At 67.5% G+C, this 57671-nt stretch carries 38 protein-coding genes, 1 pseudogene and 1 riboswitch (2 of these 40 only partly in view); of the genes and pseudogenes, 6 read left to right on the top strand and 33 right to left on the bottom strand.

Annotated features, from left to right (window positions below; translation table 11 throughout):
- A protein-coding gene (locus AC6JAM_RS01855) for a bifunctional o-acetylhomoserine/o-acetylserine sulfhydrylase (RefSeq protein ID WP_497933876.1) crosses the window boundary here: on the bottom strand, positions 1-459 show its 5' portion. Its footprint begins 864 nt before the window's first position; only the first 459 of its 1323 coding nucleotides appear in the window; its start codon is at positions 457-459; the stop codon falls past the left edge of the window.
- Between the two features lie 43 nt (positions 460-502).
- Positions 503-617, bottom strand: a riboswitch (SAM riboswitch).
- Positions 618-836: 219 nt separating this feature from the next.
- On the opposite strand from AC6JAM_RS01855, the gene AC6JAM_RS01860 reads away from it, so the two are divergent.
- Positions 837-1475 (top strand): VOC family protein, encoded by a 639-nt coding sequence (locus tag AC6JAM_RS01860; protein WP_026266126.1) that lies wholly within the window; start codon positions 837-839, stop codon positions 1473-1475.
- 189 nt (positions 1476-1664) lie between these two features.
- Positions 1665-3317 (top strand): HNH endonuclease signature motif containing protein, encoded by a 1653-nt coding sequence (locus AC6JAM_RS01865; RefSeq protein WP_497933878.1) that lies wholly within the window; start codon positions 1665-1667, stop codon positions 3315-3317.
- A 45-nt stretch (positions 3318-3362) separates the two neighbouring features.
- On the opposite strand, the gene AC6JAM_RS01870 is transcribed toward AC6JAM_RS01865, so the two are convergent.
- From AC6JAM_RS01870 to tdh, 6 genes are all read right to left on the bottom strand, one after another.
- A complete protein-coding gene (locus AC6JAM_RS01870) occupies positions 3363-4142 on the bottom strand; it encodes a CPBP family intramembrane glutamic endopeptidase (RefSeq protein WP_018771902.1) in 780 nt (259 codons plus the stop codon).
- A 111-nt stretch (positions 4143-4253) separates the two neighbouring features.
- Positions 4254-5042, bottom strand: coding sequence for a DeoR/GlpR family DNA-binding transcription regulator (locus AC6JAM_RS01875; RefSeq protein ID WP_018771901.1), 789 nt, complete (start codon positions 5040-5042; stop codon positions 4254-4256).
- A 100-nt stretch (positions 5043-5142) separates the two neighbouring features.
- Complete coding sequence (gene hutI, locus AC6JAM_RS01880) at positions 5143-6354, bottom strand: imidazolonepropionase (RefSeq protein ID WP_497933879.1); 1212 nt, start codon at positions 6352-6354, stop codon at positions 5143-5145.
- Between the two features lie 11 nt (positions 6355-6365).
- On the bottom strand, positions 6366-7481 hold the full coding sequence (locus tag AC6JAM_RS01885; RefSeq protein ID WP_478222098.1) for an NAD(P)/FAD-dependent oxidoreductase: 1116 nt from the start codon (positions 7479-7481) through the stop codon (positions 6366-6368).
- A gap of 40 nt (positions 7482-7521) precedes the next feature.
- Entirely contained in the window at positions 7522-8718 is a 1197-nt protein-coding gene (locus AC6JAM_RS01890) for a glycine C-acetyltransferase (protein WP_134164498.1), read from the bottom strand.
- A gap of 8 nt (positions 8719-8726) precedes the next feature.
- Positions 8727-9773: an L-threonine 3-dehydrogenase gene (gene tdh / locus AC6JAM_RS01895; RefSeq protein ID WP_134164499.1), complete on the bottom strand. Its 1047-nt coding sequence runs from the start codon at positions 9771-9773 to the stop codon at positions 8727-8729.
- 130 nt (positions 9774-9903) lie between these two features.
- On the opposite strand from tdh, the gene AC6JAM_RS01900 reads away from it, so the two are divergent.
- On the top strand, positions 9904-10815 hold the full coding sequence (locus AC6JAM_RS01900) for a LysR family transcriptional regulator (RefSeq protein WP_497933880.1): 912 nt from the start codon (positions 9904-9906) through the stop codon (positions 10813-10815).
- Between the two features lie 48 nt (positions 10816-10863).
- On the opposite strand, the gene AC6JAM_RS01905 is transcribed toward AC6JAM_RS01900, so the two are convergent.
- The 5 genes from AC6JAM_RS01905 to AC6JAM_RS01925 form a co-directional block, all read right to left on the bottom strand.
- Entirely contained in the window at positions 10864-11490 is a 627-nt protein-coding gene (locus tag AC6JAM_RS01905; protein WP_497933881.1) for a DUF5666 domain-containing protein, read from the bottom strand.
- Between the two features lie 190 nt (positions 11491-11680).
- Complete coding sequence (gene gatB, locus AC6JAM_RS01910) at positions 11681-13189, bottom strand: Asp-tRNA(Asn)/Glu-tRNA(Gln) amidotransferase subunit GatB (RefSeq protein ID WP_018771894.1); 1509 nt, start codon at positions 13187-13189, stop codon at positions 11681-11683.
- Complete coding sequence (gatA, locus tag AC6JAM_RS01915; RefSeq protein ID WP_495635515.1) at positions 13189-14763, bottom strand: Asp-tRNA(Asn)/Glu-tRNA(Gln) amidotransferase subunit GatA; 1575 nt, start codon at positions 14761-14763, stop codon at positions 13189-13191. Before gatA ends, gatB begins: the two co-directional genes overlap by 1 nt.
- A gap of 2 nt (positions 14764-14765) precedes the next feature.
- On the bottom strand, positions 14766-15062 hold the full coding sequence (gene gatC, locus AC6JAM_RS01920) for an Asp-tRNA(Asn)/Glu-tRNA(Gln) amidotransferase subunit GatC (protein ID WP_497933883.1): 297 nt from the start codon (positions 15060-15062) through the stop codon (positions 14766-14768).
- A 146-nt stretch (positions 15063-15208) separates the two neighbouring features.
- Complete coding sequence (locus AC6JAM_RS01925) at positions 15209-16705, bottom strand: CitMHS family transporter (protein WP_497933884.1); 1497 nt, start codon at positions 16703-16705, stop codon at positions 15209-15211.
- Between the two features lie 236 nt (positions 16706-16941).
- Here AC6JAM_RS01925 and AC6JAM_RS01930 point away from each other — a divergent pair, with 236 nt between their 5' ends.
- Together AC6JAM_RS01930 and AC6JAM_RS01935 are read left to right on the top strand one after the other, a co-directional pair.
- Positions 16942-18747, top strand: a complete 1806-nt coding sequence (locus tag AC6JAM_RS01930) for a sensor histidine kinase (protein WP_497933886.1) — start codon at positions 16942-16944, stop codon at positions 18745-18747.
- Positions 18740-19402, top strand: coding sequence for a response regulator (locus AC6JAM_RS01935; RefSeq protein ID WP_018771890.1), 663 nt, complete (start codon positions 18740-18742; stop codon positions 19400-19402). Before AC6JAM_RS01930 ends, AC6JAM_RS01935 begins: the two co-directional genes overlap by 8 nt.
- Before the next feature lie 13 nt (positions 19403-19415).
- Here the strand turns inward: AC6JAM_RS01935 and AC6JAM_RS01940 are convergent, their stop codons facing one another.
- The 21 genes and pseudogenes from AC6JAM_RS01940 to AC6JAM_RS02040 all read right to left on the bottom strand — a co-directional run bounded on the left by AC6JAM_RS01940 (position 19416) and on the right by AC6JAM_RS02040 (position 57268).
- Positions 19416-19796 carry a RidA family protein gene (locus tag AC6JAM_RS01940; RefSeq protein WP_018771889.1) on the bottom strand — a complete coding sequence of 127 codons (381 nt, stop codon included), beginning with the start codon at positions 19794-19796 and terminating at the stop codon, positions 19416-19418.
- Between the two features lie 46 nt (positions 19797-19842).
- The gene (locus AC6JAM_RS01945) at positions 19843-20346 is read right to left on the bottom strand and encodes a GNAT family N-acetyltransferase (protein WP_018771888.1); all 504 of its coding nucleotides are present in this window, start codon (positions 20344-20346) and stop codon (positions 19843-19845) included.
- 168 nt (positions 20347-20514) lie between these two features.
- Positions 20515-21324, bottom strand: coding sequence for an inositol monophosphatase family protein (locus AC6JAM_RS01950; RefSeq protein ID WP_018771887.1), 810 nt, complete (start codon positions 21322-21324; stop codon positions 20515-20517).
- Positions 21321-23639: an NAD-dependent DNA ligase LigA gene (gene ligA / locus AC6JAM_RS01955; protein ID WP_497933888.1), complete on the bottom strand. Its 2319-nt coding sequence runs from the start codon at positions 23637-23639 to the stop codon at positions 21321-21323. The genes AC6JAM_RS01950 and ligA overlap by 4 nt, the downstream gene beginning before the upstream one ends.
- A gap of 56 nt (positions 23640-23695) precedes the next feature.
- Complete coding sequence (locus AC6JAM_RS01960; protein ID WP_497933889.1) at positions 23696-24319, bottom strand: hypothetical protein; 624 nt, start codon at positions 24317-24319, stop codon at positions 23696-23698.
- 123 nt (positions 24320-24442) lie between these two features.
- On the bottom strand, positions 24443-28888 hold the full coding sequence (locus AC6JAM_RS01965) for a type VII secretion EssC family protein (protein WP_497933890.1): 4446 nt from the start codon (positions 28886-28888) through the stop codon (positions 24443-24445).
- On the bottom strand, positions 28885-29589 hold the full coding sequence (locus tag AC6JAM_RS01970; protein ID WP_497933891.1) for a hypothetical protein: 705 nt from the start codon (positions 29587-29589) through the stop codon (positions 28885-28887). Before AC6JAM_RS01970 ends, AC6JAM_RS01965 begins: the two co-directional genes overlap by 4 nt.
- A gap of 78 nt (positions 29590-29667) precedes the next feature.
- Positions 29668-31449 carry a serine/threonine-protein kinase gene (locus AC6JAM_RS01975; RefSeq protein WP_018771883.1) on the bottom strand — a complete coding sequence of 594 codons (1782 nt, stop codon included), beginning with the start codon at positions 31447-31449 and terminating at the stop codon, positions 29668-29670.
- Positions 31446-33434, bottom strand: a complete 1989-nt coding sequence (locus tag AC6JAM_RS01980) for an FHA domain-containing protein (RefSeq protein WP_497933892.1) — start codon at positions 33432-33434, stop codon at positions 31446-31448. The genes AC6JAM_RS01975 and AC6JAM_RS01980 overlap by 4 nt, the downstream gene beginning before the upstream one ends.
- Positions 33421-34353 carry a PP2C family protein-serine/threonine phosphatase gene (locus tag AC6JAM_RS01985; RefSeq protein WP_056390964.1) on the bottom strand — a complete coding sequence of 311 codons (933 nt, stop codon included), beginning with the start codon at positions 34351-34353 and terminating at the stop codon, positions 33421-33423. Before AC6JAM_RS01985 ends, AC6JAM_RS01980 begins: the two co-directional genes overlap by 14 nt.
- Entirely contained in the window at positions 34350-35627 is a 1278-nt protein-coding gene (locus tag AC6JAM_RS01990) for an RDD family protein (protein WP_497935874.1), read from the bottom strand. Before AC6JAM_RS01990 ends, AC6JAM_RS01985 begins: the two co-directional genes overlap by 4 nt.
- A 261-nt stretch (positions 35628-35888) precedes the next feature.
- Positions 35889-35969, bottom strand: a pseudogene (locus AC6JAM_RS01995) (zinc-ribbon domain-containing protein); the annotation flags it as partial.
- A complete protein-coding gene (locus AC6JAM_RS02000; RefSeq protein WP_497933893.1) occupies positions 35966-38569 on the bottom strand; it encodes a transglutaminase-like domain-containing protein in 2604 nt (867 codons plus the stop codon). The pseudogene AC6JAM_RS01995 and the gene AC6JAM_RS02000, both read right to left, overlap by 4 nt.
- Positions 38566-39909 carry a DUF58 domain-containing protein gene (locus AC6JAM_RS02005; protein WP_018771878.1) on the bottom strand — a complete coding sequence of 448 codons (1344 nt, stop codon included), beginning with the start codon at positions 39907-39909 and terminating at the stop codon, positions 38566-38568. Before AC6JAM_RS02005 ends, AC6JAM_RS02000 begins: the two co-directional genes overlap by 4 nt.
- A 73-nt stretch (positions 39910-39982) precedes the next feature.
- On the bottom strand, positions 39983-40954 hold the full coding sequence (locus AC6JAM_RS02010) for an AAA family ATPase (protein ID WP_018771877.1): 972 nt from the start codon (positions 40952-40954) through the stop codon (positions 39983-39985).
- Between the two features lie 52 nt (positions 40955-41006).
- Entirely contained in the window at positions 41007-47117 is a 6111-nt protein-coding gene (locus AC6JAM_RS02015) for an Ig-like domain-containing protein (protein ID WP_497933894.1), read from the bottom strand.
- Between the two features lie 147 nt (positions 47118-47264).
- A complete protein-coding gene (locus AC6JAM_RS02020) occupies positions 47265-53438 on the bottom strand; it encodes an Ig-like domain-containing protein (protein WP_497933895.1) in 6174 nt (2057 codons plus the stop codon).
- Between the two features lie 134 nt (positions 53439-53572).
- On the bottom strand, positions 53573-54808 hold the full coding sequence (locus tag AC6JAM_RS02025; RefSeq protein ID WP_497933896.1) for an adenylate/guanylate cyclase domain-containing protein: 1236 nt from the start codon (positions 54806-54808) through the stop codon (positions 53573-53575).
- Positions 54798-55394: a PH domain-containing protein gene (locus tag AC6JAM_RS02030; RefSeq protein WP_497933898.1), complete on the bottom strand. Its 597-nt coding sequence runs from the start codon at positions 55392-55394 to the stop codon at positions 54798-54800. Before AC6JAM_RS02030 ends, AC6JAM_RS02025 begins: the two co-directional genes overlap by 11 nt.
- Positions 55387-56295, bottom strand: a complete 909-nt coding sequence (locus AC6JAM_RS02035; protein WP_134164515.1) for a biotin--[acetyl-CoA-carboxylase] ligase — start codon at positions 56293-56295, stop codon at positions 55387-55389. The genes AC6JAM_RS02030 and AC6JAM_RS02035 overlap by 8 nt, the downstream gene beginning before the upstream one ends.
- A gap of 85 nt (positions 56296-56380) precedes the next feature.
- Positions 56381-57268, bottom strand: a complete 888-nt coding sequence (locus AC6JAM_RS02040; protein WP_497933899.1) for an SDR family oxidoreductase — start codon at positions 57266-57268, stop codon at positions 56381-56383.
- A gap of 216 nt (positions 57269-57484) precedes the next feature.
- On the opposite strand from AC6JAM_RS02040, the gene AC6JAM_RS02045 reads away from it, so the two are divergent.
- On the top strand, positions 57485-57671 hold the beginning of the coding sequence (locus AC6JAM_RS02045) for an acyl-CoA carboxylase subunit beta (RefSeq protein ID WP_018770091.1). It continues 1397 nt past the right edge of the window; the window shows 187 of its 1584 coding nt (coding positions 1-187); it begins with the start codon at positions 57485-57487; the stop codon falls past the right edge of the window.

The raw sequence follows: 57671 nt of genomic DNA on the forward strand, positions 1-57671 counted from the left end.
GAAAAAGAGCTTGGTGTTCGGCTGGACGGCGTCGCGCCACTGGTCCAGGTTGTCGGGATCCTGGACGAAGGTGACCGAGATGCCGAACTTCTTCAGGGTGTGGGCGAACAGGTTGTACGTTCCGCCATAAAGGCTGGGGCTCGCCACAATATGGTCCCCCGCCTCCGCAATGTTCAGCACCGCGAACGTCTCGGCGGCCTGGCCCGAGCTCAGCAGCAAAGCGGCCAGGCCTCCCTCAAGGCTGGCGATCCGCTGTTCGACGGCATCCTGGGTGGGGTTGCCAATCCGGGTGTAGATGGGCGCAAGTTCGGCGAGGGCAAAGCGGTTGGCTGCGCTTTCGGCGCTGGGGAACACGAAGGACGTGGTCTGGTAAATGGGGAGCGCGCGGGCTCCGGTGGCACTGTCGGGCTCCTGGCCTGCATGGATCTGGCGGGTTTCGAAAGACCATCCGTTGGACATCTCAGTCTCCTATGACATGGGCCCGGAATGCGTGGGGCAGTACGGGCCGCGCTTGCTTCCGGCTCTTGCCGGACAGCCAGGTCCTCACCCGGGGCACCCCACCGCGGGTGGAGGGTTGCCGGCCAGCGAGCCGGGGCTTGGCGCTGGCGCTCATGACCTGCGCCCAGTCTAGGAACGGGGTAGTCGCCGTGGACAGCATTGTGACGAACAAGGTCGCCCTGCATGGCTTTCGAGCCGCCACAGGTGGGCCGCCCCGCACCCGGCCGGGGACGCCGCCGTCGTCCTTCTTGCCCATGTTCCCGGCCCTTTTCCCGGCCGCCTTTCCAGTAAGGGTACCCTTAGCTGAGAGCCGGATCACAAAGTGCCAAGATGTTGCCATGCGCATGGATCACGTCTCTTACGCCTGTGAACAAGATGGCCTCGCGGCCACTACCGAACGTATTTCATCTGCCCTCGGCGTTGAGGCAGTGAAGGGCGGGGTGCACCCCCGGTTCGGAACCCGGAATATGATCATCCCGCTCGCCGGGCACAAGTACCTGGAAGTCGTAGAGGTCCTGGACCACCCGGCTTCGGACAAGGCACCGTTCGGACAGGCAGTGCGTGCCCGTTCCGCGGCCGGTGGTGGCTGGATGGGCTGGTGCGTCGAAGTGGACGACCTCGCCCCGTTCGAGGCACGCCTTGGCCGCGCCGCGGTGAACGGCAACCGCAAGTTCCCGGACGGCCGGGAGCTGGTCTGGAAACAGATTGGCATCCTTGGCCTTATCGCCGATCCCCAGGTGCCGTACATGCTCAAGTGGGAAGGCGACCCGGCACTGCACCCGTCCAACGCCTACCCCAGCAATCTTAAGATGAGCTGCCTGACCATCGCCGGCTCCGCGTCCCGCGTGACCGAGTGGCTGGGTGAACCGGTGGAGAAGCCGCTTGAGGACGTTGCGGTGGAGTGGGTCGCCCCGCACGGAACTCCGGGCATCCTGTCGGTCACGTTTGAAACCGCCAACGGAGCCGTCACCATCTGACGCTCCACCCCAGCCTCCCGGAATGTCCGGGAGGGGGTTCGCCGGGCCAGTACCCGGATCAGCTTCGGCCGCCATCAGGTGGTGACAACGGCGTCACTACCCGATGGCGGCCGAATTCATTTAAGTGGCTGCTTCCTACATCGCTGCGATCCAGGTCTGAATGTCGGTGCCTCGCTGGATGATGTGGGTATGGGAATCGGCACGGATGTTGGGGTGGTTTTGGAGGGTGTTTCTGTCTCTGTTGCTGCCCTCGATGCGCTGGACCGTGAGGATCATATCCTTGCCGCCGGGACCGGTGTTGGTGCTGACGTCGATGTGCTGCAGCGGCGGTACGAGCTCCGGCTGGAACGGCTGGAGGCAGTCTCCCGGGTCGAGGCTCAGCTCGCTGCGGTCAAAGCTCGTGATGCCGTGGAGTGCGTCGGTTTCCAGCAGGCACTGCTTGCCCCTGACGCCCCGGTGGATGAGCGCATGTTTTCGGAGATGTCAACGGTGGAGGAGATCGCCGGTGTCCTGAGCATCAGTTCCGCGGCCGCAGGCGGGTTGGTGGAACAATCCCGCCGGGTGTGTTCCCTGCCGCCGCTCCTGGGCGCCCTGTCAGCCGGTGACCTGTCGTGGCAGCATGCCAGGATTGTCGCCGACGAAACCGAGGGGCTCACCCCTGACGGGGCTGCTGCCTTGGTGGCGCACTTCTTCGACCCCGACGCCCCCAACCCCGCCCGCGGCGCCGCGCCCGGTGAACTTGTCCCTGCCCGGTTCCGCGCCAAGGTCCGCGCCTGGCGGGAACGCCACCACCCCGAAACCCTCGAAAAACGCCACGCCAAAGGCGTCGCGGACCGGCGGATGGAATACACCCCGGACCGCGACGGCATGGCCTGGCGCTCGCTCTACCTCCCCGGCGACACCGCCTGCGCCATCTGGAACCGCACCACCGCCACCGCCCGCGGCCTGCAGGGCCCTGACGAGCCCCGCTCCCTCACCCAACTCCGCCCCGACATCGCAGCATCACTCCTCCTCGGCGCCGGAACCACCACGGCCACGGCCGAGGCTGCTCCGGGTGGGGCTGCACGGGCTACAGGTGATACGGCGGCCGCAGGCAGCGTTTCCGGCACAGGGAGCACTGGTGATGTTGGCAAGGTCCCCACCCCGCGGGCCGATGTCCTGGTCACCGTCCCGGTCTTCGCCCTGCTCGGCCTCACCGATGAGCCGGCCGTGCTGGACGGCCTGGGCCCGATCCCGGCGTCGATGGCGCGGAGGCTTGTCGCGGACGGGGCGGAGTCGTTCTACCGCGTCCTGGTCGACCCCCGCGACGGGGCACCCCTGGAGATCGGACGCACCCGCTACCGGCTCCCCGAAACCATCAAACAATGGATCCGCATGCGGGACGGAAAATGCACCTTCCCCGGCTGCAGCAACCACACCCCCGACAACCACACCGACCACCTCACCGCCTGGGAACACGGCGGCAGAACAGCCGTCCGGAACCTGGCGCAGCTTTGCCCCAAACATCACCGTTTGAAGCACGCCCGCGCCTGGATCCCCGACCCCGCCACCAACAACGGACCACCCGGCTGGACCTCACCCACCGGCCGCCACTACAACCCCGAACAACAAGACCCCCAACCAACCCACTGGCCGCCAGGAATAGTGCCGCTTGCCGCCGTTCCAGCCTGGCCGGAACCGGAAATGGAGGAACCGGAAGTGGAGGAACCCGACGGCGACAACCTGCTGGACCCGGAGGACCTTTTCGCTGCTGATGCCCTCTGGGACGACTTCTACGCGAAACCCTTCGTGTTGCCACCAGACCCACAAGCAGACTGGCCGTTGCTGCTGACGCTGATGTGACAGCAACAAGCATGGCTGGAGTCGCCCAGGCTGGTGTCCAGGGTCCTACCCCAACCCCACGGCTTTGCCGAACAGGCTGAAGCCAACGAAGGCCACGATATCCAGCAGGGCGTGGGCGATGACCAGTGGCATGACCCGGCGGGTCCGGGTGTACAGCCAGGCAAAGACCACGCCCATCACGGCGTTGCCAATGAAGGGACCAAAGCCTTGGTAAAGGTGGTAGCTGCCGCGCAGCACGGAGCTCGCCGCAATGGCCAGCGGCATGCTCCAGCCGAACTTGCCAAAGCGGTCCAGGAGGTAGCCCACCACAATGACTTCCTCAAGCACGGCGTGCCGCATGGCGGACAGGATGAGCACAGGCACGGTCCACCAATAGGCATCCAGGGCGCTGGGGATGATGGCGGTGGTAATTCCGAGCGCCCGGCCAGCCGCATAGAGACCCAGCGAGGGTATGCCGATCAGTCCAGCCAGTCCGAGGCCCTGGAGCAGATCCCTGCCGGGCCGGGCAAAATTGAACCCCAGTTTCTGAAAGGCAGAGCGGGAGTTGCCCGCCTCGCCCGGCACTGCCTGGCGCTGGTCCGTCAGGAAGTAGAAGACCAGCAGCACGGGCACCAGCGCAAAGATGATGTCCAGCAGCTGATATGTGAGGTCGAAGTATTCGCGGGTGCTCTGGGAGCGGTTCAGGGTGGACGTGCCCTCGGCAAGCGGGGCACGTGTCATCTTGTCCAGCAGCTGCACCACGGAGTAGACAGCCGACTGGCCCAGGGACAGGCCCAGGACGATCCATACTTCGAGCCGAAGGCGACGGCGGGAGGGAACCAGCATGTCCCCATCTTGCCTTCAGTTTCTGGATCCGGCCTGATGGAGCGGCTGGTGTCCGCAGTCGTTAGCGGGCAGCGGTGCGCCGCCGGAGGAGCCCGGTGCCGGCAGTTCGGGTCAGGCGGGCGCGACAATCACTTCCGTGCCGTTGGCTTCAAAGGCAGCCTTGTCGCGGGGCGAGATGCCGGCATCGGTGATCAGCCGGGTGAAGTTGTAGCCGTCCATGGTGGCGAAGGCCCGCACGCCCACTTTGGAGGAATCGGCCAGGACGTAGGACACCCTGGCCCTGCTGGCCAGCAGCGCATTGACGGAGGCCTCCCCCTCCCCCGTGTTGGTGGGCCCGACTTCGGGATCGATGCCGTTGACGCCGATGAAGGCGATGTCCAGCACCACCTTCTGCATGATGATGTCCGTATAGGGTCCCACCAGTTCATAGGACCGCGGGTTGAGGATTCCACCGGTCACCATCACCTTGATGTTGGGCCGTACGGCCAACTGGCCCGCGATGTTGATGGCATTGGTAACCACGGTGAGGGTGGGCTGGTTGGAGGGGGCGTTCAGGTCTTCCCGGGTGGCCAGGATCTGGGCGAGCGCTGTGCTGGTGGTCCCTCCGCACAGGCCGATCACAGCGCCGGGCCGGATCAGCGCCGAGGCGCACTGCGCGATTTGTTCCTTGGCTTCGGCGTGGTCGTCGCGGTTGTAGCGGCCGGGGAGGTCGTAGGCCAGGGCACCGGTGGTGGCGCCGCCGCGGGTACGCGTCAGCAGCCGGCGTTTGGCGAGGCTGTCCAGGTCACGCCGAGCGGTGGCCGGGGATACGTTGAGGGTGCTGACAATCTCGTCGACCTCCACCTGGCCGGTTCTGGCCAGCAGGTCAAGAATCGCGGTCAGCCGGTCAGTGCGCGTCATGCAAGCGGGGCCTTTCCGTACATCAGCCACCACGATCGATGACGTTTCCTGATTATAACTCAAGGAAAACAGTCAGGAACAATCAAGAAACGGTATGGACCTACCGCTCCCTGGCTCCGGCCCGCCACACAGCGTACGTCAATGGCATGCCGGGACGGTAAGCGAGATGCGTTGCGGACGGGGCGTTGAGCAGGTGCAGGTCGGCGCGGTGCCCGACGGCGATGGACCCCACGGCGCGTTCACCGTCCGCATCGCGCCCGCTTTCCTTATGCAACGCCAGTGCGCCGCCATAGGTGGCCGCGCGGACGGCCTCATGCACGCTCAGGTGCATCTGGAGGACGGCGGTGGTGACGCAGAATGCCATGGAACTTGTATACGACGTTCCGGGATTGCAGTTGGAAGCGAGCGCCACCTGCACACCGGCGTCGAGAAGCGTGCGGGCCGGGGCCAGCGGCTGGCGGGTTGAGAGGTCGCAGGCCGGGAGGCAGGTGGCCACAGTGCCCCGCTCGCCTGAGCCGGTGGCGGGGTCCCACCCGGACCAGGAAGCCGCAAGGGACTTCACGTCCTGCCCGGCCAGGTAGTTGACGTGGTCCACGCTGGCGGCAGCCATCTCCACGGCAAGCTGCACGCCGGGGCCCTCACCCAGCTGGTTGCCGTGCACGCGCAGGCCCAGTCCGGCGTCGCGGCAGGCCGTCAGCACGCGGCGGGACTGTTCGGCTGTAAACGCGCCCTCCTCGCAGAAAACGTCGGCCCACTGGACGTAGGGGCGGACGGCATCAAGCATCGGTCCGCAGACCAGGTCTGTGTACTCCTCCGGGTCCTGTCCGGCAGGAACCAGGTGGGCGCCCAGGTAGGTCACCTGGTCCGCCACGCCGGCGGCGATACGCGCGCTGCGGGCCTCGTTCCCGATATCCAGGCCGTAGCCGGTCTTCGTTTCCAAGTAAGTGGTTCCCTGCGAGACTGCCTCGGCAACCCGGCCCATGGCCAGGCGGGTGAGGTCAAAGTCCGACGTGGCACGCGTGGCGTTCATGGTGACGGCGATGCCTCCGGCAGCGTACGCCTCCCCCGCCATCCGTGCTTCGAATTCCGCGGTACGGTCCCCGGCGAACAGCAGGTGGCTGTGGGAGTCCACCCATCCGGGGAGCATGGCGCGGCCGCCGGCGTCGATGGCTTCGTCCGCCGCCGGGGCCTCGGCCGCGGCGCCGATCCACGAGATCCGTTCGCCCTCGACCACTACCGCCGCGTCCTTCAGGACCCGGTGTTCAAGGTCCTGGGTCATCAGCTCGGCAATATTGGTGATCAGGGTGCTCATTGAACCATTCTTCAGCGTCGGATGGACCAGCGGCTGGCAGCAAGGGCCCGCGCTGTCCGGGATTCCGGACCGTCGGCGGCGGCACCTCCGGACGCTCCCTGGCCGGCGAGGATCTGGTCAGCCGCCAGCTCAGCCATCGCAGCGGATGTCTGGAAGCCGTAGCCGCCCTGCCCCACGAGCCAGTAGAAGCCGGGGGCTTCGGCATCGAAGCCCGCCACCGGAACCCCGTCGGCGGCCTCAGTGCGCAGGCCGGTCCAGGCGCGGCGGATTCCCGTGATTCCCAGGCTGGTGATGGAGTTCAGCTTTTCCACCAGGCGCTCCACGTCGCCTGGCCGGGGCCGCGCGTCCTCGGGGCCACTGGGCACGGTTTCGGACGGCGAAACCAGGACGTCGTCACCGTCAGGGCGGAAGTAGAAGGTATTGTCCGCTGCCGCCACCATCGGGGTGGCGGCAGGCAGGGGGCGTTCGACGGCGGCAATCGCCGCAGTGCGCCGGTACGGCTGCAGCCCCAGCTTCTCGACGCCGCTGATCACTGCGAGCTCATCAGCCCATGCCCCGGCTGCATTGACCAGGACGCCGGCTTCAAAGCCCTCGGCCCCGGCACCTACCTGCCATCCGGAACCCAGCCGTTGCGCCGAATGCACCCGTGCGCCGGTGATGATATCGGCTCCGGCCTCGAGTGCCTGCTTGCGGTGCGTGTCCAGGAGCAGGGGCGCGTTGCAGCCAAACGAGCCAGTATCCAGTCCGGCGGCGGCGAAGGTTCCCGGGAGCAGGGCCGGGCACAGCTCAAGCGCGCGGTCAACGGCGATGGGCTGCATGTGCCCGCTGGATTCCGCGGCAACATCGGCCTCGGAGCCGATCAGCATGAAGCTGCGCGGCGTCAGGACCGGTTCCGGCAGTTCCGCGTCCCGCGCCGCGATCAGTTCCAGGGTCCGGAGCGTGAGTTCCTGCACCACGGGAGGGCCGTAGCTCGGGATCAGCTGCCGGGCGGAGCGGGAGGACGTGTGGTACGCCAGCTCCTGCTCCGCCTCCACCAGTGCCACGCTGCAGCGGCCGGCCAGCGCGGAGGCCAGGGACAGGCCGGCAATGCCGCCGCCCACGATCAGGACATCGTAATGTGCTGCCATCCGTCCATCCTTGCAGAGTTCGTGGCCGGTGGAACTTTCGTCAGGCTGCTGCCTCGGCACGGCTGGCGACGAAGGCACGAACGCACGCTTCGACGTCGTCCGCTGAATGGGCGGCGGACAGCTGCACCCGGATCCTCGCGGCACCGCGCGGAACCACGGGGAAGCTGAAGGCAGTGACGAAGACGCCGTGCTGCAGCATCCGGTCGGCAACCTTGGCGGCCATCACGGCATCGCCGAACATCACCGGCACGATGGCGTGTTCGCCGGGCAGCAGGTCGAAGCCCTCCCCGGTCATGCGGCGGCGGAACAGTTCGGCGTTTTCGAAGAGACGGCGGCGCAGGTCGGCCGAGTTTTCCACCAGGTCCAGAGCCTTGAGGGTGGCGGCCACAATGGCGGGAGCCACCGAGTTGGAGAACAGGTAGGGGCGCGCCTTCTGCCGCAGCATGGCAATGATCTCCCTGCGGCCGGACACGTAGCCGCCTGACGCCCCGCCCAGGGCCTTGCCGAAGGTGCCGGTGTAGATGTCCACGCGGGAGGACACGCCGGCGTGTTCGGGGGTGCCCGCGCCGGTGGCGCCCATGAAGCCCACGGCGTGGGAGTCGTCCACCATCACCAGGGCGCCGTACTTTTCGGCGAGGTCGCAGATGGCCTCCAGCGGAGCCAGGTAGCCGTCCATTGAAAACACGCCGTCGGTGACGATGATCTTCCGGCGGGCGTCCTGCGCCTCCTGCAGGCGGGCCTCGAGCTCGGCCATGTCCTGGTTGGCGTAGCGGTAGCGGCGCGCCTTGCACAGCCGGATGCCGTCGATGATGGAAGCGTGGTTGAGGGCGTCCGAAATGACCGCATCCTCGGACCCGAAGAGGGATTCGAAGACGCCGCCATTGGCGTCAAAGCAGCTTGAGAACAGGATGGTGTCCTCGGTACCCAGGAAAGCGGAAACCCTGGCCTCAAGTTTGAGGTGCAGGTCCTGGGTTCCGCAGATGAAACGGACACTGGCCATGCCGAAGCCGCGCTCATCCATGGCGGCCTTGGCGGCATTGATGATGTCCGGGTGGTCGGCCAGGCCCAGGTAGTTGTTGGCGCAGAAGTTCAGCACGTCGGCACCCGGCGCGCCGATCTGTCCGGCGGTGATGTGGCTGGACTGCGGCGAGCTGATGCTGCGTTCGGTCTTGTAGAGCCCGGCGGTGCGGATTTCCTCCAGCTCGTCGCGAAGCTGGTCCTTGATGGAGGTGTACATGGGTTTCCTTACAGTCGGGTCCAGTCGAGGACTACTTTGCCGCCCACGCCGCTGCGGGCAATGTCGAAGCCCTTCTCCCAGTCCGTGGCGGGAAGCGTGTCCGTGACCACGGCGGAGATGCCCGCATGGAGCACGGGGTTGGATGAGAGCATGGCGCTCATGGCGTACCAGGTTTCGTACATTTCCCGGCCATAGATGCCCTTCAGGGTCAGCATGTGGGTGACCACTTTGCCCCAGTCGATGATGATTTCCTGGCTGGGCAGCCCCAGCATGGCGATCCGGCCGCCGTGGTTCATGTTGTCGATCATCTCAGGCAGGGCGGAGGGGTGGCCGGACATTTCCATTCCGACGTCGAAGCCTTCGCGCATGCCGAGCTCGCGCTGGGCGTCGCGGACCCGCGTGGTGGAGACGTCGATGGCGAGGTCGGCCCCGAGCTGCCGGGCCAGGTCCAGCCGGGGCCGGGAGACGTCGGTGATGGCGATCTTGCGGGCTCCGGCGTGGCGGGCGACGGCGACTGCCATCAGGCCAATGGGGCCGGCCCCGGTGATGAGGACGTCCTCCCCCACCAGCGGGAAGCTCAGTGCGGTGTGCACGGCGTTGCCGAAGGGGTCGAAGATGGCGCCAAGTTCGGGCGTGACGGAGGGGTCGTGGTGGACCCACGCGTTGGTCTCGGGGATCACCACGTACTCGGCGAAAGCCCCGTCGCGCTGGACCCCCACGCTGACCGTGTGGATGCACATCTGGCGGCGTCCTGCGCGGCAGTTCCGGCAAATGCCGCACACCACGTGGCCTTCCCCGGAGACCCTGTCGCCAACCTTGACTTCGCGGACGTCTTCGCCCACCTCCACCACTTCGCCGTAGAACTCGTGGCCGGCGATGAGGGGCGCTTCGATGATCCCCTGGGCCCAGGAGTCCCAGGACTGGATGTGCAGGTCCGTGCCGCAGATCCCGGTGGTCATAACCCGGATCTTCACGTCCGCCGGACCGGCCTCCGGCTCGGGCCTGTCGACGAGTTCGAATCCGGCCTGCGGGCCGGGCTTGTACAGGGCCTTCATTGGCGTCCTTACTTCTTGGCATTCAGATCTGGAGGTCTTGTCCTCCTCATTGAAGCCTCGGCAAAGCGTTAGCACAACAGGAATTTTCTCAATCAACGATTTAGGAATTGCTAATGATTAGACTGGCGGGGTGGAGATACATCAGCTGGAGATCCTGCGTGAACTGGGCGCGTTGGGGAGCGTGAAGGCCGTAGCAGACACCCTCATGGTGACCCCGTCTGCGGTCTCGCAGCAACTGGCCCACCTGCAGCGCACAGTCGAGGTGCCGCTGACACGCAAGGAGGGCCGGAACCTGGTGCTCACGGAAGCCGGCCAAGTGCTCGCCGACGCAGGCGCCGCCGTCGTCAGCGCCATGGCCGACGCCCGCGGAGCCCTGGGCACCTACCACCACTCGCCGGCTGGCCGGGTGACGCTCAGCGGCTTCCACAGTGCCGGGCAGGCGCTGTTCGCGCAGCTGGCACGGATGCTGGACCGGCCGGAACACCCCCGGATCGAACTGTCCGATGAGGATGTTGCCCAGCAGGACTTCCCTGCCCTCACCGCCCGGTACGACCTGGTCCTGGCGCACCGCATGGACCACAGTCCCCGCTGGCCCGCGGAACGCGTGGCCGTGATCCCGCTGGCGCACGAGCCCCTGGACGTGGCCCTGCCCGCCGGCCACCCGTTGGCCCAAAAAAGTACGGTCACGGCGGACGACGTCGGCGCCGAGGCCTGGGTGACCAGCCACCCCGGCTACTCCCCCGCCGATGTCCTGTCTGCCGTCGCTGCCGTGTCCAGCCGGGAGCCAAACATCGTCCACCGCATCAACGACTACTTCACGGTGGCGGCGCTCGTGGCCGCGGGCGGCGTGGTGGGGCTGCTGCCCAGGTACACGGCAGGGCCGGTCCTGAATCCGGGCATTGTGCTGCGGCCCCTGGAAGGCATCAGCACGCGCCGCAGGATAGACCTGCTGGCCAGGCCGGAAAACCTGAAACGGCGGGCGGTGGTGATGGTCTGCGAGGCGCTGGAGGACATCATGGCCGGGCTGGTGCGGCAGGGCTGACCTGGGCTCAACCCGCGCTGGAGGGGCAGCTCAAGGGGCAACCGGACGCTATGCCCCTTCGTCGTCCTGGTGGTTCCCCTTGCCCATCTTGTGTCCAAGGCCGTGGCCGCGTCCCAATCCAAGGCCAGGCCCGTCACCGGCACCCTTCACGATCCGTTTGGCTGCTGCCTTGTCCCCGTCCTTGGTGCCGGAGATGCGTACTGTGTCCCCGGCGGCGATGTCTGCGGTGGTTCCGTCCGTCGGCTTAAGCTGCTTGCCGTCGTCGCCTGTTGGAAACATGGTGATCCTGGTATCGGCGTTGACGGCGTAGGTCTGGGAGTAGCCGTCCTCGCTTTTGACGGTGATGGCCGAATCGCTGACCGATTCCACCGTCCCACGCTGTTCCAGGACGGTCTGGAACGTGCCGTCGGCGTTCTTGACCACGCCCTCGCCGTGGAGTGCCTGCGGACGCTGGGCCTTCTTGTCCTGCTTGTCCTGCTGGTCCTTCTTGTCCTGCTGGCCGGGTGCAGTGTCTTTGCCGGGCGCAGTGTCTTTGCCTGGTGCCGTTTGCGAGGGCGACGGCGTCGGCGTGCCCGTGGCGGACCACGCCAGGGCCGTCCCTGTACCCGTCAACGCCAGTGCCACTGCCCCGGCAAGCAATGCCTTGCGCGCCCTCATCGGTTCCCTTGCCACCATGGTTGTTCCTCCCGCACGCCGCCGGGGCACCAGCGCCCCGTGGGCTCAAGTGTAAGTCCGCCGCGGACGCGCAGCCACGGGTACTTTCAGCCGGCGGCACCTGAGTACTTAAAGCCCAACTGGGTCGCAGTTAATGTCGTTATCAGCGCTCAAAACGACATCTGCTGCGACCCAGTTGGGTATGGGAGTGCTAGACGGTGACGCCCAGCTTCTCCAGGATCAGTTCCCGGACGCGGGCGGCGTCAGCCTGCCCGCGGGTGGCCTTCATGACCCCGCCCACGATGGCGCCGATGGCCTGGACCTTACCGCCGCGGATCTTGTCCGCGACGTCGGGCTGGGCAGCGAGTGCGGCATCGATGGCTTCCAGGAGGGGGCCGTCGTCGGAAACCACGGCGAGTCCGCGCTTCTCGACGATCTCTTCGGGGGTGCCTTCGCCGGCGAGCACGCCGTCCAGCACTTCCGTTGCCATCTTGTTGTTGATCTTGCCGGCCTCCACCATGCGGTTGAGCTCCACGATGGTGGCAGGCTGGACGCCCAGCTGGCCGGGGTCGACGTCGGCGGCCTTGGCGCGGCCCACGATCTCGCCCATCCACCACTTGCGGGCCACGGACGCGGACGCGCCGGCCGCGATGGTTTCCTCAATCTCGTCCAGGACGCCGGCGTTCACCACGTCGCGGAATTCCAGGTCAGAATAGCCCCAGTCGGCCTTAAGCCGCTTGCGGCGCTCGGCCGGCGGTTCTGGCAGCGTGGCGCGCAGTTCCTCCACCCATTCACGGGACGCCACCACGGGGACCAGGTCCGGTTCCGGGAAGTAGCGGTAGTCGTCCGCGTCCGATTTGGGCCGGCCCGACGTGGTGGTGCGGGTGTCCTCGTGCCAGTGCCGGGTCTCCTGGACCACGGGATTGCCGGAGTCCAGGACGGCGGCGTGGCGCTGGATCTCGTAGCGGACGGCGTGCTCGACGGCGCGCAGCGAGTTCACGTTCTTGGTTTCGGACCGGATACCGAACCGTTCCCGGCCGTGCGGGCGGAGCGAGACGTTGGCGTCGCACCGCACGTTGCCGCGTTCCATGCGGGCATCGGAGACGCCAAGGTTCTTGACGATCTCGCGGATGGCGGCCACGTAGGCCTTGGCCAGTTCCGGGGCGCGGGAGCCGGCGCCCTCGATGGGCTTGGTGACGATTTCCACCAGCGGGACGCCGGCACGGTTGTAGTCCACCAGCGAAAAGTCGGCGCCGTGGATGCGGCCGGTGGCACCGCCCATATGGGTCAGCTTTCCGGCGTCCTCCTCCATGTGAGCGCGCTCGATCTCCACGCGGAACACGGTGCCGTCCTCCAGTTCCACGTCCAGGTAGCCGTCGTACGCGATGGGCTCGTCGTACTGGGAGGTCTGGAAGTTCTTGGGGGTGTCCGGGTAGAAGTAGTTCTTCCGGGCAAAGCGGCAGGATTCGGCGATCTTGCAGTTCAGCGCCAGGCCGATCTTGATGGAGGACTCCACCGCCGTCTTGTTGACCACGGGCAGCACGCCGGGCATGCCCAGGTCCACCTCGTTGACGTTGGTGTTGGGCTCGTCGCCGAAAACGTTGGGTGCGGAGGAGAACATCTTGGTCTTGGTGTTGAGCTCCACGTGGACCTCAAAGCCCAGGACGGGGTCGTACTTCTCCATGGCCTCTTCGAAGCTCAGGATTGCCTCGGTGTTCATTATTTTGCCTCCTGGGCTTCGAGGGTACCGGCTGCGGCAAGGTCGGGAGCCTGGGCCAGCAGCGGGCCGCCCCACTTGGCTTCGAGCAGCGATTCCAGGACCGCGCCAACCCGGTAAAGGCGGGCGTCCTCGCGGGCCGGGGCCAGCAGCTGGATGCCGACGGGAAGTCCGTCCTCGTCGGCCAGGCCGCCGGGCAGTGACAGGCCGGGAACACCTGCCAGGTTGGCGGGGATGGTGGCGACGTCGTTCAGGTACATGGCCAGCGGATCGTCCAGCTTTTCCCCGAGCGGGAAGGCCGTGGTGGGGGCGGTGGGTGAAATCAGGACGTCGGCCTGTTCAAAGGCGGCGTCAAAGTCCCGCTGCACCAGGGTGCGGACCTTCTGGGCCGAGCCGTAGTAGGCGTCGTAGTAGCCGGCGGACAGGGCGTAGGTGCCCAGGATGATGCGGCGCTTGACCTCGTCGCCGAACCCGGCGGCGCGGGTGGCACCCATGACGCGTTCAATGGTCATGGGCCCGTCCTCGGGGAGGACGCGCAGGCCGTACCGGACGCCGTCGAACTTGGCCAGGTTGGAAGAGGCCTCGGACGGCATGATCAGGTAGTAGGCGCCCAGGGCGTACTGGAAGTTGGGGCAGGAGACCTCCACGATCTCCGCGCCGGCATCCTTGAGCAGCTCCAGGGCGTCGTTGAAGCGGTTTTCGACGCCGGCCTGGTAGCCCTCGCCGTGAAGTTCCTTGATGATGCCGATCCGCAGGCCATCGACGTTGCCGGTCTTCGCGGCAGCCACGAGGTCTGCCAAGGGGTCCGGCAGCGACGTGGAGTCGCGGGGATCGTGGCCGCCGATGACCTGGTGCAGCAGGGCGGAGTCCAGCACGGTGCGGGTGACCGGGCCGATCTGGTCCAGCGAGGAGGCCATGGCGATGGCACCGTAGCGGGAGACGCTGCCGTAGGTGGGCTTCACCCCAACGGTTCCCGTGACGGCACCGGGCTGGCGGATGGAGCCACCGGTGTCCGTTCCCAGGGCGAGAGGCGCTTCGAAGGCGGCAACCGCCGCAGCCGAGCCACCGCCGGAGCCGCCGGGGATCCGGTCCAGGTCCCAGGGGTTGCGGGTGGGGCCGTAGGCCGAGTGCTCGGTGGAGGAGCCCATGGCGAATTCGTCCAGGTTGGTCTTGCCAAGGATGGGCATCTTCGCGGCGCGCAGGCGCTCCACCACGGTGGCGTCGTACGGGCTGTGCCAGCCTTCGAGGATTTTGGACCCTGCAGTGGTGGGCTGGCCGATGGTGACGATGAGGTCCTTGACGGCGATGGGGACGCCGGCCAGGACGTGCAGGGCCTGGGCCTCAGCACCGCCGGCGGCGCGGATGGCGTCCACCTCGGCGGCGACGGCGAGCGCTTCCTCGGCGTTGACGTGCAGGAAGGCGTTGACCTTGCCGTCGACGGCGGCGATGCGGTCCAGGTAGGCCTGGGTAACTTCGACGGCGGTGACCTCGCCGGCGTGGAGCTTTTCGGCCAGCTGCGCGGCGGACAGGCGGATCAGGGTGTCGGCGCTGGTGCCGGCGGTGTTGTGTTCAGTCATGGTTATGCCTCATCCAGGATGGCCGGGACCTTGAAACGGTTGTCATCGGAATCCGGGGCGCCGGAGAGTGCCTGTTCCGCCGTGAAGGTGTGTCCAACAACGTCGTCGCGGAACACGTTGGTGAGCGGAATGGGGTGGGACGTGGCCGGGACGTCATCCCCGGCGGCCTCACTGACGGACTTGACCGAATCGACGATGACGGCGAGCTCGCCGGCCATCCTGTCCAGCTCTTCGGCACTCATCTCGATGTGAGCGAGCCGCGCGAGATGCGCGACGTCGTCACGGTTGATCTCAGCCATGGATCTCCCCTGCAAAGTTCGGATTGTTTTCCGATCCAGTCTAGTGCGGAAACGCAGATGCCCGTCTGACGGCCCCCAGCGGGCGTCAGACGGGCACCTTACCTACCCGGTCCTGCCTCGGGGACAGGAGCGCGGGCAGCTAAAGACTAACCGATACCAATGGCTCCAGTCAGCAGCCCGACGCCGAGCATTACCAGGGAGATGACGGCAGTGCGCCACAGGACCTTCTTGTGATGGTCACCGAGGTCCACCTTGGCCAGCGAAACCAGCAGCAGGATGGCAGGGACCAGCGGGCTCTGCAGGTGGAACGGCTGGCCGGTGATGGAGGCACGGGCCATGTCAGCGGCGCCAACGCCGTAGTGGGCGGCGGTCTCGCTCAGCACCGGCAGGACGCCGAAGTAGAAGGCGTCGTTGCTCATGAAGAACGTCATGGGGATGCTCAGGATGCCGGTGATGACCGCCATGAACGGGCCCATGGAGGACGGGATGATCTGGACCAGCCATGCGGACATCGCTTCCACCATGCCCGTGCCCTTGAGGACGCCGGTGAGGACGGCTGCGGCCATGACCATGCTGACCACGGCAACGATGGAGGGGGCGTGGGCGATCAGCTGGGCGCCCTGGTCCTTGACCTTGGGGAAGTTGACCAGCAGGGCGACTGCGGCCCCCACCATGAAGACGAACGGCAGCGGGATGATGTTGGCTACGAGCACCACCATGACGGCGACGGTCAGGGCCAGGTTGAACCAAAACAGCTTGGGGCGAAGGGTGGAGCGGTTCGGGTCAAGGGCGGTGTCGGTGAGTCCGGCGCCGCTGTCCTCAATGAGGGTGTCGGCGCGGTCCAGTACGGCCACGGAGGATCCTGCCGGGGAGCCGTCGACGGCGGGGGCTGCTCCGCCGGGGTTGCCCCGGCGTCCGCGGCCGGTTCCGGCACCCGTGCCGCCGGTTCCGCCGGCGGAGGCACCGCCGGCGGACATTCCGTCAAACCCTGCCGCCGTCTCCGGGACGCCCCAGATTTCCGGAGCGGTGGCACGGAGGCGGTTGCGCTCCTGCAGGCCCAGCAGCCAGGCGAAGGCGAACACGACCACCAGGCCGGCCACCAGGGACGGGATCATGGGGACGAAGACGTCATTGACGTCGATCTTCAGGGCGGTGGCGGCGCGGGCGGTGGGGCCGCCCCACGGCAGGATGTTCATGGTGCCGTTGGCCAGGCCGGCCACGCAGGTGAGGACCACGGGGCTCATCTTGAGGCGCAGGTAGACCGGCAGCATGGCGGCCGTGGTGAGGATGAACGTGGTGGACCCGTCGCCATCCAGCGACACGGCGGCCGCCAGGATGGCGGTGCCCAGGACAACCTTGGCGGGGTCGTTGCCCAGCTTGCGGAGGATGAACTTCACCAGCGGGTCAAAGAGCCCGACGTCGATCATCAGGCCGAAGTAGATGATGGCGAACATCAGCAGCGCCGCGGTGGAGGTCATGGACTTCATGGAGTCCATCACCATGTCGCCGATGCCGAGGCCGGCACCGGCAAAAAGGCCAAAAACAGTAGGGACAATGATCAACGCCAGCACTGGCGTCAACTTCTTCGTCATGATCAGCACCATGAATACCGCGATCATGGCGAATCCAAGTATTACCAGCACAGCCGGCTCCTTCTTGTGAACAGCACCACAGCGTTGTGATGCGTGCTACAGACTGTAGGGTGGCGTCCGTCACGGCAGTGCCTTTGGCTCAATTGATTGGCATACTGCTTATTGGGAGCATTTTGCTCATTGTGCTCACGGGCCTGATGCGCTGAAACCACCGGCTCGGCCGCACCCGCATCCTACGCAAATACACCCCTGCCAATACACTGCCAATACACCGTCAAGGAGGATGAATGCAGCGTTCCGCACCCCGGCCGCCGCTGCGGTTTTCCACCCAGACGCTGCTGCTGCAGCTGGCGGTGGTGCTGCTGGTGGTGCTGCTCAGCGCCACCGTGCATGCCTGGCTGACGTACGACCGGGTTGGCAGCGACGCCGAAAACCAGGCCCTGACGCTGGCGCGCACCGTTGCCTCGGATCCGCAGGTCAGGGCCGACGTGCTGGCCATCAGTGAACAGCCCGGCACTCCCCCGCCCGGCGAGCTTCTGGCCGGGCCGCTCCAGTCAGCAGCCGAGGCAGCGCGGACCCGGACCGGAGCGCTGTTCGTGGTGATCACCGACGAAACCGGGATCAGGCTGGCCCATCCCGATCCCCAGCGGCTGGGTGAGAAAGTCAGCACGGACCCGTCCGAGGCGCTGTCCGGCCAGGAAATCACCACCCGGAACACCGGAACCCTGGGCCCCTCCGCGGGCGCCAAGGTTCCCGTGTATGCGCCCGGCAGCACCACGGTGGTGGGTGAGGTGAGCGTGGGCTACTCCATGGAGACGGTGGCCCAGAGCGTGGCCCGCGACATCGGGCCGGTGGCGCTGACGGCCGCGGGTGCCCTGCTGGCCGGGATCCTGGGGTCCTTCCTGCTGCGCCGCCGCCTGCAGCGGCTCACCCTTGGCCTGGAGCCGGAAGAGATCAGCACGCTGGTCCACGACCAGGTGGCGGTGCTGCAGGGCGTGGACGACGGCGTCATCGGCGTCAGTGCCGACGGCCGGGTGAGCGTCTTCAACGCCGCGGCGCAGCGCCTGCTGGAGTTGCCGGATCTGTCCGGCACCCGCTGGGAGGATGCCCCGGTTCCGGAGCAGCTGAAGTCCCTTACGCGGACCGCGGCCGGCGCTGTGGCAGTTCCAGGCGCTGTGGCAGTTCCAGGCACTGTGGCAGTTCCAGGCGCTGTGACTGCTGCAAACTCCGCCGGTCCGGCCGTGGATGCGCTGGAACTGGTGGCCGGTGGCCGGGTCCTGGTGGCGAACGCCCGCAAGGCGCTGCACCGCCGGGAGGACCTGGGCTGGGTGATCATGCTGCGGGACCGCACCGAGCTGCAGCAGCTGACCCGCCAGTTGGACGCCGTGGGAACCATGTCCACCGCACTGCGTGCCCAGCGGCACGAGTTCGCCAACCAGCTGCACACCCTGGCCGGCTTCCTGGGCATCGGGCAGCACCAGGAGGCACGGGACTACCTTGCCCGGTTGGCCGCCACCGGTCCGCTGAAGTTCCCGGTGGACCAGGCGGAACTGTTACAGGACCCGTATCTCCAGGCCTTCGTCGGCGCCAAGGGCGTGGAGGCGGACGAGCGCGGCGTTGCGCTCCGCATCGGCCCGGAGACCCTGGTCAGGGGGCAGGTCACCGAAGCCCAGGACGTGACCACGGTGCTGGGCAACCTGATCGACAACGCCGTCAACGCCGCCGTTGCCGGGTCATCAACGGAGCGCTGGGTTGAGCTTGAGGTCCTGGATGAGCCGGCCGACGACGGCGGAACGCTGCATATCGTGGTGGCGGACTCGGGTGACGGGCTGGCAGAAGGCACAGACGCGGAGGGCGTGTTTGCCGAGGGTTTCACCACGGCCTCCGGCCCTGTCCGGGCAGGTGGCGGACAGGGCTTCGGACTGGCTCTCGCGCGCCAGCTGGCACGGCGCCGCGGCGGCGACGTGAAAGTGCTGGAGCGCGGAACCAAGGGCGGGCCGGGCGCCGTGTTCATGGCGACCCTTCCGCAGACGACGGCGGGAAAGCCCGCCGCCGCAACCCCGGGGGCAGCCGGAAAGGATGAGAATGGCTGACGATTTTCGGGTCCTGATCGTGGACGACGACTTCCATGTGGCCAAGCTCCACGCAACGTATGTCGACTCGGTGGCAGGGTTCCTGGCGCTGGCGCCCGTGGGCACTGCCTCCCTGGCACTGCAGGCCATCCACAGCCTGCGGCCGGACCTGGTGCTGCTGGACGTGTACCTGCCGGATGCATCGGGCCTGGACCTGCTGCAGCAACTGGATGTGGACACCATCATCCTCAGCGCCGCCTCCGATGCCTCGTCCCTCCGGGTGGCGTTCCGCCGGGGAGCGCTGGGATACCTGCTCAAGCCCTTCACTGCGGAGTCGCTGTCCCAGCAGCTGCGCTCCTATGCCCGGTACCGGCGCCTCCTGGGCCAGCCGGGGGCACTGGACCAGGAGGCGGTGGAACGTGCAAAACGTTCCCTGATTCCGGGTGATGTCACGCCGTCGTCGAAACCCCGCTCCGCCACCGAAGCGGCAGTGCTGGAGTCCCTGGCCCCCGGTGAGCAGTACTCGGCCGCGGAAGTGGCCTCCCGGGTGGGCGTCTCCCGGGCAACCGCCCAGCGGTACCTGTCCTCCCTGGCCGACGACGGCGCGGTGGACATCCAGCTCCGCTACGGCACCACCGGCAGGCCGGAACACCGGTACGGCCTGCCGGCGCGGTAGTCCAGGGAGAGCGTCAGGCAGCTTTCTGGGCGACGAGTTCGATCTCGACAAGCATCTTCGGATCCAGGAACGGCAGCACGTGGACCAGGGAGAGGGTGGGGCGGATGTCACCGAACACCTCGCCGTGCGCCCGGCCGGCCTCTTCCCATTTGCTGATGTCCGTCAGGTACAGCTTGGACTGCACCACGTGCTCGTAGCCGAAGCCGGCGTCGGCCAGGACCTTGCCGAGTTTCTGCAGGATGTACTGGGTCTGGGTGTAGAAGTCGTCCCCCACGATCCCGTCGTCACCGCTTGCCGCGGTTGCGGAAATGTAGAGGGTGTCGTCCACCTGGACGGCACGGGAGTAGCCGAGGGTCTGTTCCCAGACGGATCCGCTGCCGAAGGTTTTGCGCATGGGTGGCCTTTCAAAGCTGGAATGGGTCGCCACCACTGTAGGGCTGCTACAGGTCGCGCCGGTAAACCAGCAGTTTTGTGTCGGTTCCGGGAACGAACCAGTCCCGTTCAGCCACCCGGTGGAAGCCGGTCCTGCGGTACAGGCCGTGCGCGCTTTCCCAGTCTTTCCCCGTGGTCAGGGCCACCGCGCGGATGCCCGGAAGGGTACGGGCATAATCGATGATTGCCTCCACCATGGCCCGGCCGGCGCCGCTGCGCTGGACGGCAGGGTCCACTACCAGCATGCGGAATTCCAGCTCGTCCGGCAGGGCAATGTCCGCGTAGGGTTCCCCGGCGAGCGCCAGCGTGACGGAGCCGATGATGGTTCCCTCCCGTTCGGCTACCCAGATGGTGGCCTGTTGGGCCCGTTCAGCAACGTCCATGATCTTGACCATGTACGGATGGGCGGGGTCGTCGAAGTAGCCTGCGGAGAGATAGGAGTCGCCGGTGATCCGGGCGATGGCCGGGAAGTCGGCTTCGACGGCGGGACGGATGGTTGGCTGCTGCTGCACCCGTCAATGGTAGTGGCGGCCCGGCCCCGGTTCCGGCGGAAACGCGCTTTCCGTGATCGAACTATCAGAACCGGTGAGCAGTACCAGTGCAGTACCAGTGCAGTACCAGTGGGCAGTGCCGGTGTTGCAGAGCCAGTGTTGCAGAGCCGGCCCGGCTTCCCGCGCCGCCTAGAGCGGAAACTTGCCGCTCAGCTCCAGGCTGGCCGCGCACGTCCAGGCGTCGAGCCGCTCCTCATCGGTGGGACCGCCGTCGAGCGGGCTGGTCAGGCGTGGCCTGCGCACCCAGCAGCCGGCTTCCTCCGCGATCAGCGCCCCGGCCGAGAAATCGTGCTCGTTCAGGCCCCTCTCGCCGTAGGCGTCATGCGTTCCGTCCGCCACCATGCACAGGTCCAGGGCCGCGGAACCAAGCCGGCGGACATCGGCAAACCCATCCATCAGGGTGGCGAAGGCGGCAGCCTGCTGGGAGCGGATGCCGGGTTCGTAACTGAATCCGGTGGCCAGGATCTGCCCGGTCCGGCCCGGGACCGGGCCCTCAAGCCTGGTGGTGGTTCCGCGCTCCTCCAGCCAGGCACCCCGGCCGCGGGCGGCGTAGTAGATCCGGCCCAGCGCCGGGGCGTTGACCACGCCGGCCAGCCAGGCGCCGTCGGAGTCGGCAACAGCCACGGAGGTGGCGTAGTAGACGATGTTGCGGATGAAGTTGGTGGTGCCGTCCAGCGGGTCGATGGACCAGCGGTAGCCGGTGGGATCGGCGGGGCGGGTGGTGCCCTGTTCCTCGCCGGTGATGCTGTCCCCCGGGCGGGCCGCGGCAATGACGTCCCGCACCGCGTTTTCGGCGGCGACGTCGAAGGCCGTCACCCAGTCCCCGGCCGCCCCCTTGTTGCTGGCGTCCAGCGCGGTGCCGTCCCGGCCGGAAAGGACCCTGGCACCGGCAGCGGCTGCCTGTTTGGCGACCTCCAGCAGTTCCGATGCGGACGTCATGCGTTCTCCTCCACTGCGGCCGGTACGGCCGCTTCCCCGTTGGCGTCCCCGTCCGCTCCCGGCGCTGCCGCATCCCCCAGGGCTGTCGCATCCCCCAGGGCTGCCGGGCCGCCGTCGAGCAATTGCCGGAACCCGTCCTCGTCCAGCACTGGAATCCCCAGCTGCTCTGCTTTGTCCAGCTTGCTGCCGGCACTTTCGCCGGCCACCACGTAACTGGTGTTTTTCGAAACGGAACCGGCCGCCTTTCCGCCGCGGAGCAGGATGGCCTCCTTGGCCTCGTCGCGGCTGAAGTTGGGCAGCGAGCCGGTGACCACCACCGTCAGCCCTTCGAGCGTGCGCGGCATGGATTCGTCCCGTTCGTCCTCCATGCGCACCCCGGCGGCGGCCCAGCGGTCGATGATTTCAAGGTGCCAGTCCTCCGCGAACCATTCCTTCAGCGCGGCGGCGATGGTGGGACCCACGCCGTCCACATGGGCCAGCTCCTCCTCCGACGCTGCCCGGATGCGGTCCATGGAGCCGAACGCCTGGGCCAGGGCCCGGGACGCCCGCGGGCCCACGTGCCGGATGGACAGGGCAACCAGCACCCGCCACAGGGGCTGGGTCTTGGCCTTTTCGAGTTCCTTGAACAGCTTCTGCGTGGTGGCGGTGGGCTTGGACGGCGACTTGGCCGTGCCCTTGCTGAAGAAGTACGGCACCAGCTCGTACTCGCCGGTGGGAACGCCCTTGGTTTTCTTCTCCCTCCGGATCCGGACGCCGGCCAGGTCCTCGGGGGTGAGGTCGAACAGTCCGGCTTCGGAGGCCAGGGGCGGAACATCGGGTTCGGCCGGCTGGGTCAGCGCAATGGCCGCTTCCCAGCCCAGGGCCTCGATGTCGAAGGCGCCACGGCCCGCTACGTGGAACACCCGCTCACGAAGCTGCGACGGGCAGGACCTGGCGTTGGGGCAGCGGACATCCACGTCCCCCTCCTTGGCCGGGGCCAGCGGAGTACCGCAGGATGGACATTCGGTGGGCATCACGAAATCCCGCACGGGCGGGTCCTGCTGGTCCCGGAGGGCCAGCACCGGGCCCACGATTTCGGGGATGACGTCGCCCGCCTTCCGCAGGACCACGATGTCGCCGATCTTGACGCCTTTGGCCTTGACCACGTCCTGGTTGTGCAGGGTGGCCATTTCCACCGTGGAGCCGGCCACCTTGACCGGCTCCATGACCCCGTAGGGGGTGACGCGGCCGGTTCGGCCCACGTTGACCTGGATGTCCAGCAGCTTGGTGTGGACTTCCTCCGGCGGGTACTTGTAGGCCACGGCCCAGCGCGGAACGCGGGTGGTGTTGCCCAGGGCCCGCTGGGTGGCAAAGTCGTCCACCTTGATCACGATGCCGTCGATTTCGTGGAGCAGCTTGTGGCGCTGGTCCCCGTAGCGCTTGATGAAGCCAAGGACGTCTTCCCTGGTCTCCAGCACCTCGAAGTACGGGCTGACCGGCAGGCCCCACTCCTTGAGCAGCCCGTATGTTTCCGACTGGCTGCCGGCCGCGAGCCCCTCGCGGGCGCCGATGCCGTGGACGAACATCTTCAGCGGCCGCTTGGCCGTCTCCGCGGGGTCCTTCTGCCGCAGGGAGCCGGCGGCCGCGTTGCGGGGATTGGCCAGCGGTGCCTTGCCGGCTTCGATTAGGGCCTCGTTGAACTCCGCGAACGCCTTGGAGGGGATGAAGACCTCCCCGCGCACCTCCATTTCGGCGGGGAAACCGCTGCCGCGCAGTTCCTGCGGGATTTCCTTGATGGTGAGCAGGTTGTGGGTGATGTCCTCGCCCGTGGTTCCATCGCCGCGGGTGGCAGCCCGCACCAGTCTGCCGTCGCGGTACAGGAGGTTGACAGCAAGGCCATCGATCTTGAGTTCGGTAAGCCAGGCTGCCTTGGTGCCGCCGTCCCCGATTTTTTCGATGCTGGCCTCGGCCCGGTTGAGCCAGGCCTCAAGCTCGTCCAGCGAGAAGACGTCTTCCAGGCTGTACATCCGCTGCAGGTGCTCCACGGGCGCGAAGGCGGCGGATACTTCGCCGCCCACTTCCTGCGTTGGCGAGTCGTTGGCCACCAGTTCCGGATGCAGCGCCTCGATCTCCTCGAGGCGGCGGAAGAGGGTGTCGAACTCGGCGTCCGAAACCAGGGGTGCGTCCTCCTGGTAGTACGCGAACCGGTACTTCCGCACCAGGTCCGCGAGGTTTTCGTATTCCTCGCGGATGGCTTCGGTGGGAACGGCTTCGGGCTCGTGTGGTTCCGCGGTTCGGGTGGCGGTCTGTTCTGCGGGTCCTGGTCCTGTGCTCACAGACCTATCTTGCCTTACACCTGCGACAGCCAGCGGGCAGGGCGGCGTGAACGCTGTCAGTGCGAGCGCAGCCGGTTCCGGTTTCGGTTCCACCAGGCGAAGGCGCCCGCGGAAACGCCCACCAGCAGCGTTCCAAGGGCGATGGGCAGGAGCGCAGGTCCGCCGGGGCCCTCGTCACGGGCAGGGGCAGCAGCGGCAGCCATCCGGGCAGGCCCGGCAGTCCGGTTGACCGGGCTGTTCCAGTCCACCCCGCTGGAGGGGCCGGTCGGCGGCCGGTAGCCGGCAGCGGGTGACGTGGTTCCGGTGGCGGCCCCATCCGGGAGTTCCGCTGCCGTGGCGGGAGGCCCGGCCGGTTCGGGAGTGCCTGCCTGCGGCTGCGCGGCTGGCTCCGTTGGCTGCGGCTGGAGTGGCTGGGCGGGAGGCTCGGCGGGTGGCGCCGGCTGGGCCGGCGGCTGGGCAGCCTCCTTGGATTTGCGGGGCCGGCCGGGGTCGGGGTTGTCGGCAAGGATGGGCACGCAGACAAGACCGCAGTCTGGTGGGGCCTGGGTGCCTGCCGTCGGAGAGGGGTCCGCGGTTGCAGCCAGCGCGGGACCGGAGGGGAACAAGCCGAGGGCCAGGGCAAGGACAGCTGCTGATGCCGTCGTCGAAACAGTGCGGAGGATCGGGGCGGACGGGGTCATTGCTACCTTTCGATGCGCGCAGTCCCCCCACCGCGGCTTTCTGGTGTCCCCGGTAGTCTTCTACAACGTCCTGCGGGGCCGCAAATCCCGACGGATCGCGGCCCCCGCATTCATCGGCGCTGTTCAGTCCCGGTTTTCGGGCGGGAGCGCCACCTGGATTTTCCGTGCCTTGCCCCGCCCCACCACGTACCCGCGGCCCGGAATGAAGTTCGGGCTGACCCGGCCCAGGGACGTGTTGAGCAGGCTGTCGCCCTCAATATCCCCCGGGTTCAGCAGCAGGCCGCGGCGGCCCGATTTGAAGGGCTGGGCAAGCTGCCAGGCGGAGGACCAGGTGGAGGATTCGGACTCGCCGATGACCCATTGGTCTGCTTTGAGGGACGCCGTCACCAGCTGCGCCATTCCTGACTCGGCGATGGTGTCGGTGAACTCGGTGAGGCCCTCGATGAAGAAGGCCACGGTGCCAGGGTTTCCGGTGGAGTGCTCCACCAGGTCCTCCACCACTTCGGCGACGTCGTCCGGGCCCACCACGGCGCGGTTCCAGATGGGGAGGGACGCGACGGCGGACCGGCGGGACCCGAGGTAGACCAGTTCCGTGGCGGGATTGGACCGGCGCAGCGCGTAGGCCAGGGTGACCAGCGCCACGGTGCGCCCCGAGCCCGGCGGCCCGGCCAGGAGCAACGGTCCGCGCGCCATGAGTTCGGCCGGTTGCAGGGACTCGTCGTCCACTCCAATAACGGGCAGGTCGGGGCTGCCGGCCGGCAGGACATCCAGGTCCACCTGCTCGGGGAGACGCTCAATGCCCGGGGCGGTTTCCAGGCCCTGCCGCTGCATGGCTTCGCTGAGCTTATGGACCTCGCGGGCCTGCAGGGCCAGGTTCGAATTGCCGCCCAGGACGGCCAGCTGGACTTCAAGCCCGTCCAGCAGCCCACGGCCCGGGGGCGACGTGGCCGTGAGGACATCCCTGGGAACATCCATGGAAATGTAGTCGTCCTCAGAGGACAGGCGCAGGACCAGGCGGCGCTGGATGGAGGCGAGCAGGGACGCGGGGACGGCGTTGGGCCGGTCCCCGGTCACCACCAGGTGGATGCCCAGGGTCCGGCCGTCCGTGGCCAGCTGCAGGAAGATGTCCCAGAGCCCGGAAAGCTTGCTGTGCTCGTACGCCTCACGGAAGGCTGACATGCCGTCCACCAGCACGAAGATCCGCTTCTCGTCCGGCCGGTTGGCCAGCCTCCGGTACTCCACGATGGTGGAGGCGCGCACCTCGGCGAACTGCGCGGAACGCAGCTCGGCGATGTCCCGGAGGAGGCGCAGCAACCGCCCGACGCGTTCGACGTCGTCGCCATTGATGATTTCCCCCACGTGCGGAAGCTCCTCAAGCATCCGCAGCCCGGAAGAGCCGCAGTCGATGCCGTAGACGTGGACGGGGCCGCCGCGCGGGGTGACGGCCGCGGCAATCGCGATGCCGCGCAGGGCGGCGGACTTGCCGGAACCACCGGTGCCGTAGATGGCCATGTTGCCGTCGCGGTCAGGCTCGTAGAAGACGGTGGGCTGGTCCTGGTGGACGGGGTCGTCCGCGACGCCCAGCAGCAGCTGTTCGTCGGTGCGGGGGTTGGGCAACTTGGAGAAGTCGTAGGTCTTGGCCAGCTCGTCCAGCCATGGTTTCCGCGGCGGCCGGATGGCCAGGGTGTCCGCCGCGTGCACGATGGTGGAGGTCATCCTGGCAATGTCGTTGGGACCGGCCGGTTCCGGGGCCGCAGGCTTTTCGGGTGCCGGAGCTTCCCAACTGGGACCGGAGCCGAAGGCCATCTCCACGATGTCGATCTGGGGGCGCTGCGGTTTATCCGTGGTCCAGCCGCCGGCGTAGCCGGTCTGGAATCCCTGGATCCGTCCGGGCCCGGTCTTGGCGGCACCGCGGCCCGGGATGGCGGGGTCGAAGTAGGCCGCATCCGGCACCCCCAGGATGTCGGTGGCGTCGTCCTCGTCGGCCATGCGCAGCGCCACCCGCAGGTTGGTGTTGGCGCGCAGGTTGTCCTTGATGACGCCCGCCGGCCGCTGGGTGGCCAGGATGAGGTGCAGGCCCAGGGAGCGGCCGCGGGCGGCGACGTCCACCACGCCGTCCACGAATTCGGGCACGTCGTTGGCCAGCGCGGCGAACTCGTCCACGATGATCACCAGGTACGGCGGCGCCTCCGGGTCCGCCTCCCGCTGCAGGGCCAGCAGGTCCTTGGCCTTCTTCCGGTTCAACAGCTGCTCGCGGTAGTGCAGCTCCGCGCGCAGGGATGTGAGGGCCCGCCGCACCAGGTGCGGGGAAAGGTCCGTGACCAGGCCCACCGTGTGTGGAAGGTTGATGCAGTCGGCAAACGCCGCTCCGCCCTTGTAGTCCACGAAGAGGAAGCTGACCCGGTCGGGGCTGTAGGCCGCAGCCATGCCCATGACCCACGACTGCAGGAACTCGGACTTGCCGGCACCGGTGGTGCCGCCCACCAGGGCGTGCGGTCCTTCGTTCTTCAGGTCCAGGTACAGCGGCTCGATGCCCTTGGAGCCCACCAGCGCCCTGAGGGTCCCGTTGTCCTTGCGGTTGGCCACGGCGGTGGCGTGCAGGGAGTTGTTTTCCGTCCAGCGCTCCACCACGGCCTGCGGATTGTCCAGGAAGTCCTTGCCGATCAGGGCCGCATAGGACACCGCGCGGGGCAGGTCGGAATCGTCATTGACCGGCTTGCCCACGTCAACCACGGGCGCCAGCATCCGGGCCAGCTGTGCTGCGAGCTCCGCGTCCACGCTCTCGCAGCTGACCGGGTAGGTGTGGCGGCCCAGCCGGACCTGGCCGGTGGTGGTGCCGTGGTCGCCGTCCACCACCATGAAGTCACGGCAGGCAGCCGGGAGTGACTGGATGTCAGTGGCCACCCACAGGATGTGCACGCCGGAGTCGGGACCGCGTTCGGCCAGCCGGGTCAGGCGGCCGCGGTCCACCGGGGCGTCGTCCTCCACGATGACCAGCACGGAGGGAAGGACCGGCTCTTCGGGCTCATGCTTTACGGGGTCGATGCCGGGGCGCAGGTCCGGGCCTGACCGTTTGGCCGCCGCCTCCCGGGCGTCGACCAGGTCCTCGAGGCGGGCCAGCAGTGAGGAGCCGCCGGCCGACCCCGCGGCAAGGTGGTCCCCGCCCAGCGGGCTGTGGCCCGAGCCTACGTGCGGCAGCCACTGCAGCCAGTTCCAGCGCTCCCGCGACTGGGCGGACGTGATGGCGGTGAGGACCACCTCGGCCGGGGAATGCAGTCCCACCAGCTGCAGCACCATGCCACGGGCCACGTCGTCCACCAGGCCGCGGGCGCCGGCGATCCCCAGCGCGCCGGAGGTGCGCAGCTGGGACACCACGGGGACGCCTTCGATCCCGCTGAACTGCTTGATGCAGTCCTGGATTTCGCGGCTGTACTGGACCTCGGTGTCGTTGCTGGAGGGCTCTTCCAACGGGATGCGGGACGGGGCGGTCCCCAGCCCGAACCGCAGGCCGAGGAACGACGGGTGTTCCGGCCGGTGCGTCCACAGCAGCGGCCCCAGCTTGTAAATCGCGTCCACCGTGTCGCTTACGGACGGCGCTTCCTGCAGCCGGACCGCGCGTTCCACCTGCTGCAGCTCCGTAAGGTCCTGCCGGAATGCGGCCATGGCGGCGCGGAACTGCTTGAGCTGCTCCTTCTGCTGCTTCCGGGTCCGCATTGTCTGGTCCACGTGGTGGCCCACGATGAACAGGGGCATCATCAGCATGAACACCATGGAGAGCACGTTCTGCGTGACCGCGAAAATGACCGCGCCCATCATCAGCGGTGCCACCAGCATGATATAGGGGAAGGGATGCTCCTCGGGGCGCTTGGGCCCGGCAGGAAGAACCCGCTTGGGGACGTCGAAGCGGGGCACCACCCGCGGGGAGCGGTTGAAGTCCACCAGGGGCGACGTCGGCGCTGCCGCATGGTTGTGGCCCAGCGGCACCACGGTGACGGTGGTGTCACCCAGGGTCACCGTGTCGGAGGAGTTCAGCGTGGCCCTAGTGACGGGCAGCCCGTCCATCAGCAGGCCGTTGGCGGAGTTTGTGTCAACGATCTCGATGCCTTCGCCTACCGTGATCCGGGCGTGCCGTTTGGAGGTCAGCGGATCCGTCAGGCGGATGTCCACGTCCCGGTCCCGGCCAATGTAGCTGGTGCCGGTGGGCAGCGAGAATTCCCGCCCGGCGTCGGGCCCTGACAACACGCGCAGGGTTGCGGCGGCCGGTCCCCGGTTGGCCCCGGGTTCGTGGAACTGCCCACTGACCTGGGCCAGCGATACCACCGAGCCGGGGCGCAGGCCTGATTCGAGGAGGTTGTCCTCCCGGGCCAGGATGTTCCCGCTGATGCCGGCACCCACGAATGCTTCATCGATCCGCAGCGAAAGGTTGTCCGGCGCGGGGGTGCCTTTGCGGGCGGGGTCCGCCGTCCACAGCACGGTGGCGATGTCGGCCACGGTGGCCAGGCCGTCCACCGTGACGGCCAGGTCCTTGGCGTCGGCGGGTTCGCGGCGGAGTGTCAGCCGGATCCTCATCCTTCGTCCACGCCCCTATTCTTCTCCAGCAGGTACAGGTCATCGGGTGTCACCAGGTGGGTGGTGACGGCGTGTTCAACCAGGCGTGCCCGGCGGTTGGTGGCCAGCTTGCCGCCGCCGCCGCGCAGTCCCGCCACGCCCACCCGGTCCAGCTTGTCGCAGACGTTGTCCAGCTTGCGGTTGAAGCGCGTCAGTGCCCAGCCCAGGGTCTTGGCGGCCGCCGCGGAGGACGGGATGGTGCTGAAACCGGTGCCTTCACGCCGGAGCACAGGCTCGGCGAGCGCCACGATCAGCGCCTTCTGCGCGTCCGTGAAGACCACGGGGCCGATGGTGGTGTCCCCGTTGCCGGCTTCTTCGCGGGCTTCCTGCCGGAAGGACGGCGTCTTCACGTGCACGGCGAACTCGTAGGTGGTGGGCCCCGCCGTGAAGATGACATTGGTGTGGCTGAACACCAGCGGAATCCGCGCTCCGGGTGACAGCCAGGCCTGCATGCCGCCGGAGGCGTCAGCCACGGTGGCGGAGAGCATGCTGCCGACGTTGCTGAGCCACCAGATGCCGTCGTAGCGGGCAACCTGCAGGAACTGCCGGTGCAGGTACGGGTTGTCGTCCACTTCAAGGTCGCCTTCGCGGCCGATGTTGAAGATGTCCTCGTCGGATGGCTCGTACCATTCGCCACAGAAATCTATTGCTAGATCCCCCATGATCTGTGCCTCCTCAAGGCAGAACTGTTGCGGTAGTCGGAGTGGTGGTGTTGCCGTGAAACCGGCAGTGCGGGACGTTCATTGGCCGGTGCAGGCGATGGAACCGGACCCCAGCGGTGAGAACGCACCGTCCGAGCGGACGATCATGACCTGGATGCAGGTTTGCCCCGACGGGTTTGGCCTGAGCCGGACGGGCGCCTGCGCGATGGATTGGTAGTCGCCGCCCCCACCGATGGTATAGACCCTCCATTTGTAGGTATCGCCTGGCTTGGGGTCGGGGTTGTTCCAGTAGAAGGATGCCTCGCCGTTGGTGTCGACCGTTCCGGCCAGGCCTTCGACATCGGGCACGGTGCCGCTGTCCAGGGCGTCCGCAGGGGGTTTGCTGGCCTGCTGGGTTTCCACCGCCTTGGGGGTGCCTGTCGCCGTGTTGGCCACCACGATGCCCACCACAGCCGCCAATACCAGGAGGGTGCCGCCGGCGATTGCGAGCCAGAGGTTGCGTTTGCCGTGGTCGGCCTTCGGAGCCGCTTGCGGCTCGTCCGCCTTCACCGCCCGCTGGACTGTTGCGTCCACGGTGTAGCCCGTGTCCTGCGTTCCTCCTGTGCCCGTGACGGGTGCACCGTAGTTGGCCGTCCCTGTGCTGCCACGCAGGACGGTGGACTGCGCCCACTCCCCCTGGCCGGCGCCGTCGTCCGTGGCTGCCGCCGGAGCAGCCGCCCCGGTGGCCGCCGCCCACGTGGTGCGGGCCGGAATCTGCGGCACTGCCGGGGCAGGCTGCCATTGGCTGGGGCTGGCGGGAGCAAAGTGCGACGGCGGGAGGGCGCCGCCCCCGGGCCCCGTCGCGTCAGTCCCGGTGCCGGTCGGGTTGGGGCGGGTGCGGGCAGGGAACGTGGGTGCGCTGCCGGTCCGCTCCGGATCGATGGCAGCAATGCTGCGGACGCGCGTCTCCTCGGTGCCGTCGTCCGGGTGGCCCTCCTCCTGCTGCGGCTCCTCCAGGACCTCGAAGGGCGTGACGGAAAGGTTGAGCTCGGCCTGGATGCGCTGCAGGGCCAGGGCGAAGGCGTGGGCCGAGGAGTACCGGGACTGGGGCGATTTGGCCATGGCGGTTGCCAGGGCCAGTTCCAGTGATTCCGGCACATCGGCACGGCCCAGCCGCGGCAGCGCCATGTTGCTGATCCGGTTGATCAGTTCGCGCTGCGAGTTGTCCGCGCCCGGCATCACGAAGGGTGAACGTCCGGCCAGCAGGGTGTACAGCGTGGCGCCGAGGGCCCACACGTCCACCATGACGCCGTCAACGCCGCCGTCCCGGAACTGTTCGGGCGGGGACCAGGGAATGGACATGCCCGAATCGTCATCAGAATCCCCGGCCAGGGTGCCGGAGATGCCGAAGTCGGTGAGGGCCGGACGGTTGTAGTCCGTCACCAGGATGTTGGCGGGCTTGATGTCGCGGTGGGCGATGCCGGCGCGGTGGGCGGTTTCGACGGCGGAGGCCACCTGGATGCCGACCGCCAGGACCTCGTCAACGCTGAAACGCTGCCGCCGGTAACGCACGTCCAGGCTGGGCCGGGAGCAGTACTCCATGGCCAGGTAGGAGTGCCCGTCATCGGTGACTTCCGCTTCGAAAATGGTGACGATGTATGGGTGCGAGGACAGCTGGGCCATGAGGTTGGCCTCGGACTCGAACCGCCGCCGCGCGCCCTCGGTCTTGAGGTCCGAGAGCAGCACCTTGACGGCGACTTTCCGGCGCGGCCTGTCCTGTTCGTACAGGTAGACGTCGGAAAACCCGCCGGAGCCGAGCAGGCTGATGTAGGTGAAGCCCTGGATGCGGGGCGGCGGCGCAACGGGCCGTTTGGAACTCAAGGAATCTCCTCAAAACGCAGTGAGATGTTGTCGCCCAGCTCCGCGATGTCGCCGTCGAGCAGGATGGCCATCTCGTTCTGGGCCAGGCGGCGCGGCGGTTGGCCTTCGCGGACCAGGACAGTGCCGTTGGTGGCCTTGAGGTCGCAGAGCATCACGTGCCAGCCCTCAAGCCGCACCTCGACGTGGGACCGGGAAATGTCGCCGCCGGGGCTTGCCACCTGGACGAGCCGCGGCATCACGCCGCCCTGCACCCGGGACACTGACGGCTGCCTGCCGATGACCATCGACTGGTCGAGGTCCAGCAGTTCGCCGGTGGACAGGCGCATCCGGCCCAGCCTGGGACGGGCCACCTGCACGGCATCCGGCAGCAGGGCAGCCCCGCAGGCGCTGCAGAGGGCACGTGTGGGTGGGTTGGCGTGGCCCTGGGCACAGACGCGGGCCAGCACCATTGGTCCATTGGCGGGGTCCTGCTGGACGGCCGGCGCGTTTGTTGCCGGACCGGACGCGGTTCCCGGCAGGCTGCTTTTCATCACCGTCTGGCCATCGTGGTCGGGGTCGAAACCGGTGCCGGTGCCGGTGCCGGATACAGCAGGCGCCGGTACGACGGGCGCAGGTGCCCCGGATGCCGGTGGAGCCAGTGGCGTGCCGTGGTTTGGCGGCGGGGTGAAGCCAGGGGCGTCGTGGGCCGGCGTAGCTCCCCCCGTGCGCCACGGGACGGAGTCGATGAGGACGCCGGCGGAGGCAGGACGGGGCCGGCCGGAGGGCTCCCCAGTTGTACCGGCACTGGATCCAACTCCAAGTCCGGCGCCAGGTGTGGGCTGATGCCGGCTGTCGGTCTCTGTCGCAGTCCCGGGACCGGCTGCCGGCACATCCGGGGCCGGGTCCTCCGGGCTGCGGAGGGCGGGCAGGGGTTCGGCTGCCGGCAGGGCCGGGCGTTGCTGCGGGGACACCTGGCCGGAATCGTCGTCAGGGTCCTCACGCACGGCAGCGTCTTCGATGTGCCGCATGACGGTGCAGTCCCAGAGATGGTCATAGGACGTCGTCATCTCCGCTGCGGGACCGGCGCCGGCTCCGGTGGGGGCAACGCCGGCGAAGCCTGTCTCCGGCACCTCAATTGGGGCGGGCTCACCTGAAGCATTCCCCACAGCTTCTCCCTCAGCGCCGCGCTCCCCGCCGGCACCAATCTCACCGTCGACACCAATAATGAAATCCGGGGCAATAGTGGCATCGGGGTCGTGGGTATCCCGGGCATGGGCGTGTGCGGCTTCCGCTGGATCGACCACCCCGTCGGCCAGGCGTTCATCAACGTCCTCTTCGATGACCCCCAGCACCGTTTCGGCCGAGGCTGCATGCCCGGGCAGGAGCGTGGTTTCGGGCAGGTCTTCCGGCTCGTCCGGAACGTCCGGCTCCCGCAGGTCAGCCGGGGCGTGGCCGGCGGGAGCAGCAGAAGCCTCGTCGCTGCAGGAAGTTTCCGCCGGTGCAACAGCATCCGCTGCGGCCGGAGCATCGACCGCAGCCGGGCCGGAGCGTGCGCCCAGGGTCAGGGACTGCAGCAGCACCACGCCCTCACCGAGCGGCAGCTCGGGTTGTTCGGTGGCGAGCCCGGCGGTACCGGTGGTCCCAGCCGCAATCGCCACCCGGCACGTGCCGGGGACCACGAATTTGCGTTCGTTCCAGGTGGTCACGTCCCGGCCGTCGAGGTCCACGGCTCCCCCGGGCTGTTCGACGGTGAGGTCGATGTCGCCCCGCAGGAAAACCCGCAGGGATCCGTTGAAATCCAGGATGCCGAAGGATGGGATGCGGGTGAGGGATCCGCCGGAAGTGCTGGTCACGGCGGCGAGGATCTCGTGCGGCTCAGGCCGGCCGGCCAGGAGTTCCCACAATGCGCCTGCGAGTTCCGCGGGCGACCCGGGGCCCAGGAGGACTGCGGTGCGGGACCTGACAATGCCCAGCCAGGTGCCGGGGATGTAGCTAGCGGCGGTCATCGTCCGGCTCCCCGTTGTGGTCCGCGGTCTCCTCCACCGGTGCGGGCAGGGGCTGCGTCACGGCTTCGGATGCCTGCGGCCGCGGCAGGGTCACTTCGTCTCCGTCAGCGGAGGTGAGGCGGGGCGCGGTGGTGCCAGCGCCGTCGTCGTTCGAAACGTTCCTGGCATCCACCACGATGGCCGTGACGTTGTCCCGGCCGCCGCTGCGCAGGGCGGCCTGGATCAGGGCGTCCACCGCCTCCTGCGGATCCGCCACGCTGCTGAGGATCCGGAGGATGTCATCGTCTGCCAGTTCCCCCGTCAGGCCGTCGGAGCAGACCAGGACGCGGTCGCCTTCCTCCACGGGAAGGAGCCAGTAGTCCGCTTCCGTCTCGTCGCCCGTGCCCAGGGCCCGGGTGACCACGTGCCGCCGCGGGTGGACGGTGGCTTCCTGGGCGGTGATTTCGCCGGCGTCCACGAGTTCCTGGACCTCCGAGTGGTCGACGCTGATCTGCTCGAACCGTCCCTGGCTGAGCCGGTACGTGCGGGAATCGCCGATGTTCACCACCAGCCAGTACGGCATGCCCATCTGTTCCACCACGACAGCACCGGTAAGGGTGGTGCCGGCACGGGCTCCGGTGGCCTCACGGATCGAGTTGTCCGCACGTACCAGGTACTGCTGGAGGACGGCAGCGGTGATGCTCCGCTCCCCCGTGGCCACCTGGGGAATCCCGGCCAGGGCCCGCACGCACAGGCCGCTGGCGATTTCGCCGGCTTCATGGCCGCCCATGCCGTCAGCGACGGCGAAGACGGGATCGGCGGCGATATACGAATCCTCGTTCAACTCCCGGCGGAGTCCCCTGTCCGTCCCGTAGCCGTAGCTGAGGCTGAGTCCCGGCCCCGGCTGGATGGTGGAAACACTGGCGGGGTGCTGGTTCATGCCTGTCCTAGGTAAAAGGTACGGTCTCCAAAGTGCACGCTGGATCCCGGGGTAACAAATGTGGGGACGCCCGGCACCAAGGGGGTGCGCAGGCCGTCCGGGGTGGTGACGGCGCTTCCATTGGTGGACTGGCGGTCCGTCACCCAGATGCCCGCGCCGTCGGTGAGCAGGTGCAGGTGCGTCTTGGAGATCGAACGGCCGGGGTCATCCACAGCCAACAGCTGGGCCTGCTGTTCCCCGGCCTGCCCCACCGGGTTCCGGCCCACCAGGACGCTGCGGTCCAGCTGGAAGTCGCGGCCGTCGTCCAGGCGGATACGGAGGACGGCCACAGGGGCGGGGCCGCCGGTTCCGGGCCGCACCTGGGTGCGTTCGACGTCGTCGTCCACATGCGGCGGGGGCATCCGGTGGCCGGCGGCGGGCGGCGGCGCGAAGGAGGCAGGTGGGCTGTAGGGCAAGGTCTGCGACGGCAGGGCGGCCGACGGCGAAGGTGCCTGGGGTGCCGGAGCCGGAGCTGCCGGAGGGGTTTGCAGAGGGGCATGGGGGGCTGGGTGTACAGGGGCTGGGTGTACAGGGGCTGGGTGTCCGGGGGCGTTGTGTACGGGAGTCTGGGCCACGTTGGCGCCGGCCACCGGCGACAGGACCTGCTGCACGGGCGGCAGGTCCAGGGGCGCGAAGCTGTAAGGCCCTTGGATGCCACCGGTGGTGATGGGATCGCGGCCCGCCTTGACATCGAACACCAGGGTCTTGGCGGCGGTGTCATTCCAGCCCCGCAGCCCGCCGTCCCTGTCCCACCGGCTGGAAACCACCACCAGCACGGCCCACGCGCCACCCACCAGGAGCAGCGGGCCAAGGATGGGCAGGGCGGCGTCAAACCACTTGAAGACCACCACCAGCACCGCGGCCAGCACGGCCAACAGGATGCCTGCTCCGGTGATGAGGCCACGCAGGAACACGGCGCCGGCGCCGGGAGCGTAACCGTCCTGGTCCGCGCTGCGGATGCCCATCAGCAGGTTCCCGGGCGTTTTGCCGGTGCGTGCTTCCAGCCCGAGCACCACGAAGAGGTAACCCAGGGTCAGGCCAAGGCCGATGCCGCCAAAGAGCACCAGAGAGGACGTGTCATAGACAATGAAGCCACCGCTTCTGGTGCGGGTAATCCCGGCGAATCCGATGGCAAACGTCACCACCAGCACCGCCACCCCAGGCAGCCAATCAATGACGGCAGCGCCAAGCCGCTTGCCCGCCGCAGCCGGAACAAGCTGAAGGTTCACTGCCATTCCCGTTCCTCCCCCTGGAGCGGCCCCCACCCTTGTGGTACCGCCCGTCCTGCCCGGCACGGTACCCGTATGCAAGGTGCCCGCTTGCGCGGTGCCCGTCAATGCGGTGCCCGCCGGCTGTGCCGGGGGCCTTTCTACTACCGGGATAGTACCGGGAATCCCGGACGAGTGCGCGGGGCGCGCTTCCCCGGGATCGCTCCTTGCTTGGTCCGCCGGCAGGTCCGGGGTGCGGGGGCGGCGCGCCGCCCTGTTGGGCAGCGGCGCGCCGCAGGCAGTGCAGAACGTGGCACCCTCAGGGACGGGCTGCCGGCAGCGCGGGCAGCGTTCGGGATCGAAGGTCACTGCTGGCCGGGTCCTTGCTGGTTGGGTCCTTGCTGGTTGGGTCCTTGCTGGTTGGGTCCTTGTTGAACAGGCCCTTGCTGAACAGACGGTGCGCCGGCACTGCCGGAGGCACGACGGCGGCGGGCAGCGATGAACCCGGATACCGCCGGCAGCGAGACCCGGCCGCCGCGCAGGCTGGCGCCCTTGCCTGCGTTCATCGCGGCCCGGGCGTCGGCAAGCAGCGAGCGCGGCGAGAACCGTGCCTGCTGCCGCCGCCAGAACCCCATCCCGGAGGTCATCTCCTTGAGGGAACCATCAACGATGGTCCAGTACTCGCGGACATCCTCTTCGGTTGGTTCCCCGGCGCCGAAGATCGAGGCGTCGGCCCGGCGCGCCAGCATGGTGGTGGTCCCCTGGGTCGCCGGGAAGGCATCGGCCAGGACCGCAGCGCTTTCCCGCCGTGTCGAACGGGTGTCGACGGCGGCACCCAGGTCGGTTGCCAGGCTCACCACCTCGTTCCAGCCCCCGCCCACGCGCTGGGCGGGATGGCCGTCCCGGAAACGGGACTTCCGCCGTCGTGCCTTCAACAAGGCGATCAGCAACAGCGGCAGGCCCAGGATCACCAGCGGGATGGCGGCGACGCCCAGCGCGCCCAGGAGGGCGCCCCAGAACAGCCAGGGATTGTCCTTTTTCTGGTCCGCGTCCAAGGCGTCGGGTGAGGAGTCCGGCGGCAGGTCCGCGGGCTCCTGCGGCGGGGGCGGCGGCTGCAGCACCTGCGGCTTGGGCTTGGACTTGTTCTCGGGGTCCGGTGGAATGGGGATGTTGTCCTTTGGCGGGGTGGGGTCGAAGCTGACCCAGCCCACGCGTTCAAACGCGACCTCCACCCAGGCGTGGACGTCCTTTCCGGTGATCTTCACCTCACCCGCACCGTTCTCCGGGCTGGTTGGCTCAGGGTAGAAACCCATCACCACGCGGGACGGGATGCCCAGGTGCCGGAGCATCAGGGACATGGCCACCGCGTACTGTTCATCGTCGCCGAGCATCTGCTTGGCGGTCAGCAGGTTGCGGATCCGGGCTGAACCGTGGCCGGAGACGCTGGGGAGCTGCCCCTCGCTGACCAAACCGTTGCTGAAGGCCCCCGTCTTCTGGAAGTGCGCCTCGATCTGGCGCACCCGGTCGATGGCCGTGGGCGCGTCGGCGGACAGGTCGTTGGCCTGGGAGCCCACCACCGGCGGAACTTCCAGGGGGTCGGGAAGGGAGACCTTCGCGAAGTCGTACTGTGTCAGCTGCCCGTGCTCGAGTTTGGCGGGGTCGGACACCTGGACGGTGTAGGAGTCGCCGCGGGACAATCCGCTGGTGGTGACGGCGGTGTCCGTTCCGGGGTTGAAGTAGAGGCCGGCAGCCGCAGCCGAGCCGGACTGGTCAAAGCTGATGCCCGTGGTCTTCCGGCCGCCGGGGACGAAGAAGCCCTGGTAGTCCTCCACGTTGATGCTGATCGAGTAGTCGTTGGTGGGCACTACCCCGGATGTGTCGGCCAGGGTGTTGATGGACTTGGCGTCGCCCACCTTGCTGAAGTTGCCCGAACCGTTGGGGTCCATGTTGTAGTTGGTGCCGTTGAAGGCATCCAGGGCGCCAAGGCGCACCCGGCCGTCCCGCGGGAGGCCTTTGACGACGAACAGGGTGTCGTCCTTCTTGTCCTTGACGTAGCTCCGGAAACTGGCCAGGGGGGTGATGTAGTCCTTGGGATCGAACGGCGGTACCACCACGTTGCGGAGGACCTTCCGGTCATCGCCGGCGCTGACCATTGGCGCGGCCACCGCGGTGATTCCCACGCTGGCGGCAATCACCCCCGCGGCCATGCCCAGCCGGCGGATCCTGGCGCGGCGTGCGGTGGCACTGTCCGCCTGGGGGCTGTTCACCGCTACCCGGCGGGTGCTGTTCCGGCGCAGGGCGTCCCGGCGGAAGGTTGCCCAGGCGATGCCGAGGACGGTCAGGCCGATGCCGCGTTCCAGGGTCAGGAACGCGGCGTTGGTGCTGAATGCGATGCCCGTGACGAACAGGACCAGTACCGGCAGGAGCGGTAGGTAGGGGCTCCTTGCCCGCCAGGTAAGGAGCGCTGCCACGAGTGCCAGGACCAGCGAACTTAGGAAGGGGACGATGAGCACGCCGCCGGCGGTTCCCACCGGCACCCCCACCGTCAGCATGTCCTTCCAGGCGAAGACGACGCCCAGGAGCAGGGTCCGCAGCGAATCCAGGGTGGGGACGAATCCGGCGACGGCGGCGTCCGGCACCGCCAGCAAGGTTCCGAACACCAGGTAGACGGCCAGGGCCAGGGCGGTGGTGATCAGCAGCCCCAGTCGCAGGTGGGCGTTCGCCGCGCCGATGCCCAGGCCAAGGATGATGCCGCCGAACCCGGACAGGAGGTAGTACGGGTCGCCGCCGAAGCTCAAACCGAATCCGAGCAGGCCCAGGCCCAGCAGGACCACCAAGGCTCCGGCATCGATCAGGAAATGCCAGGCCGGCTGGCCGTCCGCAAAGGCCGAATCCGGGGTGGCGGCCTTGCGGCGGGTACGGGTTTGCGGGGAACCGCTTTGTGGCGAATGGCCGGGTGCGGTGCTCATGCGGCAGCCTTTCTCAGCACGATGGCAAGGTCGGCCAGGTCGCCGAGCGTCAGGACAGTGAGGTCTGCGATGTTGGCCCTGGAGGGGGCGGCGCCGGTTTCCACCCGGACCGCCAGGCTTCGGACGCCGGGCGGGACGGAGGCTGCAGCGGAACGGAGCTGGCTTGCCGTCACATTGCTGCCCACCACGAAGAACACGACGGAGGCATTGGGCACCGTGTCGGCCAGGGTCCTGGCAAGGTCGACGGCGGTGCGGCGCATCGGGGTGCCGACGATCCGGGTCATGTCATCAAGCATGTTGCGGCCGGTTTCGCAGCGCAGGGGTCCTTTTTGCGTGAGCACATCCAGTTCCCGCTGTTCGCGGATTGCCTGCCGGCCGATGGAGGCGGCCACCGAGATGGCCATCTCGAACTCGTTGTCGGAAGCGTATTCGTCCGTGTTAATGGACAGCGAGATGGCCAGGTGGGCGCGGCGGGTTTCCTCGAACTGGCGCACCATCAGCTTGTTGGTCCGGGCCGTGGTCTTCCAGTGGATGTGCCTGCGGTCATCCCCGGGCACGTAGTCGCGCAGGGCGTGGAAGGAGACGTCGGCGCTGGACAGATCCGTGGTGGGCATGCCCTCGAGGTCGCGGATGAAGCCTGCGGCGGAACCGGCCAGGGCAACGGTGCGCGGGTGGACGAAGAGGTCCTCCGGCTCGGTCCAGAGGACCTGGCGGCGCAGCAGGTGCAGGGGGTCGGCCCGGACGGAGCGGACCGGTCCCACCACGATGACGGCGCGCCGGGCGGTGGGGATGGTGAACAGGTCCTCATGGACCTGTCCGGGCTTCATCCGGGGCAGGTGGAAGACCGCCGTGGTGCTGCCCACCGGCAGTTCCAGCGCGGCCGGCAGCAGCGGCCGGGCCGACGTGTTGGAGACGGCAATGCTGCCGACGGCGCTGTCCCCCACCGCCACCCTCGTGCGGGCAAGGTCCAGCACCACGCCGTAGGAGGACCTGCCGAGGATGAAGGCCACCGCGATCACGAACATGGCGAAGGCGGCAATGGACGCTGCCGTGGCTTCCTGCCAACCGAAGGCCTGGCCTGTGGCCCACAGCAGGATGGCAGCGGCCAGGACGGACCACCCTAGGATGCTGACCACGGACAGCACCGGCCAGGCGTACCTCAGCCAGGTGTCCCGGACAGCCCGCCCGGCGGGTGCCAGGGCGAGGAGGGCGGTGCTGCTGGCTTCGGACCATACGGCCGCGGGGTGCAGCCGGGTGGGGCGGCCGTTCCGGTGGAAGGGTTGCCGGAGACGCTCCGCGAGCCGGGTCAGCGGGGCGCCGCTGGACGTGCCGTCAGACATAGGGGTGTGCCTTCGTTGTTGCGCTGGAATGTCAGTGGTGGTGGCTGCGGCTTGAAGCCGCAGGCCCGGCGCCTCAGGCGTTGGTGCGCTGCTGCGGGGCGGCGACGTCGGCCAGGATCCTGGTCAGCACGGCCTCAGCGGTGGCGCCCGAGAATTCGGCTTCGGGGTCCATCACGAACCGGTGGGTCCACACCACGGGTGCCAGTTCCTTGATGTCATCCGGCAGCACAAAGTTCCGTCCCTGCGAGGCAGCCCAGACCTTGGCGGCCCGGACCATGGCCAGGGCGCCGCGGACGGAGACGCCCAGGCGCGTCTCCGGGGCACTGCGGGTTTCCTCGCAGAGCCGGGAGATGTACTCAAGCACTGCGGTGTCCACGTGCGCCGTGGCGGCGAGGTCGGCCATGTCCGCCACCGCCTGGGTGGTGATGACGGCAGACAGGTCCTTGGACCGGTCCTTCAGGTTGTTTCCGCCCAGCAGCCGGACGGTGGAGGCGTGGTCAGGGTAGCCGATGGAGGTCTTGATCAGGAAGCGGTCCAACTGGGCCTCGGGCAGGCGGTAGGTACCTGCCTGCTCGATGGGGTTCTGGGTTGCCATGACCATGAAGGGGCGGCCTGCCTCGTACGTGACGCCGTCCACGGTGACCCGGGATTCCTCCATGACTTCCAGCAGCGCCGACTGGGTCTTCGGCGAGGCACGGTTGATTTCGTCAGCCAGGACGATGTTGTTGAAGATGGGGCCCTTGTGGAACTCGAACTTCTGCGTCTTCTGGTCGTAGATCGTCACACCTGTCACGTCGGAGGGAAGCAGGTCAGGCGTGAACTGGATGCGGTTGTTGGAGCCCTGCACCGTGGCGGCGAGGGCCCGGGCCAGGGAGGTCTTCCCGGTGCCCGGAGCGTCCTCGAACAGGACGTGGCCCTCGGCCAGCATGGCGGTGAAGGTCAGCCGGATGACGTGTTCCTTGCCCAGCACCGCCTGCCCCACGTTGGCAACCAGCTTTTCGAACGTGTCGGCAAACCACTCGGCCTGCTCAATGGTCATGGTCATGAGATGTGCTTCCTTCTACTGGTCGAAATTCCCTGTTTGATGCTGGAGCTTGCTAGCGGTTCGGCATGCCGGCCGGCGGGTTGCAGCCCACGTTGGAGGTGTCGCAGCGGAGCCAGTTGCCCGCGGCCATTCCTTCGCTCAGGTGGTACCAGATGCCGCTGGGATTGTTCGAGGTCTTGTACCAGACCTGGTAGCGGTCAGCCCGGGAGTAAGCGCCTGCGTCGAGCCAAATCCCCTCACCCGTGCACTGTGATGGGTTGCCGGCAACGTAGCTGTCGGTGCCCTTGCGGGGCTCCGTGCAGCTGCGGACAGGGCTGGCCGTGACGTTCCAGGACGTGGGCGGCGGCGGGGTGTTGTCTGGACCGGAGGTTGAGGTTGCCGGTCCGCCAATCGCCCCGTCCACCACCGTTACGGCGCGGACGCGCAGCCTGTGGCTCTGGTTCCATCCACCGGCGCCCGCGTCATAGCTGGTCGCCTTGCCCACGTTCTGCCAGCCTCCGCCGTCCATGCTGACCTCATAGTGGTTAAGCGGACGGCCGTTGGTGCTGGGGTTATTCCAGGTCCAGTGCACCTGCCCGTCGCCCTTCGCCGATGTCGTGCCGTTCACGTTGGGGGCATTGGCCGGACCATAGGGGTTCCCCGTGCCGATGGCCTTCGCGTCGCCGGACATGTTGTTCTTCGTGGACGTTGCGATGATCGTGACAGTGATGTCCCTGCCGTTGGTCATGCCGCCAATGGTTCCGCCCCCGGCCTTGATGGCGCCGGTCTTGCCGTCGGCGTTGTAGGAGTAGGCAATCTCGGACGCCGTGGAGCCGTTGCGCTGGGCATCCGTCAGCGGCGTGAACGTAACCTCCAGCTGACCGCTGGTTCCGTTCTCCCGCACCGTCCCGCCGTTTACCTGTCCGGGTTTGCCGGCCGCCCGGATGGGGGCCGACTGCGCACTGGTGGCACTGGTACCGGCCTTGTTGGTGGCAGCCACCGTGAAGGTGTAGTTGGACTCGGAGTTGTCCACGGTGACGTTCTGCGAGGTGCCGGCAACCTGCTGGCTGGCCACCGCCGCGCCACCACGGAGGGTGGTCAGGGTGTAGGACGAGACAGGGTCGCCATTGTTGTTGGGCGCGGACCAGACCACCCGCAGCTGGCTCTGCGAGCCCACCGGAGTTGCCTGCGACACGCTTGGCGCGGCAGGGGTCGCGGGAACACCGGCCGGGACTTCGGCCGCCGAATACGGGCTCCACTCGGACGGGTCCTTGGCGTCGTTGCGGGCCAGGACGCGGACCTTGTATGACACCCCGTTCTGCAGTCCCTTCCACACATAGCTGACGGAGGTCAGGTTCTGGATCTGGGCGTTCTGGCCGGTCGGCGCCGGTGAGATCTCCAGGTCGTAGGACTTCACCGGGGAGCCCTTGCTGGCCGGTGCGGTCCAGTTGACGGCCAGTTGCTTGTCGCCGAATTTCAGGGATGGGGCCAACGGAGTATCCGGTTTGACGTCCGGCCGGACGTCCGCCGAGGCCGGCGACCGGTCCGACTCGCCGAATTCATTCGTGGCCGTGACCTGGAAATGGTAAGTGGTGTTGTTGGTCAGCCCGTTCAGGGTGCAGGTGTTGGCGGGGCAGTCCTGCCGGAACCCGCCCTCCCCATACACCGTGTACTTGGTGATGGCGGAGCCCCGGTCCGCGGGGGCGGACCAGTTGAGCAGCGCGGTTTGGTCCCCCACACTCTGTGCCTGGGGCGTGGTGGGCGCTGCAGGTTTGTCCTTGACTGTCAGCCGGACCCGTGCCGTGGCATGCCGGGAGCTGTCCTGCGTCTTGTCCTCCACGGTGTACGCCACCACCAGGGTTCCGGTGAAGCCGGGAGCAGGCGTGACCGTCACCGAGTCGCCGTTGACGCCTACGTTGCCGCTGCCTGTTTCGGTATTGGCGGCGATGATCTTCAGCGGTGTTTCAGGGAACGGGTTGGCGTCGTTCGCCAGGACGTTGATGGTCACGGGCTTCCCGGCGGCGGCGTTAGGCTCCACGTCGTCATTGGCCACCGGCTTGGGCCGGTTGGAGGCTGTCACGGCGAGCGGGTACGTGGCCGTGGCTTCGAGGCCGCGGGAGTCCGTCGCCTTGACCTGCACGGCGCCCCTGGTCCCCGTGGCCGTCGAGTCCGCCGCGGAAACCTTCAGGGTCCTGCCTTCGATGCGTGCACTGAAACCGCCGGGCGGGTCGCCCACCAGCTGGTATTTCATCTTTTCGACGTCGTCCCGGTCGGGATCGGAGGTCAGCTTTCCCAGGTCCGTGCTGGCCGTGTCACCCTTCGGGACATCAACGTCCGCGCCGAGCAGCTCCGGCGGGTTGTTTTTGTTGGGGTCCGGCAGGACCTTGGTGCGGATGCTCAGGGTGGACTTCAGCCCGGCGGGATCGTCAGGTCCGGTGCCGTCGGTCACCTCGAACGTGAGGGACCCCGGGCCCACGTAGTCGACGCCCGCCGTGTACTTCAGGCCGGTGCCGTCTCCCGTGACCGGATTCCCGCCGTCGGCACCAATGAGTTTGATCCGGTCCATCTGGGTCAGCCGCGGCGAGCGTCCCTCCCGTACCTTGACCCAGTCCTTCAGGTCGACGTCCACGGACTGCCCGGCCACGACCTCGAGAACCTCGTCCTTGGCCAGGGTGGGAACCTGCTGGCCCAGGCCCGGCACCCAGATGATGGCCGTTGACTGCTGGCCGTCCACGTCCTCCACGGTGTACGGGACCAGCTGGGGCTGTTCGGTAAGGTCCACCAGCATGTTGCCGTTGCCGCCAGGCCGCGCCGTGGTGGCCTCCGTGCTGATCTTCAGGTTCTCGCCCACGCCGTCGGGGTCCTCGTCGTTCTTGAGGACCGGCACATCAACGGCGGTCTTGCCCATGGCCTGGGCAGACGTCACCCTGTCATCCCGGGCAATCGGGGCTTTCAGGGGCACTTCGTTGTCAACCACCAAGCGGATGGTGGCCTGCGCCGTGGCATCCCGGTCGTCGGCGACGGTGTACCGCACATTGACGGTTCCGGCCTCGTTCGGGGCCAGGAGGATGATGCGGCCGCTGTTCCTGCTGACGGTGGCCTGCAGTGCCGGGTCGGCGTCGATGCCGTCGGTGAGGATGCGGATGCGGTCACCGTCGGGATCGGTATCGTTTGCCGTTGCGTCGACGGCGATCTGCCGGCCCGGGCGTACCCGGACCTCGTCATCCACCGGGGTGGGCTTCTGGTTGGACTCGCCGCGGGGTGCGATGCCCACCGTCACCGTGCCCGTGTTGATGGCGCCCTGGCGGTCCACCACTTTGTAGCGGAAGGTGTCTGTACCGGCGCCGTCACCTGCGGCGGTGAAGTCGATGAAGTTACTGCCCACCGTGGCGGTTCCCATGGCAGGGGTGCTGTCGATGCCGGTCAGCTGCACCGAGTCGCCGTCGGGGTCAATGCCGTCAAGGGGGACCGGAATCCGGACGGTGCCGGCCGCCACCACGCGGGCGGTCAGGTTGCGCGGCTGGGGGCGGGAGTTCTCCGCGCCCTCGAGCGGCAGGATGTGGATGGTGACGGCGGCTGCGCTCTTCTGGCCCTGCGGATCCACCGCGTTGTAGATGGCGCGCACGGTCTTGGGCTGGCTGCCGGCAATGAAGCGGAGCGTGTTCTCGGAGACGAAGCTCTTGCCGTCGGCGGGATCCACGGCCTGCGGCAGGACGGGGTCCACAGACAGTTCCTGGCCCTGCGGGTGGGTGTCGTTGTCCAGGACGGGGATGGTGACCACGTCGTTGACGCGGACATTGACTTCATCCGGTTTGGGTTGCGGCGCCTCCACCACGGCCGGCGCCGGGACGGGCACCACTGACACGCTGCCGGTGGCCGACTTCCTGCCGTTGGACATGGTGTATTCGAACAGTATGGGGTCCTTGGTACCCAGGATGTCGGTGATCCGCAGGACGCTGTGGTTGATCACGCTGACGGACACAGTCGCGTTATCGGGGAGTTTGACGGACTGCAGCACCAGGACCCCGCCGGAGGGGTCGGAGTCGTTGGCCAAGGGATCCAGCAGGACGCTGCCGCCGGTGGGCATCAGGGCCACGTCGTGGACCGCCACGGGGTCGCCGCCGTCGTTGCCGGATTCCACGTCGACGCGGATGAGGCCCTGGCTGCTTTGCGGGCCGTTGCTGGCAATGTAGGTGAGGTAGACCGGACCGGGGGTGGTGCTGCGGAAGGTGAAGGTGCCGCCGTCGGTGACGGGGCCGAGTTCGGCAGGGCCGTTGGCTTCCACCTGGGCCAGCCGGAGGGCACCACCGTTGGGATCGACGTCGTTCTTCAACGGGGAGATGACCAGGTCCTGGCCCACGACGGCGGTGACGTGGTCGGCGTTGACCACGGGTGCCAGGGCGCCGGGCGGCTGGACATTGACCACCACCTTGCCGGTGACAGTGGCGCGGCCGTCCCAGATGGTGACCTGGACGTTCTTCTTGCCGGCCGTGGCCCCGGAATCCTGGAAGGTGAGCAGGCCGTCGCGCCGTACCTTGACCTGGTCCTGGTCGTTGTCGGCCTTGGCGTCCAGCAGGACCAGGTCATCGCCGTCGGGATCGATCCAGTCGGTGAGGATGTTCTGGCTGACGGTCTTGCCCTGTTCCACCAGCATGGTGGTGTCTTCGCCGCGCTTGAACTTCGGCTGCTTGTTTTCATCGGGTCCTACGACGCTGAGCGTGACCTGGCCGGTGGCGGACAGGCCGCGGCCGTCGGAGGCGCTGTAGTTGAAGGTTTCCGTGCCGGGTTTGGCGTCCGCGGGCACGGTGATCTGGAACGCCGTGCCGCCGTATATGCTTTCCAGGGTGCCGGACTTGGGCCCGGCCTCCCCGACCGCTGCGGTGAGCACGTCGCCGTCGGGGTCGGAGTCGTTGTCCAGGACGCTGAGGATGGTGGTGCGGCCCGGGCGGACTCCGACGGCGTCGGGCTTGGTTTCCGGCGGACGGTTGGGTTTGGTGCGGTCCGGCAGGATGTTGATGGTGTTGTTGTCCGCCGACTCCTGGTCCTGGTCGTCGGACTGGTTCTTTGGTGGGATGACGTCGTCCCAGTTGTTGACCAGCTGCATGTTCTGGTTCACCAGCCACACGTTCCCGGAGTTCACATCATTCAGGACCACCAGGTCCCGGTTCACCCGGAAAACATACGACGGCGACGCACTCGCCCTGGGCACGTCAACCTTCTTATCGTCACCATCATTGACGCAATCCCGGACATACTTGTTCGCACCCGACCACGCCGCATGCACACACCCGCCCAACTGCACCGGAGCAGCAGGGACACCCTCGCCGTCGAACGCCACCACCTTCGCCGCTCCCCCGTCAAGCGGCTGCTTCAGCAACGCCTTCCGCGTGGCCAGCGCCACAACATCACTGCCCGGCCCCGCCTGCTGCAACTTCGCATCCCTGGCATTCTCCAGCGCCAGCCGCTTGCCACCAGGCAGGAACAGGTTCCCCGCCGCGGCATCCAGCACCACCGGCCGGTCCCCCACCACCGTCATCTGCAGATCCCCGGCACCCTTAAGCCCATCCCACGTGCTGGACTCCGACGACGTCACCTCACCGTTGGCGTCAACACCCGTCACCGTCACAACACCGGTCTTAGGGTCCGCCGAATACACCCGGTCATCAGAGCCCACCGCAGAGACGATGCCCGCCGAACCGACCATCACCGGCTCCGACGCTTCCTTATCAAAACCATTCACGGTGGACGGCGACACCGCCCACACCTTCCCCGACGCAGCATCCGTCACCGAAATCGTCCGCGTCCCAAAACTCACATCAGCAGCCCCCGGCAACTGCTTATCCCCACCCAGGCGCATATTCGCCGGCGACACCTGATTCAACGTCGAACCAGTCTCGTCATCGACGAACACCTCACCTGCATGCTGCAACACATCGAAAGTCGTCGACGCCGGCGTCACCGCACCGTCCAACACCCGCGACGGATAATTCAACCGCCCCACAGCATTCTTCGACTTCGACACCACCCACACGCCGCCGTCATTCAACTCCACCTCAGTGGTCTTAAACCCCGGATACAACACAGCACCCGTCACCACAACAGCAACCACAGCACCAAACGCAGTGCCGGTGACGAGTTTCCTATGTCGCTTTTTCAGCCCGAGCTTCCCCAGCAGAGTTGTCACAGCGTTAATTTCCCTCAGATTGTGTAGCCAGATGGCGGCCTGGTCGCAGGACAGGCAGCAGGCTTCCTTTTCCCCGGGGTAAGCCTACCGAATAGCGGAAACCGCCGCGATGGGCACAACTGCCCGGGCTGTGGCCGGGCATGGGGCCTAGCAATGCGGTGCCCCAAGCCCGGCGGGATCGGCGAGCGTGGTGTGGCCGGCGATCACGTAGCGGCCAACATTCCGTGCCGAGCCGGATTCAACCCGCCACCATCGGACGATCCCGTTGCCGGACCAGTTGTCGCTCTGGTCGATCCAGCACGCCACCATGATGCGGTCCTGGTCCGCCTTGTAGAACCAGGGCGGGCTGTCCGCGTTGACGCCGTCACAGTCGAAGTAGGGACTTGGCCGGTAGTTCGATCCCCCCAGGGTGAAGGTGCAGCTCCTCACGAAGTTGGGGTCGGAGGTCTTGATCCGGGTTTCCCACAGGCCCTGCTTGCCCGCGGTGGCGCTGGCGGTAACCACCGCGCTGCCGGTGCCGACGGAGTTGAAGGTCTGGACCGCGATGGTGACGGTGTCACCGAAGTTGGCCGTGTTGACCGTCCTGCTGCCGGAGGGGGCAACGTTCTCCCAGCCGCCGTTGTTGATCTTGATCCTCGTTTGCGCCACGTCGTTGGTGCTGGTGGACGGGGAGGACCAGTTCAGGGTGGCGGATTTTTGGTTTACACCGCCGTTTTGGCCGGACGCCGAGGGAGTCCCCGGGGAGCCGTACGGCGTGGCGGTGGCAGGGGCGCTTCCATCAGAACTCGGGGCCACCGTGGAGTTGGCGACGACGGTGATACTGACGGCGTTGCCGTTGGTGAAGCCGCCGATGGTCTGGCCGGGCGTGATGGGCCCGCGGGCGCCGTTGCTGGCGTTGTAGCTGTAGCTGACTTCGTTTTCGGCAGAACCGTTGCGTTCCGCCGCGGTCAGTTTGCGGAAGTCCACTGTCATGGCGCGTCCTGCTCCGCCGGTGTTCGCCGGCGTGGCCGTCACGCCGGAAACCGCCGCCAGCTTGCCGGTGGCGCGCCGGGGCGCGGAGGGCGGGCTGACCGCGCCCTTGCCGGCCTTGTTCTCAGCCTGCACCGTGAACGTGTAAGCGGCCTCAGAGTTGTTGGCGGTGAAGTTTGCGGTGCGGACGTTGCCGGGGACGGTCTGCGCCTGGGCGGGGGCGTTGCCGCCGCTCATGGTGACGTAATAGGTGCTGATCGGATCACCGTTGGTATTGGGTTCGGCCCACGTGACCCGAAGCTGGTTCTGGGTTCCAACGGATGCTGCGACGGCGGACGAAGGTGCTGCAGGTGGCGCCGGGACACCGGCGGGATTGTCCTCCGCTGAATAGGTACCCCAGTCGGAGGCGCCAAGCTCGTTGACGGCCTGGGCGCGCACCTTGTACTTCACGCCGTTGGTGAGGCCGGTCCAGGTGTAGTTCAGCCCGGCGACCTCGTTCTTTACTGCGACGCCGCTGGCCGGTGGCGGTGAGATCTCCAGGTTGTAGTGCTTCACCGGCGAGCCCTCGGTTTTCGCCGATGGCCAAGTGATGGCCATGGTCTTGTCCCCGGCCTTCACCGTGGGCGCCTCCGGTGGCGATGGCTTCTCGTCAGGCCGGATTTCGTTGGACTGCGGCGAGGCCTGCGAGTCCCCCACCTCGTTGGTGGCGAGCACCGTGAAAACGTACTTCACGTTGTTGGTGAGCCCACTCAACGTGCAGGTGGTGGTGGGGCACTTCTGTTCGAAGCCGTTGTTCGAGCGGACGGTGTACCCCGTGATGGGAGCGCCGTTGTCCGACGGCGGCGCCCACTTGAGAACGGCGGTGCGGCTGCGGACGTCGGTGGCGCTGGGGGCAGAGGGTGCGTCGGGTTTGCCGCGGACGGTGAGCCGCAGCCGGCCGTCCACCTGGCGGGACAGGTCGCCCGTCTTGTCGGCCAAGGTGTAGCGGACCACCATGACGCCCTTGTACCCGTCAGCCGGGGTAACGGTGACGCTGTCCCCCGACACGGACGGCTGGCCTGCTGCGGCGCCCGTCTCCACGGTGGCGCCAACGATCCGCAGGGGCGTATCCGGGAAGGGATTGAAGTCGTTGGCCAGGACGTTGACCTGTTCCGTCTTTCCTGCGTTGGCCTTGTCCACCGCATCGTCGTTGGCCACCGGCAGGGGCCGGTTGGAGGCCACGTGGCGTGCGCTGATGGTGGCGCCGACGGCGGGTGACCTGCCGTCGGTGACCTTCACCTGGATGTTTCCGGTGACGCCGATGCCAAGGGAACCATCGGCAGTGATGGCGAGGGTGGCGCCGTCGACCTTTGCGCTGAAGCCGGCGGGAAGCGTCCCGTCCAGTTCGAAGCGGAGGTTGTCCTTGTCCCGTTCGTCGACGTCCTTGGCCAGTCCGGCGAGGTCCACCGTTGTCGTTTCGGCCTTGGGGACGTCCACGGAGGTGCCGCTGAACGTGGGCGGGTGGTTGGCGTTGGGGTCCGGGATCACCTTGGTCATGATGACCAGGGTGGATTTCAGGCCGTCGGCGTCGTCGGGTCCGGAGCCGTCCGTTACTTCGAAGGTGATGGAGCCCGGGCCCACATAGTCCGGTTTGGCGGTGTAGCGCAGGGCTTTGCCGTCGGGCCGGATAATGCCCTCCGGGGAGCCGCCCTGGACCCGGACGGAGTCGGCCACAGTGATCCGGGCGCTGCGGCCACTGCGGACCCGGACGTATTCGGACAGGTCCAGGGTGACGTCCTTGCCGGACATGACCTCAACGGGGTCGGTCTTGGCGAGGGTAGGGTACTGCGCGCCTTGGCCCGGGATCCACATCAGGGCAGTGGAGGTGAGGCCGTCGACGTCCGTGACTGTGTAGGGGATCAGCTGGTCTTCCGGGGTGAGGGTCACCACTACGTTGCCCGACCCGCCCGGGTGGGCGTTGGGATTTCCGTCGGGCAGGCTGACCTTCAGGTCTGTGGCCACGCCGTCGGCATCGGTGTCGTTTTTCAGGACCGGCACATCGACGGCGGTCTTGCCAAGGGTTTCTGCCACCGTTACCCGGTCATCCTTGGCCACGGGACGCTTGAGCTCGGCGTCCGGGCTGATCCGGATCCGGATAACGGCGCCGGAGGAAGCTTTCTTATCATCCTGGATGCGGTAGCTGATGCTTTCGTTGCCGGCAGCCCCGGGCGCCGTGAAGAGGACCCTGGCACCGTCTGTGGCCTCCACCTGCAACCCGGAACCGGCTTCGAAACCATCGGAGACCAGGCTGAGCGGGTCGCCGTCGGGGTCGGAGTCGTTCGCCAGGGCCTCCACCGCCACTTTGCGGCCCGGCCGGACATCCACGGGGTCGTCCACCGCAATGGGCTTCTGGTTGTTCGCCTCCGGCGGGGCGATGCCCACGATCACCGTGCCGGTGTTCTCTGCGCCGATCCGGTCCCGCACCCGGTAGGTGAAGCTATCGGTGCCGGCAGCGTCGCCCGCCGCCGTGAATTCCAGGTAGCCGTCCCGTACTACTGCGGTGCCCATGGCAGGTGCCTTGTCGATGCCGATGAGCTGGACGGAGTCGCCGTCGGCGTCGATGCCGTCCAGGGGCACGGGTACCTTGACGGTCATACCTGCCACCACGCGCGCGATCAGGTTGCGCGGCTCGGGGCGGGAGTTCCGGTCATCGTCACGGGCGCGGATGCGGATGGTCACCTGCTGGGAATCCACTTGCCCGGATTCGTTCTGCACCTTGTAGATGGCGTATACGGTTTTCGCCTCGGGGCCGGCAACGAACCGCAGCTGGTCACCGGCCACGAACATGCGTCCATCGGCGGCATCCGGCTGCTGGGCGAGGTCGGGCAGGAGTGCGAGCCTGGAGCCGTTGGGGTCGGCGTCGTTGGCCAGGACGGGGATGGTGACGGCGTCGTTGACCCGGACGGTGGCTTCGTCCGGCTTTGCCTGTGGTGCCTGGAGCTTCGCCGGGGCGGGGACCATCAGTACGGCGATCTCGCCGGTCGCGGACGAGCGGCCGTTGGAGACGGTGTACCGGACGGTCAGCTGACCTTCGGCGCGGATGTCGGTAATCCGGACCACCGAGTGGTCAAGTACCGCAACGCTCACCGGCAGGCCGGCGTCGGCGGCGACGGACTGCACCACCAGTACGCCACCCGAGGGATCCGAGTCATTGCCCAGGACATCCACCAGTACGTCGCCGCCGGTGGGGAGCAGGGCGGTATCGCGGACGGCGACGGGAGCACCCTCGTCAGTGCCCGGCACCACATCCACGCGCACCAACTGTTGGGCGCTGGCCGGGCCGTTGGTCACAAGGTAGCTGACGTAGTGGGCGCCGAGGGTGCGGGAGTTGAAAGTGAAAGTCTGCTGGTCCGGGTTGAGGGTGGCTGTGGACTCGGCATCGGGCGTGGCCTGCGCCAGGCGCAACGTGCCGCCTTGCGGGTCAGAATCGTTCTTCAACGGGGTGATGACGGTGTCGGTGCCGGCAACGGCCACCACGTGATCGGCGTTGGCGACCGGCGGCAGGGAGCCGGGGCTCCTGACATCCACGGTGACTTTGCCTTCAGCCGTGGCTTGTCCGTCCGACATTGTTACGGTCAGGTTTTTACGGCCGGGGGCGGCGCCGGAGTCCTGGAAGGTGAGCTGGCCGTCTGGGCGGATCCGGGCCTGGTCCAGCGGGTCGGTGCTGGACACGGAGACGGCGAACAAGTCGTCGCCGTCGGGGTCGATCCAGTCGGGAAGGATGTTCTGCGTGACGGCCTTGCCTGTTTGGACCACCAGGGTGGTGTTCCGGTTGGGCTTTTGCCGCGGCGGTGTGTTGCTGCCGGCCGGAATGACATTGAGGGTGATGTCGGCCGATGCAGAGAGTCCGCGGCCGTCATCCACTGTGTACTTGAAGGTTTCGCTGCCCGTCTTGTCCGCGGGCACCGCAACCTGCAGCCCGGTGGAGCCGTAGATGGGCGAAACGGAGCCCGTCTTGACGCCTTCCGGAGTGCGGACGGTCAGCACGTCGCCGTCGGGGTCAGAGTCATTGTCCAGGACAGGCAGGATGGTTGTTTTCCCTGCCCGGATGCCGAACTGGTCCGGTTTGGCCACGGGGGCGCTGTTGGGTTTGGTGCGGTCCGGCAAAACCGTCTGCTGCACCTCGTCCGCGGAGTCCTTGTCGGCGTCGTCGGAAGTTTCCTTTGGTGGGATGACGTCGTCCCAGTTGTTGACCAGCTGCATGTTCTGGTTCACCAGCCACACGTTCCCGGAGTTCACATCATTCAGGACCACCAGGTCCCGGTTCACCCGGAAAACATACGACGGCGACGCACTCGCCCTGGGCACGTCAACCTTCTTACCGTCACCATCATTGACGCAATCCCGGACATACTTGTTCGCACCCGACCACGCCGCATGCACACACCCGCCCAACTGCACCGGAGCAGCAGGGACACCCTCGCCGTCGAACGCCACCACCTTCGCCGCTCCCCCGTCAAGCGGCTGCTTCAGCAACGCCTTCCGCGTGGCCAGCGCCACAACATCACTGCCCGGCCCCGCCTGCTGCAACTTCGCATCCCTGGCATTCTCCAGCGCCAGCCGCTTGCCACCAGGCAGGAACAGGTTCCCCGCCGCGGCATCCAGCACCACCGGCCGGTCCCCCACCACCGTCATCTGCAGATCCCCGGCACCCTTAAGCCCATCCCACGTGCTGGACTCCGACGACGTCACCTCACCGTTGGCGTCAACACCCGTCACCGTCACAACACCGGTCTTAGGGTCCGCCGAATACACCCGGTCATCAGAGCCCACCGCAGAGACGATGCCCGCCGAACCGACCATCACCGGCTCCGACGCTTCCTTATCAAAACCATTCACGGTGGACGGCGACACCGCCCACACCTTCCCCGACGCAGCATCCGTCACCGAAATCGTCCGCGTCCCAAAACTCACATCAGCAGCCCCCGGCAACTGCTTATCCCCACCCAGGCGCATATTCGCCGGCGACACCTGATTCAACGTCGAACCAGTCTCGTCATCGACGAACACCTCACCTGCATGCTGCAACACATCGAACGTCGTCGACGCCGGCGTCACCGCACCGTCCAACACCCGCGACGGATAATTCAACCGCCCCACAGCATTCTTCGACTTCGACACCACCCACACGCCGCCGTCATTCAACTCCACCTCAGTGGTCTTAAACCCCGGATACAACACAGCACCCGTCACCACAACCGCAACCACAGCACCAAACGCAGTGCCGGTGAACCACCGCGATCGCGGCAGGCGGGGCCGTCGGGGCGCGCTGGCAGCAGGGCTCTGGGCGCGCGTTTGTCCGCGACGTGTCATGAGTGGAAATCCCCCGGTAAATCTAGGCTCTGTGCCTGCAGCCGGCGTCACAGGACCCCGGGCACCACAACGATACCGCTATACGCCAGCAAATGGACAAATTCTTCCGGGCGGCTTCGACGGCTGCCGGTTTCCTAGTCCAGGACCAGGCCCTTGCCGCGACCGCGGGTGAGGCGGACGGGATTGATCTCACCGAAGCCGCGGACATTTTCCGGGGCCTGGGGAATCATGATGAACCGCTCGTCGTGCTCGAGGGCGGAGGCCGTCATGGAGTCGACCAGAACCGTTCCGGGATCGGCAAGGGTGGTCAGCCGGGCGGCCAGGTTGACCGTGGGACCGTAGATGTCGCCCAGGCGGGACAGGATCCTGCCCCACACCATGGCCACCCGGGCTTCGGGAAGGATCTCGTCCTCGGTGAAGGCCTCGGCCAGCGCCAGGGAGATCTCGGCACCGGCCGCCGGGGTTTCGGCGATGTACAGGACTTCGTCGCCAACGGTCTTGACCAGACGGCCGCCGCCCACGGAGATGATTTCGGCGCACTTGTTTTCGAAGCGCTGGACCAGCCGGGCGAGGGTCTTTTCGTTCATCCGGCGGGACAGGCTGGTGTAGGAGACAAGGTCCGCGAAGCCAACCGCGCGGGCCAGGGGCAGCGGCGCGTCGTCCTCATCGCCTTCACGGCCTTCCTCGCTGGCCTGCAGCCCGGCCTCGGCACGGACGGCGAGGCGCTGGACGCCGGCGTTGAGTTGGCGCCGCCATGAGTACACCAGGACCTCTTCCAGCGCGTCCACCAGCGCGGGAAGTTCGTTGACCAGGCGCTTGCGGGCCACAGCATCGGTGACGCCCTGCTCGTGGACCATGTCCTCCACCAGGGCTTCGATCTGCCAGACCACCATGCGGTCCGTCATCTGCCCGATGGAGCGGGTCACCGAAATGGCTGCTTCTTCGGTGAGCTTGCCGGCGCGGACCAGGTCCACCACGGTGGACAGGGCGGCCTGGTCGCGTTCGGTGAAGGCAACGTCCTCGTCGCCGAAATTCGGAAACCCCAGTGCACGCCAGAGCTTGCGGGCAGAGAGCAGGGAGAGTCCGGCGCCGGCGGCAACTTCACGACGGCGGAGCTTCCGTTCCCCGCCCAGGAGGCGGGCTTCGAGGGCCTTCATGGCCAGGCGTTCGGCGGACATGGCGCCGGTGGGCGGGTGCCGGTCTGCATCCGGCATGGCCGCGGCCGGCGTGAAACCGGGTTCCGGCGCGGATCCGGGTTCCGGTGCGGCGTCGCCGGAAGGGGCCACCTCCACGGGCGCAGCGTCAGGATCAAGGGCGGCGGTGGCAGGGGCGGTGCTGTCGACGCGTTCCTGCTGGTCCTCATCGGTCATCCCGTCCACCTTCTCTCATGTCCTCCGGAAAAGCACCGGCAGGGTAATGCGTCGCGCCATCCGGCTGGGCGCTGTCGTCCGGCAGTTCCCCGATGGCGTCGAGGATAAAGTCGCGGAATTTGGCAACCTCAGGCACGTCGCGGAAAGTCACCACGCCCTGGTACCCGGTTTCCAAGGATATATTCCCCGAGCGCACCAATCGCTGCAGCAGCGATTCGTGGACCGTCAGGTTACGCACCGACGCCAGGTTCACCTGCTGGTCCCGCCGGTTAAGCAGCCCGTACCGCGCCACCATCCGTTGGCTGGTAAGCGTGTAGCGGATGCCCTGCCAGCGGAGCAGGCGCGGCAGGCAGTAGCCCAGCCAAACAGCCGCAGCAGCGAGGACGCAGGCAGTGACAAGCCACGGCGTCCACTGGCGGCCAAAGGCTGGAGCCATGCGGGCTGCCCCGCCGCGGACGATCCAGGCACTGGCGTACGCCGCCAACGCCGGCGCCAGCACGAAGGCCACGGCTGCCCCGGCCAGCTTCCGGGGCTGCGGGCGGGTAGTGACGATGACCTGCTCCCCGGGAACCAGGATTCTACGCATAACCACCTTGGCCTGGCGCGTCCGGCGCCGTCCAGGGCCGCAGGTGCACCACGTCGCCGGCGGTCACCACGTGCTCCCGCGAGTCGCGGTCCACCACCAGCAGGGAGCCGTAATCGTCCAGGCGGGACGCGTGTCCAATGATCTCGTGGTCGCCGGGCAGCTGTGCGCGCACTTGCTTGCCCAGGGTGACCATCACGGCTTCCACCCTCTTGTGCAGCGACGGGCCACCGGCCATCCCGGCCGCAGGGTCGCCGTCGGCGTTGCAGAAACTGCGGTACAGGACCGCAAAGTGGGACAGGTAGCTTTTCAGCAGCGCGGTCCGGTCCGTGGTGCGGGCACCTTCCAGGGCCACGGAGGTGGCGGTGGGCACCGGAAGTTCGCTTTCGGTCAGGGTGACGTTCAGGCCGGTCCCCAGGATCACCGGGGGCACGTTGCCATCAACCATCGGCCCCAGCTGGGCGAGGATGCCGGCGATTTTCCTGCCCCGCACCAGGACGTCGTTGGGCCACTTGAGCTCGGCCGGAATCCCGGCCGTTTCCAGGAGCGTCTCACGCAGCGCCAGCGCTGCGATCAGGGACAACCAGGAGTAGCTCTGGGTGGGCAGGGGCCTGCCGTCCGCGTTGACCGGACGCAGCACCACGGACACGGACACGGAGCTCAGTGGTGGCGCTTCCCAGCGCCTGTCCAGGCGTCCCCTGGCGGCGGTCTGGTACTCGGCGGTCAGCACGGAGAGGTCAGGCCAGGCCGAAGGTTCCACCGTGACACCGCGCAGGAGGTCCGCGTTGGTGGAGCCGGTGGAGTCCACCACGTCGATCCGCGGTATTCCGGTGGCAGAGAGGAAACGCTGGTCGGCCAGTTCCCCTCGGTTCAGGGGGGTGCCCGGTGCGTGTGCGTCGTCCATACCCAAATCCTACCGAGCCTGGCCCGGTCCCACCGAGCCGTCTGCCGCCCCGGGAAGGACAACCCGGCCACGCCCGTACGGCCGCCTAGAGGAAGATGTCCGGAACCAGACGGTCTTCGGGTGCTCCCAGGCTGTAAGGACGGAAATCGGTCACCCCCGCTGCCGCCAGGACCTGCTCGTCCGTGTAGAAGTTGCCCGACGGCGGGCCGCCGGCCGCGAGGTTGCTGCCGGTCAGGATGGCGTGGGCGGCGTCCGCCATGATCTGCGGTCCACGCGCCGCCAGCACCATGGTTTCGCCGTGGGGCATGTTACGGATGGCGGCGGTATCGATGAGGGTGCAGGGCCACAGGGAGTTGACCCTGATGCCGTCAGCCTTCAGTTCCTCCGCCAGCCCCAACGTGGTCAGGCTCATCCCGTATTTGGCCATGGTGTACGCAAGGTGCTTCCCCGCCCAGGAGGGGTGGAGGTTCAGCGGCGGCGAGAGCGTGAGGATGTGCCCCTGTTCCGACTTCCGGAGCGCCGGGAGCGCCAGCTTGGACAACAGGAAGGTGCCGCGGACGTTGATGTCCTGCATCAGGTCGTACTTTTTCATGTCCACTGCATCAGTGGTGGAAAGGTCGATGGCGGAGGCATTGTTGATGACGACGTCGATGCCGCCGAACCGCTCAACGGCTGCGGCCACGGCGCCGGCCACGTCTTCGTCCCTGCGCACATCGCCCACCAGCGGCAGCGCCTGGCCGCCGGCCTCCTCGAGCTGCGCAGCCGCCGTGTACACGGTGCCCGCCAGCTTGGGGTGCGGCTCCCCCGTTTTGGCCAGCAGCACGATCTTGGCGCCGTCCCGCGCCGCCCTTGTGGCAATGGCCAGTCCGATTCCGCGGCTGCCGCCGGAGATGAGGATGGTCCTGCCCGCCAGGGAACCGGTGGCCCGGTAGGGGCTTTCGGGAGCATGCAAAGCATCATCGCTTGAAGTCATGGCAACACTGTAACCCAACTAAGTTACCGACGAGTAACATTGAGGGGACGTTGCAGGAACGGCAGAAAATTGTAGGTTCCCTACAGCTGCGGGCGTCCAAAGCGTCACTAGACTTGCCAGCAGGGTTCGTCTTTTGTGTGGATGCTACTTAAAGCTCCAGACAGTACGGGCCCGCCAGCCAACAGAATTGACCTGCTACAGAGCCGGAGACACTTGATGAGCCACGATCTGACAACGACTGCGGGAAAGATTGCCGATTTCCGCGACCGCCAGGCGCGCGCCGAACAGCCCTCCGGCCCCGAAGCCATCGAAAAGCAGCATGCGCGCGGCAAGAACACGGCCCGCGAGCGCATCGCCCTGCTGCTGGACGAAGACTCGTTTGTAGAATTCGACGCCCTGGCCG

Source organism: Arthrobacter sp. GmRoot5-12, assembly GCF_059739365.1.

Bases quoted from the DNA above. Each gene is read 5' to 3' on its own strand.
- AC6JAM_RS01860 (WP_026266126.1), top strand. From the start codon at position 837: ATGCGCATGGATCACGTCTCTTACGCCTGTGAACAAGATGGCCTCGCG.
- AC6JAM_RS01865 (WP_497933878.1), top strand. From the start codon at position 1,665: ATGGGAATCGGCACGGATGTTGGGGTGGTTTTGGAGGGTGTTTCTGTC.
- AC6JAM_RS01870 (WP_018771902.1), bottom strand. From the start codon at position 4,142: ATGCTGGTTCCCTCCCGCCGTCGCCTTCGGCTCGAAGTATGGATCGTC.
- AC6JAM_RS01875 (WP_018771901.1), bottom strand. From the start codon at position 5,042: ATGACGCGCACTGACCGGCTGACCGCGATTCTTGACCTGCTGGCCAGA.
- hutI (WP_497933879.1), bottom strand. From the start codon at position 6,354: ATGAGCACCCTGATCACCAATATTGCCGAGCTGATGACCCAGGACCTT.
- AC6JAM_RS01885 (WP_478222098.1), bottom strand. From the start codon at position 7,481: ATGGCAGCACATTACGATGTCCTGATCGTGGGCGGCGGCATTGCCGGC.
- AC6JAM_RS01890 (WP_134164498.1), bottom strand. From the start codon at position 8,718: ATGTACACCTCCATCAAGGACCAGCTTCGCGACGAGCTGGAGGAAATC.
- tdh (WP_134164499.1), bottom strand. From the start codon at position 9,773: ATGAAGGCCCTGTACAAGCCCGGCCCGCAGGCCGGATTCGAACTCGTC.
- AC6JAM_RS01905 (WP_497933881.1), bottom strand. From the start codon at position 11,490: ATGGTGGCAAGGGAACCGATGAGGGCGCGCAAGGCATTGCTTGCCGGG.
- gatB (WP_018771894.1), bottom strand. From the start codon at position 13,189: ATGAACACCGAGGCAATCCTGAGCTTCGAAGAGGCCATGGAGAAGTAC.
- gatA (WP_495635515.1), bottom strand. From the start codon at position 14,763: ATGACTGAACACAACACCGCCGGCACCAGCGCCGACACCCTGATCCGC.
- gatC (WP_497933883.1), bottom strand. From the start codon at position 15,062: ATGGCTGAGATCAACCGTGACGACGTCGCGCATCTCGCGCGGCTCGCT.
- AC6JAM_RS01930 (WP_497933886.1), top strand. From the start codon at position 16,942: ATGCAGCGTTCCGCACCCCGGCCGCCGCTGCGGTTTTCCACCCAGACG.
- AC6JAM_RS01935 (WP_018771890.1), top strand. From the start codon at position 18,740: ATGGCTGACGATTTTCGGGTCCTGATCGTGGACGACGACTTCCATGTG.
- AC6JAM_RS01940 (WP_018771889.1), bottom strand. From the start codon at position 19,796: ATGCGCAAAACCTTCGGCAGCGGATCCGTCTGGGAACAGACCCTCGGC.
- AC6JAM_RS01950 (WP_018771887.1), bottom strand. From the start codon at position 21,324: ATGACGTCCGCATCGGAACTGCTGGAGGTCGCCAAACAGGCAGCCGCT.
- AC6JAM_RS01960 (WP_497933889.1), bottom strand. From the start codon at position 24,319: ATGACCCCGTCCGCCCCGATCCTCCGCACTGTTTCGACGACGGCATCA.
- AC6JAM_RS01965 (WP_497933890.1), bottom strand. From the start codon at position 28,888: ATGAGGATCCGGCTGACACTCCGCCGCGAACCCGCCGACGCCAAGGAC.
- AC6JAM_RS01970 (WP_497933891.1), bottom strand. From the start codon at position 29,589: ATGGGGGATCTAGCAATAGATTTCTGTGGCGAATGGTACGAGCCATCC.
- AC6JAM_RS01980 (WP_497933892.1), bottom strand. From the start codon at position 33,434: ATGACCGCCGCTAGCTACATCCCCGGCACCTGGCTGGGCATTGTCAGG.
- AC6JAM_RS01985 (WP_056390964.1), bottom strand. From the start codon at position 34,353: ATGAACCAGCACCCCGCCAGTGTTTCCACCATCCAGCCGGGGCCGGGA.
- AC6JAM_RS01990 (WP_497935874.1), bottom strand. From the start codon at position 35,627: ATGGCAGTGAACCTTCAGCTTGTTCCGGCTGCGGCGGGCAAGCGGCTT.
- AC6JAM_RS02000 (WP_497933893.1), bottom strand. From the start codon at position 38,569: ATGAGCACCGCACCCGGCCATTCGCCACAAAGCGGTTCCCCGCAAACC.
- AC6JAM_RS02005 (WP_018771878.1), bottom strand. From the start codon at position 39,909: ATGTCTGACGGCACGTCCAGCGGCGCCCCGCTGACCCGGCTCGCGGAG.
- AC6JAM_RS02010 (WP_018771877.1), bottom strand. From the start codon at position 40,954: ATGACCATGACCATTGAGCAGGCCGAGTGGTTTGCCGACACGTTCGAA.
- AC6JAM_RS02020 (WP_497933895.1), bottom strand. From the start codon at position 53,438: ATGACACGTCGCGGACAAACGCGCGCCCAGAGCCCTGCTGCCAGCGCG.
- AC6JAM_RS02025 (WP_497933896.1), bottom strand. From the start codon at position 54,808: ATGACCGATGAGGACCAGCAGGAACGCGTCGACAGCACCGCCCCTGCC.
- AC6JAM_RS02030 (WP_497933898.1), bottom strand. From the start codon at position 55,394: ATGCGTAGAATCCTGGTTCCCGGGGAGCAGGTCATCGTCACTACCCGC.
- AC6JAM_RS02035 (WP_134164515.1), bottom strand. From the start codon at position 56,295: ATGGACGACGCACACGCACCGGGCACCCCCCTGAACCGAGGGGAACTG.
- AC6JAM_RS02040 (WP_497933899.1), bottom strand. From the start codon at position 57,268: ATGACTTCAAGCGATGATGCTTTGCATGCTCCCGAAAGCCCCTACCGG.